The 57,671-nt window shown below is 43.3% G+C and carries 46 protein-coding genes and 4 pseudogenes (1 of these 50 running past the window's edge); 40 read left to right on the top strand and 10 right to left on the bottom strand.

Translation table 11 applies throughout. The features are described 5' to 3' along the window. A pseudogene (locus DW793_RS02555) lies at positions 1-557 on the bottom strand (MATE family efflux transporter) (it extends 711 nt beyond the left edge of the window). Between the two features lie 338 nt (positions 558-895). Here DW793_RS02555 and DW793_RS02550 point away from each other — a divergent pair. The 6 genes from DW793_RS02550 to DW793_RS14540 all read left to right on the top strand — a co-directional run bounded on the left by DW793_RS02550 (position 896) and on the right by DW793_RS14540 (position 9,518). Further along, a complete protein-coding gene (locus DW793_RS02550; RefSeq protein ID WP_118156980.1) occupies positions 896-2,290 on the top strand; it encodes a hypothetical protein in 1,395 nt (464 codons plus the stop codon). A 20-nt stretch (positions 2,291-2,310) separates the two neighbouring features. Further along, positions 2,311-3,612: a PD-(D/E)XK nuclease family protein gene (locus DW793_RS02545; protein ID WP_118156979.1), complete on the top strand. Its 1,302-nt coding sequence runs from the start codon at positions 2,311-2,313 to the stop codon at positions 3,610-3,612. After that, a complete protein-coding gene (locus DW793_RS02540) occupies positions 3,609-6,857 on the top strand; it encodes a UvrD-helicase domain-containing protein (protein WP_118156978.1) in 3,249 nt (1,082 codons plus the stop codon). Before DW793_RS02545 ends, DW793_RS02540 begins: the two co-directional genes overlap by 4 nt. Before the next feature lie 168 nt (positions 6,858-7,025). Next, positions 7,026-8,966: a diguanylate cyclase gene (locus DW793_RS02535; RefSeq protein ID WP_118156977.1), complete on the top strand. Its 1,941-nt coding sequence runs from the start codon at positions 7,026-7,028 to the stop codon at positions 8,964-8,966. A gap of 30 nt (positions 8,967-8,996) precedes the next feature. Then, positions 8,997-9,347, top strand: a complete 351-nt coding sequence (locus DW793_RS02530) for an Hpt domain-containing protein (RefSeq protein WP_117878444.1) — start codon at positions 8,997-8,999, stop codon at positions 9,345-9,347. A 3-nt stretch (positions 9,348-9,350) separates the two neighbouring features. Continuing rightward, positions 9,351-9,518 (top strand): hypothetical protein, encoded by a 168-nt coding sequence (locus DW793_RS14540; RefSeq protein WP_181983494.1) that lies wholly within the window; start codon positions 9,351-9,353, stop codon positions 9,516-9,518. A 39-nt stretch (positions 9,519-9,557) separates the two neighbouring features. Here DW793_RS14540 and DW793_RS02525 read toward each other — a convergent pair whose 3' ends face one another. Genes DW793_RS02525 through DW793_RS02515 form a run of 3 tightly spaced genes read right to left on the bottom strand, consistent with a single transcriptional unit; the run spans position 9,558 to position 12,921 of the window. After that, complete coding sequence (locus DW793_RS02525) at positions 9,558-10,886, bottom strand: esterase/lipase family protein (RefSeq protein ID WP_118156976.1); 1,329 nt, start codon at positions 10,884-10,886, stop codon at positions 9,558-9,560. 12 nt (positions 10,887-10,898) lie between these two features. Next, complete coding sequence (locus DW793_RS02520; RefSeq protein WP_118156975.1) at positions 10,899-11,879, bottom strand: ATP-binding protein; 981 nt, start codon at positions 11,877-11,879, stop codon at positions 10,899-10,901. Between the two features lie 13 nt (positions 11,880-11,892). After that, positions 11,893-12,921: a DnaD domain protein gene (locus tag DW793_RS02515; RefSeq protein WP_118156974.1), complete on the bottom strand. Its 1,029-nt coding sequence runs from the start codon at positions 12,919-12,921 to the stop codon at positions 11,893-11,895. A gap of 142 nt (positions 12,922-13,063) precedes the next feature. On the opposite strand from DW793_RS02515, the gene DW793_RS02510 reads away from it, so the two are divergent. Further along, positions 13,064-13,507 carry a GNAT family N-acetyltransferase gene (locus tag DW793_RS02510; RefSeq protein ID WP_022287322.1) on the top strand — a complete coding sequence of 148 codons (444 nt, stop codon included), beginning with the start codon at positions 13,064-13,066 and terminating at the stop codon, positions 13,505-13,507. On the opposite strand, the gene DW793_RS02505 is transcribed toward DW793_RS02510, so the two are convergent. After that, positions 13,497-14,567: an ATPase gene (locus DW793_RS02505; protein WP_118156973.1), complete on the bottom strand. Its 1,071-nt coding sequence runs from the start codon at positions 14,565-14,567 to the stop codon at positions 13,497-13,499. The two genes, DW793_RS02510 and DW793_RS02505, sit on opposite strands and share 11 nt — an antisense overlap. A gap of 456 nt (positions 14,568-15,023) precedes the next feature. Beyond that, positions 15,024-15,617, bottom strand: coding sequence for a DUF3267 domain-containing protein (locus DW793_RS02500; RefSeq protein WP_117897498.1), 594 nt, complete (start codon positions 15,615-15,617; stop codon positions 15,024-15,026). A gap of 229 nt (positions 15,618-15,846) precedes the next feature. Here DW793_RS02500 and DW793_RS02495 point away from each other — a divergent pair, with 229 nt between their 5' ends. The 12 genes and pseudogenes from DW793_RS02495 (at position 15,847) to DW793_RS15805 (ending at position 28,120) form a co-directional block, all read left to right on the top strand. Beyond that, positions 15,847-16,965 carry a 5-methyltetrahydropteroyltriglutamate--homocysteine S-methyltransferase gene (locus tag DW793_RS02495; protein ID WP_118156972.1) on the top strand — a complete coding sequence of 373 codons (1,119 nt, stop codon included), beginning with the start codon at positions 15,847-15,849 and terminating at the stop codon, positions 16,963-16,965. Positions 16,966-17,400: 435 nt separating this feature from the next. Continuing rightward, entirely contained in the window at positions 17,401-18,984 is a 1,584-nt protein-coding gene (locus tag DW793_RS02490) for a response regulator (RefSeq protein ID WP_181984370.1), read from the top strand. A gap of 1 nt (position 18,985) precedes the next feature. Beyond that, the gene (locus tag DW793_RS02485; RefSeq protein ID WP_181988270.1) at positions 18,986-20,740 is read left to right on the top strand and encodes a cache domain-containing sensor histidine kinase; all 1,755 of its coding nucleotides are present in this window, start codon (positions 18,986-18,988) and stop codon (positions 20,738-20,740) included. Beyond that, positions 20,724-21,593: a hypothetical protein gene (locus DW793_RS02480; protein WP_118156970.1), complete on the top strand. Its 870-nt coding sequence runs from the start codon at positions 20,724-20,726 to the stop codon at positions 21,591-21,593. The genes DW793_RS02485 and DW793_RS02480 overlap by 17 nt, the downstream gene beginning before the upstream one ends. A gap of 10 nt (positions 21,594-21,603) precedes the next feature. After that, positions 21,604-21,852, top strand: a complete 249-nt coding sequence (locus tag DW793_RS02475) for a hypothetical protein (RefSeq protein WP_118156969.1) — start codon at positions 21,604-21,606, stop codon at positions 21,850-21,852. Then, positions 21,816-22,451, top strand: a complete 636-nt coding sequence (locus DW793_RS02470; protein WP_118156968.1) for a substrate-binding domain-containing protein — start codon at positions 21,816-21,818, stop codon at positions 22,449-22,451. Before DW793_RS02475 ends, DW793_RS02470 begins: the two co-directional genes overlap by 37 nt. Positions 22,452-22,738: 287 nt before the next feature. Then, positions 22,739-23,857 (top strand): glycoside-pentoside-hexuronide (GPH):cation symporter, encoded by a 1,119-nt coding sequence (locus DW793_RS02465; RefSeq protein WP_252969625.1) that lies wholly within the window; start codon positions 22,739-22,741, stop codon positions 23,855-23,857. A 38-nt stretch (positions 23,858-23,895) separates the two neighbouring features. Continuing rightward, positions 23,896-24,165, top strand: coding sequence for an MFS transporter (locus tag DW793_RS15045; protein WP_252969624.1), 270 nt, complete (start codon positions 23,896-23,898; stop codon positions 24,163-24,165). A gap of 2 nt (positions 24,166-24,167) precedes the next feature. Then, positions 24,168-25,451: a galactokinase gene (locus tag DW793_RS02460; protein WP_117897491.1), complete on the top strand. Its 1,284-nt coding sequence runs from the start codon at positions 24,168-24,170 to the stop codon at positions 25,449-25,451. Positions 25,452-25,482: 31 nt separating this feature from the next. Continuing rightward, positions 25,483-26,535: an aldose epimerase family protein gene (locus DW793_RS02455; protein ID WP_118159903.1), complete on the top strand. Its 1,053-nt coding sequence runs from the start codon at positions 25,483-25,485 to the stop codon at positions 26,533-26,535. 86 nt (positions 26,536-26,621) lie between these two features. Continuing rightward, positions 26,622-27,169, top strand: a pseudogene (locus tag DW793_RS15810) (galactose-1-phosphate uridylyltransferase); the annotation flags it as partial. Positions 27,170-27,175: 6 nt separating this feature from the next. Continuing rightward, positions 27,176-28,120 carry a hypothetical protein gene (locus DW793_RS15805; RefSeq protein WP_390624609.1) on the top strand — a complete coding sequence of 315 codons (945 nt, stop codon included), beginning with the start codon at positions 27,176-27,178 and terminating at the stop codon, positions 28,118-28,120. Between the two features lie 545 nt (positions 28,121-28,665). Here the strand turns inward: DW793_RS15805 and DW793_RS02445 are convergent. The 3 genes from DW793_RS02445 to DW793_RS02435 form a co-directional block, all read right to left on the bottom strand. After that, positions 28,666-29,499, bottom strand: a complete 834-nt coding sequence (locus DW793_RS02445; RefSeq protein ID WP_022287317.1) for an alpha/beta hydrolase — start codon at positions 29,497-29,499, stop codon at positions 28,666-28,668. A 20-nt stretch (positions 29,500-29,519) separates the two neighbouring features. After that, entirely contained in the window at positions 29,520-30,533 is a 1,014-nt protein-coding gene (locus DW793_RS02440; RefSeq protein ID WP_118156966.1) for a M15 family metallopeptidase, read from the bottom strand. A 192-nt stretch (positions 30,534-30,725) separates the two neighbouring features. Further along, positions 30,726-33,443 (bottom strand): beta-glucuronidase, encoded by a 2,718-nt coding sequence (locus DW793_RS02435; protein ID WP_118156965.1) that lies wholly within the window; start codon positions 33,441-33,443, stop codon positions 30,726-30,728. Between the two features lie 177 nt (positions 33,444-33,620). Between DW793_RS02435 and dprA the strand changes: the two genes are divergently transcribed. Then, positions 33,621-34,508: a DNA-processing protein DprA gene (gene dprA, locus DW793_RS02430; RefSeq protein ID WP_118156964.1), complete on the top strand. Its 888-nt coding sequence runs from the start codon at positions 33,621-33,623 to the stop codon at positions 34,506-34,508. A 166-nt stretch (positions 34,509-34,674) separates the two neighbouring features. Here the strand turns inward: dprA and DW793_RS02425 are convergent. Then, positions 34,675-35,966, bottom strand: a pseudogene (locus tag DW793_RS02425) (adenylosuccinate synthase). Positions 35,967-36,238: 272 nt separating this feature from the next. Between DW793_RS02425 and DW793_RS02420 the strand changes: the two are divergent. The 20 genes and pseudogenes from DW793_RS02420 to DW793_RS02330 all read left to right on the top strand — a co-directional run. Further along, positions 36,239-37,357 carry a hypothetical protein gene (locus tag DW793_RS02420; protein ID WP_118156963.1) on the top strand — a complete coding sequence of 373 codons (1,119 nt, stop codon included), beginning with the start codon at positions 36,239-36,241 and terminating at the stop codon, positions 37,355-37,357. A gap of 268 nt (positions 37,358-37,625) precedes the next feature. After that, entirely contained in the window at positions 37,626-38,294 is a 669-nt protein-coding gene (locus DW793_RS02415) for a ClpP family protease (protein ID WP_081856029.1), read from the top strand. Then, the gene (locus DW793_RS15610) at positions 38,266-38,400 is read left to right on the top strand and encodes a hypothetical protein (protein WP_256321493.1); all 135 of its coding nucleotides are present in this window, start codon (positions 38,266-38,268) and stop codon (positions 38,398-38,400) included. Before DW793_RS02415 ends, DW793_RS15610 begins: the two co-directional genes overlap by 29 nt. A 27-nt stretch (positions 38,401-38,427) precedes the next feature. Further along, a complete protein-coding gene (locus DW793_RS02410; RefSeq protein ID WP_118124013.1) occupies positions 38,428-39,294 on the top strand; it encodes an undecaprenyl-diphosphate phosphatase in 867 nt (288 codons plus the stop codon). A 135-nt stretch (positions 39,295-39,429) separates the two neighbouring features. Next, positions 39,430-42,018: an FtsK/SpoIIIE family DNA translocase gene (locus tag DW793_RS02405; RefSeq protein WP_118156962.1), complete on the top strand. Its 2,589-nt coding sequence runs from the start codon at positions 39,430-39,432 to the stop codon at positions 42,016-42,018. 20 nt (positions 42,019-42,038) lie between these two features. Further along, on the top strand, positions 42,039-42,980 hold the full coding sequence (locus DW793_RS02400) for a ComEC/Rec2 family competence protein (protein WP_118156961.1): 942 nt from the start codon (positions 42,039-42,041) through the stop codon (positions 42,978-42,980). 1 nt (position 42,981) lies between these two features. Beyond that, positions 42,982-43,197 (top strand): DUF3006 domain-containing protein, encoded by a 216-nt coding sequence (locus DW793_RS02395; RefSeq protein WP_118156960.1) that lies wholly within the window; start codon positions 42,982-42,984, stop codon positions 43,195-43,197. Positions 43,198-43,223: 26 nt separating this feature from the next. After that, the gene (locus tag DW793_RS02390) at positions 43,224-44,096 is read left to right on the top strand and encodes a MurR/RpiR family transcriptional regulator (protein WP_022287306.1); all 873 of its coding nucleotides are present in this window, start codon (positions 43,224-43,226) and stop codon (positions 44,094-44,096) included. Positions 44,097-44,137: 41 nt separating this feature from the next. Then, a pseudogene (locus DW793_RS02385) lies at positions 44,138-45,327 on the top strand (NAD(P)/FAD-dependent oxidoreductase). Positions 45,328-45,339: 12 nt separating this feature from the next. After that, positions 45,340-46,671 (top strand): (d)CMP kinase, encoded by a 1,332-nt coding sequence (gene cmk / locus DW793_RS15800; RefSeq protein ID WP_118156959.1) that lies wholly within the window; start codon positions 45,340-45,342, stop codon positions 46,669-46,671. Next, the gene (locus DW793_RS02375; RefSeq protein ID WP_118156958.1) at positions 46,672-48,630 is read left to right on the top strand and encodes a bifunctional 4-hydroxy-3-methylbut-2-enyl diphosphate reductase/30S ribosomal protein S1; all 1,959 of its coding nucleotides are present in this window, start codon (positions 46,672-46,674) and stop codon (positions 48,628-48,630) included. Positions 48,631-48,809: 179 nt separating this feature from the next. After that, entirely contained in the window at positions 48,810-51,032 is a 2,223-nt protein-coding gene (locus DW793_RS02370) for a transglycosylase domain-containing protein (protein ID WP_117876189.1), read from the top strand. Positions 51,033-51,081: 49 nt separating this feature from the next. After that, positions 51,082-52,200 carry a THUMP domain-containing class I SAM-dependent RNA methyltransferase gene (locus DW793_RS02365; RefSeq protein ID WP_118156957.1) on the top strand — a complete coding sequence of 373 codons (1,119 nt, stop codon included), beginning with the start codon at positions 51,082-51,084 and terminating at the stop codon, positions 52,198-52,200. A gap of 14 nt (positions 52,201-52,214) precedes the next feature. Continuing rightward, positions 52,215-52,874: an HAD family hydrolase gene (locus DW793_RS02360; protein ID WP_252969623.1), complete on the top strand. Its 660-nt coding sequence runs from the start codon at positions 52,215-52,217 to the stop codon at positions 52,872-52,874. Positions 52,875-53,327: 453 nt separating this feature from the next. Continuing rightward, entirely contained in the window at positions 53,328-53,849 is a 522-nt protein-coding gene (locus DW793_RS02355) for an RNA polymerase sigma factor (RefSeq protein ID WP_118156956.1), read from the top strand. Positions 53,850-53,916: 67 nt separating this feature from the next. Continuing rightward, a complete protein-coding gene (locus DW793_RS02350) occupies positions 53,917-54,420 on the top strand; it encodes a hypothetical protein (RefSeq protein ID WP_147342151.1) in 504 nt (167 codons plus the stop codon). 16 nt (positions 54,421-54,436) lie between these two features. After that, complete coding sequence (locus DW793_RS15795) at positions 54,437-54,523, top strand: hypothetical protein (protein WP_390624608.1); 87 nt, start codon at positions 54,437-54,439, stop codon at positions 54,521-54,523. A 279-nt stretch (positions 54,524-54,802) separates the two neighbouring features. Beyond that, positions 54,803-55,237, top strand: coding sequence for a hypothetical protein (locus DW793_RS02340; protein WP_022287689.1), 435 nt, complete (start codon positions 54,803-54,805; stop codon positions 55,235-55,237). 19 nt (positions 55,238-55,256) lie between these two features. Then, complete coding sequence (locus tag DW793_RS02335) at positions 55,257-56,459, top strand: hypothetical protein (protein ID WP_118156953.1); 1,203 nt, start codon at positions 55,257-55,259, stop codon at positions 56,457-56,459. A gap of 26 nt (positions 56,460-56,485) precedes the next feature. Continuing rightward, positions 56,486-57,671: hypothetical protein (locus DW793_RS02330; protein WP_147342150.1), on the top strand; the 1,186-nt coding region annotated here is incomplete at its 3' end.

Raw genomic sequence — 57,671 nt, 5'->3', positions numbered from 1 at the left:
ATGACAAGTGTCAGCACCTGACCGATACCGGTGGCGAGTGCAGCACCCTTTATACCCATCTCAGGAAAAAATCCAACGCCAAAAATAAGCAGAGGGTCAAGGATTATGTTTGAAATACAGCCGCAGAGCATACTGAACATTGATATCTTCATTCTGCCGACAGATTGGAATATCTTCTCAAATGCAATGGCAAGCATTAATGCAGGAGAGAATGTAAATACAATGTTGCAATACTGCACGCCAAGATCTACAACGTTTTTATTACTTGTGAACATAGATAGAAATGCAGGCATTATAAGTATACATATTATCATTAGCACAATACCATGCAAAGCCGAAAGGGCAAGCCCCTGAGTTGCGGCAATGTCAGCCTTTTCCTTTCTGCCTGCACCAAGATATATGGCAATGACCGCATTGATGCCGATACCAAAGCCGATAGCAGTGGCACTTATAAAATTCTGCACAGGAAACACCAGTGAAAGCGATGTCATTGCGTCCTCGCTTATCTTTGCCACGAAAAAGCTGTCAATGATGTTGTAAAGAGAGTTTACAAGCATTGATATCACCATTGGCAGGGACATTGAAAGCAGAAGAGGGAAGATCGGTCTTGTTTTCATGAAATCACTGTTCATTTATTTTTTTACACTCCTTTGTCTGTGGGCAGAAAAAAAGCCGCACAGCCTGTTTGCTGTGTGGCGAAAAGTGACATACTGTCAGGAAAAATCCACGCAAGTTTTACAAAGTATATTTTAACATAGCGGTATGATTTTGTCAATAAATTTTCTTTAATATTATGTTTCAAAAAAGTATACAAACACGCTAATTGTAGATTGACAAGATTTTTCTGCTATGGTAAAATGTTATTATGATAATTTATGTTAGGGGAGAAAGCGTAATGACTTTTATAGAGTGGCTCAAAGACTGTAATGAAGCAGACCCTTTGACTGAAAAGGTTTACATATGTAATGATTATCTCAACGCCGAGAGAATGTTGGAGAACGCAAGCGGTGAAAATATTGTTATAAGGCTTGAAAGATACACAGTCGCAGATCATGCAAAGCATATTATCGAAACCAGTGCCGAGTATATGGACAGCAGGATAATAACGCTGTCAAATGCTGAGGGCTGTGAGATAGTAAGACGTATTATTGATGAAAGCGGTATAAGCTATTTCAAAAGCGACGACCATAATGCCTGCATGGAGATATTCAAGACAATATCAGAGCTTAGAATGAACTGTATAGGCCCTGATTCATTGTCCTTGGACAGCAGACGTATCAACACGCTGAGTGCGATCTTTCAAGCGTATGAAAATAAGCTTTCAGACAGCAAACTATATGACAGTGCAAAGCTCATAAGCATTGCCAGCGGTCTTATAAAGGCTGGTAAGGCAGACGTGAACAGCGTTCATTTTGCATATGACAAAGAAATAGAAGCTGACAATCTGACAGCGGAGTATATAGGGCTTTTGCCTGATCCTGCGGTTATAGATAACATGGCTGATATGAGCGATGAGCAGTATCAGAATGGTCTGAGAGAGTTAGCACAAAAGGCGGAGCTTTGGAGAAATTATGGCGTAACAAACGAGGTGGAGAGAACTGTTCTACATATCGTGAACAGTGGTTACGAGCTTTGCAATACCGCTGTGCTGTGTCCAGATGATGAGTATATGGACTTGCTCATGAATATGTGCGATCAATACAAAGTCCCCGTGGAATTTCCTGAGGGCATTTCATGCAGACACAGTGACGTTGTTGCATTTTTCAGGGCAATGCTCAAATGGTGCAAAAATGACTATAGATTTGACCTTTTCAAAGATGTGATGCTTTCGCCTGTTTTTCATTATGAGAAAGAAATAGAGGACGGCAAGACCAAAAGCAAGGGCAGGATATTCCTTGAAGCACAGAACTCAGGAAACGGCTGGGGCATTGAATGGTATAGCACAAGGGATAGTCAGGTGTTCACGGACTTTTATGATGTCTTTAAAAAAGAAAATGTCAGCGCAAAAGAGTTTTACGGTGGCGTGCTGAAATTGGTGAATGAGTATGTGAGAGGTACAAACGCTGAGCAGAGAAGTTCCATATCAAGCGTTAAGGACGCTTTGATAGGCAGATATAGATTTTATGCAGACTATGACAAGAGTCTTAGCTTGCAGGAAGCAATGACTGAGATCACCGACATTGCAGAGAACGCAAGGTATTCTTTGCCTGCATCAAAAGGCGCTGTTACCTGCTGTCTTATGGGGCGGTATTCTGCGCTTTTCATGAAAACATATATGTTCTTGGTCTGACAACAGGAAGATTTCCTGTCATGCAGGACGAGTCACCTGTTCTGAACGATAAGGAGAGAGAACAGCTTTTCGGCAACCGTGACCATTGTTCTGACGCTATCGAGCGCAGAAAGCTCACTGACCTTGTGAGAACTGTTCTCATGGCTGAGAGAGCAAACCTTGTTGTAAGCTGTAGTGTTTATGATACCGTAGAAATAAGAGCGCAAAGCCCGTCGGCAGTGTATACTGTTATTGCGGCTGAAAAGGGCATTGATGTAAACAAAATAGAAGTGTATGATTATCTTTCTGACAGACGCAAGGTGAGCGTGCGTTCTGAGATATCATTAAACAGTGCTTTTCTTAACAAGGCAGAAAAAATCGGGCTTCATGATGACGGTGCAAAGCAAAGCGAAAGCCTTACGGAGTATCTTGATAAGCAAAGAGAAAGCCGTATAGATATATTGCGTGAAATGTGCAAAAATAATCATTTTATCATTTCTGCCACAAGCCTTTCGACTATGCTTCAGTGTCCGCTGAGGTTTTTCTATGAGCGTATCGCCCATGTTGAAAAGCCGCAGGAGGTGGATATAGACCGCAGTGCATGGCTCAAAGGCAATGTCAAGGGAATGTATATACATGAGATAATGGAGAATTATGCCAAGACTGTGCTTAAAGGCAAAAGTGCGGCTGAGGTGTCTGAAATTGTTGACACAGCGGTGCTTGATGAGATATTCGAGAGCGTTACGAAAAAATACCTTCTTGATTATCCACCATTGGATATGGCTGTTGCGCAGAGTGAGAGAGAGGAATATTACACCTGTGTCAAGGCTTATCTTGACGAACTGCACGGCGATATACACTCAGGCAAACGTGAGGTCGTTGAGGTCGAGTATCCATTTGTCGGCGATGTGAAAATAGGCGAATATAAAGTCACCATAAGGGGCAGGATAGACCGCCTTGACAAGATAATAGACGGCACAAAGGTGTCATATCAGATAGTTGACTACAAGACGGAGGATATCAAAAAATTCAGGGAGAAGCTTCCAGAAGACCCACAGGATCATATTTATGCCCTTGCGCTTGAAAAAGGTCTTACGCCTGTGGGAGAAGTGAGCGAAAGTGATATCGTTTCCGCAGATTATGTTTTCATTCTTGAAAAAGGGAATTGCCATGTAGTTAACAATAAGGATAATTCTGGAATTAAAAACATGATAACAATAACATTTAAGAAAATAGTAGAAGAGGGATTTAAAAAGTGTATTGTGAATAAGAATGATAAAATTACTCCATGCACGTTTTGTCCTGCTTATGAAGAAGTTTGCTCAGGGGGTGCAACAGAATGAGTGAAGAACAGATAAGAAGCTATATAATAAACAAAGACAGTTATGATAAGAATATCCTTGTTGAAGCAGGCGCAGGTGCAGGTAAGACAAGGCTTATAATACAGCGTGTTATAGGTCAGATAGGCGCAGGTATACCTGTTGAAAAGATAGTGCTTATAACTTTCACCAATGCTGCTGCAAACGAGCTTTATGAGAGGATACAGGCAGGGCTTACGGAGAATATCGCAAAATGCAGCGGTGAGGAAAAGAAGCTGTATGAGAACGCTGTTATGAATTTACAGCGCATGAAGATAAGCACTATACACAGCTTTTGTTTGAGTATGTTGTCAGAACAGCCTTTTGAAGCTGACCTGCATTTGGGATTAAAACTTGCCGAGGATGGTGAAACAAAGCAGGCACAGGCTGACTTTTTCGAGAGATATTACCGCACAAATGGTGCGAACATAGAAGATTTCGGCTTTCTGAACAGCAATCAATATAAGCTCAGAGACAGCCGTGTGAAAAACTTTCTTATGGAAACATTTCTTGAGTGTGCTGAATACAGAGATGTTGAGTTTGTTAGGGATAAAAGCTATGACAGTGTGACATTTGACACCATAAATAAGCTTGCCTATAAAGAAATGTGTAACTATAGGGATAGTCTTGTGCGTGCTTTCTATAATGGTGCTTTGGGTGGAAAATACGAAGATATAGCAGGTTTTCTTGTTGGTGATGTGACAAAGTTTTTTCCTGATAATATGAATGTCTATGACTCGGAGTATAATTATGTGAAAGTTTGCGCTAATCTTAAAGCTTGCAAAAAGTTACTTGAGCCTTTTAATAAGACTAAAATTAAGAAAGATCATCCAAAGAGCAATGAGAACATGGCCATTTTCAGCCCAAGTGGGTTTGATAATGTAAAGAAGGAAAATGCACTGTATGCCCTCAACAAGACGGCAACGTATATAGAGCAGGCTGTAAAGGCTTATCAGGAGAGTGAAGACGGTGAGAGCGTTTCAAATGACGGGCTTTTGTATCACACTCACGAGCTTCTCAAAAACAGCAGTGAGGCAAGAGCGTTTTTCAAAAACAAGTATTCCTGCATTTATATAGATGAGTTTCAGGATACTGATGTTATGCAGACTGAGCTTCTGCTGTATCTTTGTGCAGACGACAGCAAGCTTATAGCAGGCGGTGATATATGGCAATGCCCGCTCCGTGATGGTGCGTTGTTTGCGGTGGGCGACCCTAAACAGTCTATCTACGGCTTCCGTGATGCTGATATCAGGCTTTATAACAAAATGAAAGCCAAATTCCAGAACAATAACGAGAAAAACTGCGAGTTTTTCTCACTTGATTACAACTTCCGCTCTGATGAGCAGCTTATAGCTTGGGTAAATGAAAAGTTCCAGCCTGAAATAAACGGCAAATATGGTATGACATACAGCGATATGATATCAAAGGCTGATAAGCCTGCGGCTGTTTCCGATGATGTTATCAGAGGGGCGTATTTTGTCAAAGAGCCTGGTGCTGAAAGCGTGGCTAAGATAATATCAGACCTAGTGAAGGTTGGAAAGATATTCGACAAGGGTGTGGAAAGACCTATAAGATACAGTGATTTTCTTCTGCTTCTTTGGAACACAACTCAAATGGAGTTTTATTCAATGGTCTTGACAGATCGTGGCATACCATATACAATGTTGGGCAAACGTCCTCAGAAAAACAGTCTGGTGCTGAAAAGATTTATTGCTCTTGCAGAGTTCGTTTTTGAAAGCTACAGCCCTACCGCAAAGGAAAAGGCTTATTCTATCCTTTGGAGATGTAGGCCTGACAGCATCGATTTTGAAGACGCTGAAATTGACGTAGACGATTATGAACAAAACTGTGAAAGCAATGACGCCACGCTTGTTGCAGTAAAGGCGTCTGCCGATACTGTTAATGAGCCTATAGCGAAGCTATATAAGATACTTGATTTTCCTGAGCTTCTTTTTGATAATACCAGCAACAGAGAATATGAGCTTTCAAATCTTATCTATCTTATTGAAAAGTGGGAAAAGCAGGATTTTGCAGGAAGCGGCGAGCTTATGGACATGATGAAAAACGAGCTTTCTGTGTTGAAAGAAAAAGAGCTTATCCTTGACAGCAGTGAGCAGAACTGCGTAAGGCTCATGAATCTTCACAAGGCAAAGGGTCTTGAGGGGAATATCGTTATTATGGCGGAGGCTAAAAATCATAAATTCAGCGGTGGAAAGTACACCGACCTTGTGGCTAAAAGACAGGTCTATGTACCTTTGAAAACAAGCGATTATTCATATATGGACTATCTGACATTCTACCCTAATGAGAGGAAGCAGGCAGAGGATAAATATTTTGGCGAACAGCTCAGGCTTGAATATGTTGCGGCCACAAGAGCAAAGCAGGCTTTTATATTTGTGTATACTTTTGAACGGAAAAAACCTGTGATCGACAAACTTACAATGAGCAAAATAGGCAGAGAACTGCCGCAGATAAACAATGCCACAGCGCAAAGTGCTGCGCAGGCGGTGCAGATAAACGTCAAGGATATATTCGACGAGGTGAACAACAGCCGAAATGCTTTTGATGAAAACGTTAAAAAGCTCAGTGAGAAATATGTTAGCAAAATCACTCCTAGCCACCTTGAGGACGGCAAAAAGGTCACTGCACCAAGTGGAGTGGAGAAACTGTCTTACAAACGTCCAATGGGCATAGATATCGGTCATATGGTACATCGTGCCTTTGAGCTTGCAGTGAATATGCGTGAAAAGCTTTTTCCGTATAACGAAACTTCACAGCAAAATGAGCTAATTCAGAAGATTGTCAGCAGAGCGTATCTCGACTTTGAGGACGAGTGCAGTTTGCAAGATTCTGAGAGCTTTTATAAGGACTATATCAACTATCAGCTTCACAGCTTTTTGAAAGATAAGGATATCGAAAAATTGCTCAAAACTGCGCAGGCAGTGTATACAGAGCTTCCATTCTACAGTATGGACGGCAATGAATACAGCAACGGAGTTATGGATCTTGTGCTTAAAATGTCAGACAAAAGCTTTATCATAATCGACTATAAGACCAACATACAGGAAGAAGCCGACAGAAAGCTTTTTGAGGAGAGAATTTTAAAGACATATCGTTCACAGCTTGATTTCTACGAAAAGATACTCAGAAAAATGCTTTCGCTCAGTGACGAAACTAAGGTGGAGTGCCATATTTACTTTATGAATGACGATAAGTATATAAAAAACTAGAGCAAAGTCGCTTAAAATATGAATGAGTTAATATTGTGAATAATATTGTAATTTGTATCGTTCGGTTGACAATGCGATTGAGGTGTGGTATAATAAATCAGCTAATAATGTCGAAAAAAGTAAAAAAAGCAACAATAAGTCTACACTAAGCGTAAGGAGAACGTGAATATGGACGTGTACAAATTATGGACCTGCGATGATAACAGCGAAAGCCAACTGAGTTCTACCTCTTCGGAGATAGAAAAGGAAATTGACGTTCTCAGGAAAACTTTTGATTTTGTCAGGCTTCTGAAAGCGGACGGTCCTCATGGAGTGAGCGGCTGCGTTGAAAATCCATGTCAGTGTTTTTCTTTTTGGAAAGTGGACGAGCCTTGTGAAAACTGTATATCCTTAAAAACTTTTATTGATAAAAAGCCGAGAACTAAGCTTGAATTTATGGGAACTGACATCTATCAGGTCTTTTCAAAGTATGTTCAGGTTGACGGAGAGCCGTATGTTATGGAGCTTATCAAAAAGCTTGATGAGGACTCTCTGCTGGGTGTTCAGGACAGAGAAAAGATAATGAATAAGCTGTCAAAATATCATAAGGCAATGTATACTGATGCATTGACAGGTGCGAGCAACAGGAGATATTTTGAAGATAAGCTTAAAAAGTCCCATGTGCCTGCGGGCGTTGCGATGATAGATCTTGACGACTTCAAGGTTTATAACGATACATGTGGTCATGACGCAGGAGATATGGTGCTTGTGACAGTGGTTGATGTTATAAGGCGCTGTATTAGAAAATCTGATGTGCTTGTGCGTTATGGTGGCGACGAGTTTTTGCTTGTCATGCCTGATATTCAGGAGGACGATTTTGCCCATAAGCTCAGGAAGATAAAACGAAATATCCATGCGGCAACTGTGCCAGGGTATTCAAATATACGTTTGTCAGCAAGCGTCGGCGGCGTTTTCTCTGATGGCGATAGCCTTGACGAAGCTGTCAGCAAGGCTGATAAGCTTATGTATCAGGCAAAGACAAAGAAAGATACAGTTGTCACAGATGGTCACGAAAGTGTTGTCGGTGAGCCTCAAAAGCAGGAGATACTTATTGTTGACGATTCAAGTATAAACAGAGAGATACTCTCTGAAATGCTTGGCAATGAATATATCATACATGAGGCGGCAAGCGGCGAGGAGTGTATTGACCTGCTTAATCAGTATGGCACTGGAATTTCACTTGTGCTTTTAGATATAATCATGCCCGAAATGGACGGATTTGAAGTCCTTGACTATATGGCGGAACATCATTGGATAGATGATATACCTGTTATAATGATATCAAGCGAGGATTCTGCGTCCTCTATAAGAAAAGCATATGAGTTTGGCGTTTCTGATTATATCAGCAGACCCTTTGATTCACGCGTAGTGTATCAGCGTGTGTTCAATACCATTAAGCTTTATGCAAAACAGCGCAGACTTATTTCCCTTGTCAGCGACCAGATGTACGAAAAAGATAAAAACAACCGTATGATGATAAGCATACTCAGCCAGATAGTAGAGTTCAGAAACGGCGAGAGTGGAAGCCATGTGGTGAACATAAAGCGCATAACGGAACTGCTTTTAGATAGGCTTCCTATGCGCACAAACAAGTATACTGTCAGCGGCACTGAGCAGCTTCTCATACCAATGGCTGCGGCACTCCATGATATTGGCAAGATAGGCATTGACGATAAGATACTCAATAAGCCCGGCAGGCTAACAAAAGAGGAGTTTGAGATAATGAAAACTCACTCCGCTATCGGAGCGAATATGCTTGAAAGTCTTGAGCAGTTCCGTGACGAGCCACTCTTGAAGATAGCCCATGACATATGCAGGTGGCACCATGAGCGTTATGACGGCAGGGGCTATCCTGACGGACTAAAAGGCGACGAGATACCCATATCGGCTCAGATAGTTTCTGTCGCCGACGTTTATGACGCACTTGTCAGCGAGCGAGTTTACAAAAAGGCGTATTCTCATGAAAAGGCTATGGCATTGATACTTAACGGAGAGTGCGGCACATTCAACCCTGTGCTTGTCGAATGTCTTAAAGATATTCAGAACGAGCTTGCAAAGGGCGTAGAATAAGAGATGATATGATTTGTAAGGAGTGTCCTGATGACTACTAGAGAATTTTATGAAAGCATTGGCGCAAGTTATGACAACGTTCTGGTACGTTTCGGCAGTGAGAAAATGATAACAAAGTTTGCAAAAAGATTTGCTGATGATACAACTTTTCAGGATATGTGCAAGGCTTTAGAGGAGAAAAACGCCAAGGAAGCTTTCCGTATGGCTCACACCCTCAAAGGCATTTGCAGCAATCTTGGCTTTGACGAGCTTTACAAGGCGAGCTATGACCTTACAGAGGATCTTAGGGACGGTGAGCTGTCAGGCTATGAGCAGGATTATGAAAAGGTCTGCGAAAAATATAAGATAGTTTATGACAATGTGACAAAAATAGATAACTGAGTTTTGACCGATAGTCTGTCAGACTGTCGGTTTTATGGTGAGGAGGGGCTTCCACCACATGAGCTTAGAATGATGTCTGTGTTCAATGCGAAGATAGCAAACTTCAATCGCAAAACTATCAAGGGCAGACAGCGTTTCAGAATGAAATATTTAATTCGCCCCAGAAAATAGCAAAGCACCCGTATCATGTGCGATACGGGTGTTTTTTAATCAGAAGCCTTGTTCTTTAAGCTCTTTTACTATATCTACATAAAATTCTCTCACGTCAAAATCCTTGATGTTCTCCCTGAAAAGGTCGATAACGTCGCCATGAGAAATGCCACGCTTACCCTTGTGTTCTATCATCTTGGAGTTTTCACCATAAAGCCCCGACTCAACTGTTACTAGCCCGTCATTGCCCTTGCCGTATGGCTTGTTGAGCAGATAGCCGATATTTAACGGAAAACCAGCGGAACGTATGCTGTTCATTTTGCTCATCACGGAGCGGTAGGAAACCAACTGGCTGTCAGGGGTGCTTGCGTTAAGCTCAGAGCAGTTTTTGTAAGTCAGGTCATAAACGCCATCTAAAAAGCTTGGGTCTTTGTCACCCAGAGCAGTGAAAAGCTTGTTGTATTTTCTATCAACAAAGCTCTGTATGCTCTCAGGAATCTTTCCAAGAAGCATATCAACGAATTTACAGCCATAGTGTGGCGTGTTTATGGTGGTAAGAGTTGCCACATATTTGTCCATGCCGAGGTGAGAGATAGCGTATCTCGAGTCAAGCCCGCCCTTTGAGTGTGCGATTATGTTGACCTTTTCTGCACCGGTTTCTGCAATAACTTCTTTTATCCTTTCAGCTACCTCAGTGGCACTGACGGATACTTTGTTGGCGGACTGTTGCTTGCCGTAATAGACCTCTGCGCCATTTCTAATAAGTTCATTAGGTACCCTGCCCCAATAGTTTATTACCTGCCAATCACGGAAGAATATGCCATGCACCATAAGTATAGGATACTTTGTCTTGCATATCTCGTTCTCTTTTCGTGCAGCGTCAAGGTCAAGCTTTGCCTGCTCGAAGTAGTATTCACTTCTCGCTGCCTTGTAGAATTTTCTGAACACGATGCAGTTCACAAGAGGTATGTACCAGGTGAATAACAGAATAACATACCACAGTATTTTCACCTGACGTGCCGAAGCCGCTATCCGCACAATGCCACTCAGACACAAAAGCGTTGTTATAGCATAAGCGCAAAGTGCATTTGCAAGAAGCCGCCAACCGTTCAGCTTTGTAAAGCAAAGCGCTGTCACTATTATAAGCTGTATAACGCTTTGCAAAACACCGCAGCCAAGTACAAACGCTCCGGAATCAAGCCGTCGGATTTTTCCATGAGAACCTTTGCGTCCATGTGATTTGAACATGAAAACCAAGGTGTATAGTGCCAAAAGTATGATGATAAGCGTTTTGAGCAGAGAATTTATGTCAATAAGTTTCCACAGCGCAGGTGCGTTTGCAAGCAGAAGCACCGGTATAGAAAGAAAAGTTCCCCTGATTTTTTTCATTTTTTTTACCCCTTAAAGATTATTTTTCAGTTTTACGTGTCTAATATCGTTTCCCACAAACATAATAGGCATGAAACAGCCTGTGAGCCTCGAAACTATACGCTCATTATATTTTGCATTGTATTCTTCATTGGTGAGATTAGTAGAGATTATCGTTGGCCTGCCAAGGTTGATACGCTCGTTGATTATTTCATAGATCACAGAATCGGTAAAGCTCGTTTGAAATTCTGAGCCGAGGTCGTCAAGGATAACAAGGTCGGCATTCTCTATGATGTCAAGTGTCTGACCTGTAGCTCTGCCGAAATGCTCGTCCTCTATCTGTCTGAGAAGCTTAAGCAGAGAGGCAAAAATGACGCTGTAACCCTTTTGTATAAGTTCATTTGCAATGCAGGCTGAAAGAAAAGTCTTGCCAAGACCTGTTTTGCCAATGAAAAACAGTGATGGAGAGTTTTCATGAAATTTGTCAGCATATGCACGGCAGTTTGAATACACCGTTCTCATTTTATCTCTCGGTGACATTCCGTTACCGTCGCTTTCAGGATAAAATTCTATCCTGAACTCAGAAAAATCGTGGAGCTGGATACTGCAATTCTCGTTAAGCTCCTCAGTGGTGTATTTTTTCAGCAAGTCGGTGAAGCACTGGCACTTCACTCCGTCACGATAGCCATAATCACAGCATTTAGGACAGTAATAGTGATAATCAAGGTAGTCTTCAGGATAACCTCCCATTTTAAGCAGCCCTTTAATGGCACGTTTAGTATTGGCATTGTTTTGACGCATTTTTTGTATATATTCTCTTCCATGAGCATTTTTGCCTACTATGCCCTTCATGAGTTCACAGTTATTTGCTTTTAGTGATCTTGTAAGAACCTCTATTTCAGGAAGTCGCTGTGCTATCTCCTGAGCGTGAACCTCATGCTCGTTCATGACAGCTTCACGCCGTCTTTTAAGTTCATTTTCAGCCTTGTCATAGGCAGTTATTGAATATTTCATTTTTTACTCCTTATCATAGTTTTCCTGACTTTTCTAGATCAAAATTCATTGCGAATTTTTCAAAATCATCAAGATTATAGGAAGTTTGCTTATTAGTATTCTTATTTTTCTTGGAGGTGTGGTACTTTTCGTCCTCGTGTGTGACCTGTTCAGGGGTAGTGATGCTCTTGCCAGCCCAGTTTGACAGTATAGTGTCTATATATTTGTAATTCAGTTTGTTGGTATTGTCAACGCACTTGTTATAGGCTATCTCCAGCATTTCAACAGTGAAGCCCATTGTTAGCCACTTTTCTATAAACTCAAGCTGCTGCTTTGACGGCTTTGCTGTCTGTCCGAAAATTTTCAGTACCTTGAATTCATACTTTTTTATGTTGGAAAGCCTAATTATTTCTTGTTCAATTTGTTGATAAGTACAGATGTCTTGTTCAAACCACCCTCGCATTACTGTCACAAGGTAAGACACGTTGTGCTTTTCAAGTGACACACAGTATTCTGCGGCTAAGAGAATAGATGCAGCATCAAATCGGTAATATTCATAAAGAGCAAGAAGTTCCCCTTGCTCAGTTCCATTGATAGTGCGTTGTAAAACGGTTTGTATCTCGTCAAAGAGATGTGCAAGGTTAGGGTCTTTCTGCTGTTTTTCCAATATCTCAGAATTTTTGTATCTTATGCACAGCTTGTTTGAAACGCTCTGACGTTTCGGGGCAACTGCCTCAACTTTTGAAACAGGCTCGGTCTTTGTTTCAGGGTCTGAAACAGGTGTAGAAACGGCTTTGACCTGTGCAGACTTTGCCATATCACTGCGTTCTGTGGTGATGACTCCTAGTGATACCCAATGTGTCACAGCGTCAATGACAGTGTTCTCAGAAAGCCCAGACTTTTCCGCAAGCTTTGCACTGTCGCATTCACGTTCCGTTGAACAGAGTATGCAGAGAAGTACCTTTACAAAGTCGCCATCACTTAATTTTATGTATTTATCGACCACTTTAGACGGCACTGAAAAACTGCTTCCCCAGTGGTCGCAATCAAAAGTATATTTCATGATCTATCCTCACAAATATGATTAAAATTATCCAAGATAATTATATCACATAATCTGAGCATTTGCAACAGGATTTGTGCATTTGACTTTTGGTAAATAAAATGCTATAATAGGCTAATACCAAAGAAACGGAGAGATAAAAATGATAAGAAAATTTGTGCCTGAGGACAGGGAAGATTACATCAGATTTTCCACTGAGTTCTATAATTCTTCTGCGGTTGACAAACCTGTTCCAAGAGAGCATTTTGAGCAGGGCTTCGATGAAATGATGAGGTCTGATGTGTATGTGCAGGGTTATATGCTCGTTTGTGACGGCAATAATGTTGGCTACTGTGTTACAATGAAAACATATTCAGTTGAAGCAGGCGGTATTACTATATGGATAGATGAGCTTTTTGTGCTGGAGGAATACCGCTCAAAAGGTCTGGGCAGAGAGCTTTTTAAGTATATCGAGGAAAATGGCGACAAAAAGCTCCGCCGTATCCGACTTGAAGTCGAGCTTGAAAACGGCAGAGCCATATCGCTTTATAAGAAAATGGGCTTTGAGCCTGCGCCTTACGACGGAATGTGGAAAACTATTTTATAGTTCTCTCATGAATTTCCCTTGAAATGCTGTCGCAAACCTTATTAAGGGCAGTGTGGTCCATTGCGGCGATATAATACTTTTCTATCTCGTCATGGACTTTCTTGGCTTTCTTGATGCCTGAATACACTTCCTCTGCAAGGTCGGAGGCGGTGACTTTATCTAATCTCAGTCTTGTTTTCAGGGCTGAGATCTTTTTCTTGTCATAAAATCTGCCCATGTTGATAGCTTTTTCAAAGCCGTCAAGCTTGCTTATAGGGGAATTTATCACAAATGCGATGCCAGCCTCCGGGATAAGCAAATGCTCGTAAAGTGTGTTGCCAAATAGGATAGCAGGGCAGAGGATAACATCGTAACCTCGCTTTACAGCCTGCTGTGCCATGAGGGTGACGAACTTGTGGGAAGCGGCATAATAATCATCGTTCATGGCGAACACGTCAAGGTAGCTGTCAAGAGTGGCAAGCTGCGTCATACAGCCGTATTCTGTCAAGGCGGTCAACTGTCTAAGATCAGTTTTGCCACTGCCAGAGCCTTTTTTGTTTAGAAGACGTTTTGCTGATCGTTCTGTGAAGCTTTTCAGCTTTTCCTCCAGCAGACAGCCTTCACCGCAATTGTAGGTATCGAAGCAAACGTTAGACAGGGCAGTGGTAAACCTTTTGCTTCTTGCCAAAAGCGACTTGTTTTTGTCTGTGACCTCGATTATTTCAGATTTGAAGGCCTTCAGCTTTTCTTCGTCCCAATACTCTCCTAAGTTGATTATTTTCTGACAAACTCCTGGATATGAACATTCCATAACGTGGGGCGCAGTGCCGTCGCAGATTATGGCCTTTGATGTATGCAGAACGATTGCATCAAGGGAAGCAGGGTCAGAGGAGCAATAAAATCTAGTGACGTCCTCTGTCGGTTCAAACTCAGCGGCTATCTTTTTCATAAGTGAAGATTTTCCCGTGCCTGCACCTCCTTTGAGTATGAATGTGAAATACTCCTTATCAGCCATTATCTTGCCAAATTCCGTGGAAAAACCATTCTGCGTCATTGCACCCAAAAAATACTTTTCTGACATAAATTACCCTCCATATCTCAAACGCATTAGATCAGTGTGACTGCGTTTGCATTTTCATTTTTATAATATGTCAGAAAAAGCATGATTGTTCAAAAAAATTAGGTGGACAAAAAAAGCTTGAATAAAGTAAAAAAACTTTCATTGCATGACGTTGCAACTTGATATTGTAATAACGACTTTATCTTTCCTGCCGACAGTCGGGTACAAAACACCGTCTGCTTTATGCAGTGCCTTTTTTACTATTGCAGAACTTTTCATTATGTTCCGCCTTTCTTATCTATCTTAATTCTGCGGTATCATATAGCTAGTTATGACTAACTTGTGAACTTTTATGATAGCACAACAAGGTGGAAATGTCAATAGAATTGGGGCGATGGAAGGCGGTAAGGACAGAAAAATACCGATACAGAGGGGGCTGTATCGGTGGAATATATGGGTAAAGCTTAGTCTGGAAATTCAAGAGATCTTGTACATATCATTTTTGTAGAACATTATTGAATCGTTTTTTTCAGAGCGCCTTAGAACGGTAAGGACATTATAAACATCTGGAAATGGCGAAACCATACCCATACACGCCATACCAAAATTCAATCCATTAAATACTCTAAATTCGGCAGGACTAATTAAAAATAATATAAAAGGAACCACCCCAAGAACAAAAGGCAGCAGACACATCAATATAAACCTATCTCGTTTTAATGGATATGATGCTAATGCCACGAATGTTGTCTTTCCTTTAATTCTTCCTATTGTTACATCTGCGTCCTTAGGATAAACGATTCCGTGTAACCACTCGTGAATTATCAACAATAAAAAGCCTAAAGCAAATCCCACCAGAATAAATATTGGAGAGATCACGACCACCTTGCACACAATGGTTTTACCAAGCATAGCGGCAAAAAGTAAAACACATAGAATTACAGCTATCGGCAACGCTTTTTTCATCAGTTCATCGACGCTCTTAGGCGTTTCTATCTTTATTGCATTATCGGGTAAGTTTCCTGTTTGATATTTATTTATATCTTTTATTGACCACACAATTTTTATCATATTACATACCTTTGTTTATCTAATCTCGATTTATCGTCTAATTATATCGTATTATTCATTATACCACACCATATGCACCAAAGTCAAGCAAACTATTCGATCCGATATAGTTTGAAACTATATCTATCCCACAGAAATAAATATTTTACTATCGCCTTTTTTCGTGCTATACTAAATACCAGCAAACCAATAGGAAATAAACTGTAGTAAAATGAAAGAGGTAATAAAAATGAGCAATAATATCAAAGTACCATGCCGCTACGATTTTGTGGGCAGCTTTCTCAGACCTGACTATCTGAAAAAGGCAAGAGCAGATTTTGAAAAGGGCACTATCACAGCCGAGCAGCTTAAAGAGGTAGAGGATAAGGCTATCCTTGATCTCGTTGCAAAGCAGAAAAAGGCTGGTTATCATATCATCACTGACGGAGAGTTCCGCAGAGCCACATGGCATCTTGACTTTATGTGGGGCTTCAACGGCGTTGGTCACAGCAAGACACAGACAGGTCTGCCATTTCATGGCGAGGCAGCAATGATAGATGATACATATCTCACAGGCAAGGTATCAGTTGGCGACCACCCATTTGTTGAGCATTTTAAATTTGTTAAGGCTCTCGAGGACGAGAACACAGTCGCAAAGCAGACTATCCCTGCACCTGCACAGTTTCTTGAGCAGATGATAATGCCTTTCGCACTGGAAAACACAAAGAAGTATTATAACGATACAGAAGAGCTTGTTCAGGATATCGCAAAGGGCTACAGAAAAGTCATCGCTGACCTTTACGCAGCAGGTTGCCGCAACATTCAGTTTGACGATTGTTCATGGGGCATGATAGTTGACCCTAATGCAAAGGCTATTTTTGGAGTTGACGACGCAGGTCTTGAGGATATAAAAAGACTTCTGTTGAGAATAAACAACCTTGCTATCGATGGCAAGCCTGAGGATCTTGTTATCACAACACACGTTTGCCGTGGTAACTTCCACTCAACATATGCAAGCAGCGGTGCTTATGACAGCGTTGCAGAAACACTTTTCGCAGGTGAGAACGTAAGCGCATATTATCTTGAATTTGATGATGAGCGTTCAGGTGGCTTTGAACCTTTGAAAGCAGTAAGCGGCGACAAGAAGGTAGTCCTCGGACTTATCACATCAAAGAAGCCTGAACTTGAGGACAAGCAGGCTGTTATCGACCGTATCCACGATGCTGCAAAATACATCTCACTTGACAGACTTTGCCTTAGCCCACAGTGCGGTTTTGCGTCCTGCGAGATAGGCAACAAGCTCACAGATGAGGAGCAGTGGGCAAAGCTCGCTCTTGTTAAGGAAATCGCAGAGAAAGTTTGGGGATAACCAACAGATTTAACATATATCCCGAGGGATACTCAATATTCTTGATAAAAAATGACTCACGTCAAAACATATCCAACTTATTAACAGATCATACGAGTGCAGAGAAAAGGACAAATAAAAAAGTAGGGAGCGTTTCCAAATCGGTAGCGCTCCCTATAATATTACTTGTGGCTCTTAGGTTTCTGTTTTAAAATCTCTTGGATCTCTGCAAGATGTTTGGCTGTAAAGGTAATTAATTCTGTATAATGAAACTTGACACATACAAATAAAATGTGTCAAGTGATATTGACAAAACCATGGTGAGGGAAGTGATGTGATTTTTCTCAAATATGTTGATCCGATTTTCTTTTTCTATTTTCCATTGTCAATTCTGAAAAAATGTGCTATAATCATACTGATAATCAGCTGCATTGGCGGAGAATGGAGGAAAATATCTTGTGTTTTACAGTAATATTGGCGGATGATGAGCCACAGATTTTAGAAGGAATTCGGGATTCTGTGGAGTGGGAAACACTGGGGTTTCGTGTCATTGCAACAGCACTGAACGGAAATGAGCTTCTGGAACAGACGGAAACGCTTCGTCCTGATTTGGTAATCAGCGACATTAAAATGCCGTTTCTGGACGGATTGGAAGTGGCGAGAATCCTGCATGAGAACATGATGCATATCAAAATTGTCCTTTTTTCCGGCTGGGACGATTTTGAATATGCACAGCTTGCCATTCGGTATGGGGTATCGGAATATGTGCTGAAACCCATCGACTTTCAGGAGATGCAAAACCTGCTGAAAAAAATCCACAGAGAATTAGAAACGGAGTTGGAACAGCGTCAAAATCAGGAGCGTTTTGCGGAAATTTATCAAAAGAGCCTGCCATTGTTGCAGGAGCAGTTTCTAATACAGCTGGTCAGAGGCTCACTTACCCCAGAACAGATGCAGCGGCAGCAAAAAAATCTGTCGGTTTCGCTGGATGCCAATCATTTTTGTGTGGTCATTATGAAGATCACGGAGGAAAGCGATGATTATCTGTCGCAGTTTTCCGTGGCAGAATCCGTCAATGAGATGCTGCAGCAGGTCTGTCCCTTTCGGACATTTCGTTATCTGGACAAGATCATTTATCTGTTGCTGCTCTCTGCACCGTTGGAAATGATACGGATTCAGAAAGCACTGAACGAAGCCTCTCATATTTCCAAGCACTATAACCAAGTGGCATTTTCCTGCGGCATCGGCAGCATCTGTGAAAAGCTAGAAGAGTTGCCAGCTTCGTTTTCACAGGCAATGGAGGCGTTGGAATACAGCGTTGTGTCCGCAGAAGAGTCTGTGACCTCTTATCAGGATGTGGAATTGTACGAAAACCACGTGTACACCTCTATATCCACAGAGAAACTGGAAATGGCGATCAAGCTGGAAGATCAGGAAAAAGTGCAGAAAGAAGTGGAAAAGCTGGTGACACAACTGGAAGAGAGCCACTATAATTTCAATGCTTACCAGTCAGCAATTCTGGAGATCATCTTTTCCATCTCTGGCATTTTTCGCCAGTATCACATGATGGACGACGAAATATTCGCCGATGCCAAGCGTATGACTATGAAGGTCCTGTCCCTGGAAACGGGAGAGCAGCTGAACGCATGGCTGCTGAATTACTGCGACTATATCATTTATGCGATTCACCAGAGGAAGGTGGATCGGAACAGCATCCTTGCACAAAAGGCCATGGAATATGTCCAGCAGCATTACGGCAATGCGGAGTTGTCCGTGGACGAGGTGTGTGCCTATCTGCATGTCAGTACATCTCACTTTTCCAACATCTTCCGCAAAGAAACCGGCATGAGCTTTCTTGCGTTCCTGACGAAGAAGCGAGTGGACGAGGCAGTTCGCCTGCTGAAGACAACGGACGAAAAAAGCAGAGTGATCGGAGAAATGGTCGGCTATCCGGAACCCAATTATTTCAGCTATGTCTTTAAGAAAAACATGGGCATGTCGCCGGCAAAATTCCGAAAAGAACTGGCAACGGGGAACTAGCATGAAAAAGATATTGCAATTGTTGCACCGGAAGATTGACGGAAAGAGCATTCGTCTGATTTTTACTGCCCTGTTTTTCCTGACCGTCAGTCTGTTCACTGCACTGATCATCTCCCTTTATTCAGAGTATACCAAGGCACAGATCACCGCTTTTTTGCAGGAGAAAAATACCCAGCAGCTGCGGCGTATGAGTTTCAGCATTGAGGAAGATGTGGACGACACCATTGAGCTTGCCAATACCGCCTATTATCAGATCATCAAGAGCGCTGACCTGCAGGCACTTTTGACGGAACAGACTTTGTCGGATTTCTGCCAGCTTCATGAAAACAAGATTTTGTATGCCGCCATTTATGATATTGACGGGGCGCTGCTCTGGCAGAATGCAGAGAATTATGATACAGAATCGGTGGACAGTGCTGCATGGTTTCAGGCAGCAGAAACTGAAATTGACACCGTCGCATTTGATGTGCCTCATTATATCCAGACAGCAGCAGGATTTCAAAAAGCCATGACCGTTTCCCGCTATGTGGAGCTTCGGGACGGTGGAAAGAGCCGTTCTGGAATTTTGCGGTTTGATGTCTGCATGGACAACATGGAGGCAGAGCTGAACATCTATCCGGCATCACAGACGGATTATTTTTATCTGATGGACAACGAAGAGCATCTGATCTGCTATCCCTTTGAGAAACGACTGAAGAGCGGTGTGCGAACCGAATGGACGCTGCATGCACCGAAAAATCAGGTGGTTTTGCAGGACAAAAAGGAGTGGCTGCTCCAGCAGCAAACCATAGGATATACCGGCTGGAAACTGATCTCTGCTGCTTCTTTGACGGAAGAACTGCAAAACAACACGCAGCTCAGAACCGGAATCGCAGTCATTGTTCTGCTGATGGCGGTGGTTTCTGTGATATTGGACTTTTTGATTCAGCGTCTGATGATCGCACCGGTTTTGCGGCTCTCCGAAACCATGAAACGGTTTGGACATGGGGAATTGCAGGTTCGTGCAAAAGCAGAGAGCTGCGGAGAAATCAGAGGACTTTCCGACGGCTTTAATGACATGGCGGAAAAGACAAATCAGCTGATGGAACGAGTGCGGAAAGAGGAACGGGAAAAACAGATTACCGAGCGAAAGCTTCTGCAATCTCAGATCAATCCCCACTTTTTGTATAACACGCTGGATTCCATTATCTGGATGATACAGAGCAAAAAGTATGAGGGTGCCGGAAAAATGGTGTCCATGCTGGCAAAGTTTTTCCGCATCTCTTTGAGTCAGGGAAAGGACATTATCACGCTGAAAAAGGAACTGGAACACGCCGTCAGCTATCTTTCCATTCAAAATGTGCGGTTTCAGGATAAGTTTACATTTACGGTGGATTGGGACGAAAAACTGGCGGACTGCCTGTGTCCCAAGCTGGTGATCCAGCCACTGTTGGAAAATGCAGTCTATCACGGCATGGAGGGCATGTATGAAGACGGGGAGATCCAACTGAAGATCTATGCGGTAAACGAACTGGTGCACATCGATGTGATCGACAACGGCGAGGGTATGACCGAAGCACAGGTGCAGAAGATGATACAGGGCGATGTGGTGTCCAGCAAGCGTGGCTCCGGAATTGGTGTGAAAAATGTCAATGACCGAATCAAGCTGTATTTCGGTGAGGCATATGGCGTACAGATAATCAGTGCACCGGATGAGGGAACTACGGCACGCATCTATTTTCCCATGAGGAGGCAGGAAGATGAAATTGAAAAATAAGGTGCTCTGGGTCTTTGCCGGAGGGATTCTGCTGGTACTGCTGTTGTTTCTTGAACAGCAGTTCTTTCAAACAAGAAAAAAACAGATCGCCGTGATTTTGTCGGAAGATGCAGTGTCCGATTTCTGTGCGTTTCAGGAGGGCATCTATGACGGTGCAGAGGATTGTGCGGTGTCACTTCGTATCATACACACTCCGGAGCTCTCGGAAAACGCATGGGCGGAATTGCTGTCTGCACAAAAAAAGCAGGGCTGTGACGGTGTTCTGCTGTTCTGTCCGGAACAATACTACACCGGAAGCGAAAAGTTCTATGCCGAAATACTGGAGCAATGCAAGCTCCCTGTTTTCTCTGTCACCTATGCACCTGCTTTTTTTCACGGTGCTTATAGCGATGGCATGGAACAGATCTCCGAGATCCTATCCCCGCAAATCCAAGAGGCAGCACAGGGTGCGTTCGAAATTTCCGCAGATACCACGCAGGCAAAGAGTGTGCGAATTGCGGAGTCTGTGGAGCAGTGTCTGAAACAAAATGATGCGGTATATGATCGGGATACCAGTTTTGAAAACGGCTCTAAAACACTGCTGGTCTGCGGAGAAACAGACGACACCAAAGCTTTTTCCCGTGCGGCGGCAGTCATTCAGATCTGCCCCGAACAGCCGGATTATACATTACTGACAAGCGGTGCGGTGGACATGATCGTGACAGAGAATGATTATGGGTTTGGGTATCAGGCAATCGCCTATCTGACAAAGCGTATGCAGGGGAAAAATGTGCCGTTTTCTCCGCCAGAACTGCGTGAGGTCACAAAGGAAAATCTGTTCGATGCCCAACAGGACGCACTGCTGTTTGAATAGGAGAAGTGCCATGAAAAAGAAGAACCTTATTTTCTCTGCGGTCGGCGTTGGACTTCTGGCTGCTGCTATGGTGGGCGGATTTGTCCACTTTCAAAAGCAGCACACTGACCGTTTTTTGAAAGTGGGAATTGCGGTATATGATCTGGAAGACCCCTATATTCAGACATTGACAGATGCTATTCGCAGTCAGCTGAAAGATAAGACCATCGACGGAAGGGAGACATCTACGATGTTTTTGATGCCTCCGGCAGTGCGGTAACACAGAACACACAGCTTTACGAAATTTTGCAGCAGGAGTATGACGTGATCCTCTGGAATCCGGTTTCGCCCACTAATGTCGTGGGGATACTGGAGGATGCACAGGAACAGGATGTGCCGGTGATTCTGTTCAACCGTGAACCGGCGAAAGCGGATCTGGAGGAGCAGGACAATGTATGGTACGTCGGCACAGAGGCGAAAGAAGCCGGAAATATGCAGGGAGAAATGCTGATTCAGGCTTGGAATACCTGTGAGATGGACAAGAACCGGAACGGCATGCTGGACTATATTCTGGTAGAGGGAGAACAGGCACATACCGATGTCATCAACCGTACCGATGCGTTTCTGCAAACGGCTTCTGCTGCACTTCCTCTGAATCAGCTCCATGTGATCTCCGCGGACTGGGCGAGAACCTCTGCACTGCGGGAGATGCAGAACCTCTCCGCAGAGGAGACAACTGAAGTCGAGGCGGTGATTTGCAGCAATGACAGCATGGCATTGGGTGTCGCAGATTTTTATGCAAAGCAGAAGCTGCCGCTGCCAGTCATCATTGGTATCAATGGGATTCAGGACATGCAGGATGCCATTGATGCGGGGTGATTTACGGGACGGTAGATCTGAATGTTCCGGAACAGGCAAAAACTATTTTTGCAATCATTCAGGGATATTTCGATGCCGGAGCAGAAATGCCGAAAGAAAAAGTCTGCTATCTTCCGCAATCCCCTTATACGAAATAAAATAAAGCAAACCTTCTTGAATCGTGTTGGAATTTGTATCTTTTGCACAGAATAATGTATTCCTTTTGGAAATGTCCTGTGCTATGATATAGATGTCAACAAAACAGGGACCCGAACGAAAATAGGTTCCGATTCAAGGAGGTTTTTCTTATGTTAAAAAACAGCACACAACCCGCCGGCGGCGGAAACGTCATGTATCCCGGGAAAGTTCCGGGGAAAGTCAAGTATACATTTGCATTTGGTGCATTGGGCAAGGATATGATCTATGGCATGATCGCAACGTTCTCCATGATCTATTTTACCGACATCATTAAGGTCGCACCGGCATTTATCGGCATCATGTTCTTTTCCGCAAAAATCTGGGACGCCTTCAACGACCTGTTTATGGGAATGCTGGTGGACAACACCAGAAGCCGTTTCGGAAAGTTTATCCCGTGGCTGACGGTCGGAACACTGATCAACGCATTTGTTTTTATCATTTTGTTCACCGACTTCCATCTGAGCGGCATCGGACTTTGCGTATTTGCTGCCGTTGCCTATGTCCTCTGGGGCATGACCTATACTATTATGGATATTCCATATTGGTCTATCGTTCCGAATCTGACTTCAGACCCTCACGAGAGAGAAAAGGTTTCTGTACTGCCCCGTATTTTTGCCAGCATCGGTCAGTCCCTGATTATCGCCGGATTTGGCGTACAGATCATCAAGGGACTGGGAGGCGGTTATACAGGATATCATCGTTTTGCATTGATCATTGCCGCAACCTTTATCTTTACCATTGCAGTTACCGTCATCAATCTGCCGAAAAAGCAGGTGGGCAAAAAGGCAGAAAAGGTTTCTTTCAAGGACATCTTCTCCATCATCAAGAGAAATGACCAGCTTCGCTGGGCAGTGGCTCTGATCCTCCTGTACAACGTGGGAATCCAGCTCATTATGGGTGTTGCAACTTATTATTTTGCTTATGTCTGCAACAACAGCAGCATGCTCTCTGCATTTATGATCAGTGCCTCCATCGCAGAAGTGGTTGGTCTGATTATTTTCCCGAAAGTCACCAAGATGCTCTCCAGAAAGAAAGCATTCCTGATGGCATGTATTCTTCCGGCAATCGGGCTGCTGATCCTGCTGCTCACCGGTATTTTTGCACCGCAGAACATTGTGCTCACTGTCATTGCAGGCGTGATCGTCAAGACTGGTACTGGTCTGGAACTGGGCTGTGCGACAGTCTTTCTGGCAGACGTGGTGGACTACGGCGAATATAGCTGGGCATAAGGAATGAGGGTGTCGTATTCTCCCTCCAGACACTGATCGTGAAGCTGACCGCTGCATTTACTTCTCTGTCCATTGGCTTTGCACTGGACCTGACTGGATATGTACCGAATCAGATCCAGTCCCTCGCAACTCAGAACTCCATTCGTGTGCTGATGTGTGTAATTCCGGCTGTGGGAATGCTGCTGGCATATGTGGTATACCGCAGGAAGTATAAGCTGAACGATGCGTATATGAAAAAGGTGGTTTCCGCCATTTCTAGTCCCAAGACTGAATTGACATCCGAAAAGACGACAGAGGAGGAATCATGACCATGAAACTGAAACAATTTCAGGCAGACCTGACCGCAGGAAAATATGATGAAAAGCTTTGCAAACTCTACGGCAGCTCCGATGCCGTACTTGCTGCACAGCGAGCACGCTATTTGCAGGCGGCAGAGAACTTTTCTTGCCTGTATCCGGAGTGGGAGGAGATCGCCGTATTTTCTGCACCCGGCAGAACCGAGATCGGCGGAAACCATACCGATCACCAGCATGGCTGTGTTTTGGCTGCCTCTGTTGATCTGGACGTCATTGCCATTGTGGCATTTCACGACGAGCATGTGATTCGGCTGCAATCTGCCGGGTATCCGCAGGATTATGTGGATTTGTGTGACCTCACGGTACATCCGGAGGAAAAGGGAAAGTCCGCTGCACTGATTCGCGGTGTGGTTTCCAGATTTCAGGAAATGGGCGTTGCTGTAGGCGGCTTTGATGCTTACACCACTTCCAATGTCCTGAGTGGCAGCGGGCTCTCATCTTCGGCTGCCTTTGAGGTACTCATCGGCACTATCATCGACCAGCACTATCATGCAGGTGCTGCCGGAGCAGTAGAGATTGCCAAAATCGGACAGTATGCGGAAAATCGGTACTTCGGAAAAAAGAGCGGGCTGATGGATCAGATGGTAAGCTCTGTAGGTGGATTTGTGTTCATTGATTTTGAGGACACGGACAACCCGAAAATCGAAAAGCTGTCCTGTCAGTTTGAAGATGCCGGCTATATGCTTTGTATCACAGATACCAAGGGCAGCCATGCAGATTTAACAGATGATTACGTTTCTATTCCGGCGGAGATGAATCTGGTGGCTGCACAATTCGGAAAAAATCATCTGCGGGAAGTGGACGAGAAATCATTCCTGCAGGCACTTCCGAAATTGCGAACTGCTTGTTCCGACCGTGCTATTTTGCGTGCTGCCCATTTCTACGGGGATAACCGGCGTGCAGCCGAGGAGGCAAAGGCACTGTCCAGCAATGATTTTCCACGGTTTCTGAAACTGGTGAAAGAATCCGGAGATTCCTCTGCGAAATGGCTCCAGAATCTCTACTCTTGCAGTAAACCGGCAGAGCAGGGTATTACGCTGGGGCTCTGGGCGAGCAAGCAGATTCTCGGAGATGCGGGCGTTTCCAGAGTGCACGGCGGAGGATTTGCCGGGACTATTCAGGCATTTGTGCCGGTACATATGGCGAAAGATTACTGCAAAAAAATGGATCAATTGTTTGGGGCGGGCAGCTGCCAGATCCTCCAGATCCGGAACATTGGCGGCATGCAGTTTGCCTGAGGATTTGTTGAGAAATGGGGGTGTGTATCGCATGAAACAAGTACAGATTTCAGAATTTGAACCAACTTCCAGTGGGCAGATGGCACATTTCTACCGCATTGAGAATGCCTCCGGTGCAAGTGTGACACTTTGTGATTATGGTGCGTCGATTGTTTCTCTGCTGGTGCCGGATCGGCAGAAGCTGCTGCGGGACGTGGTGCTGGGTTATGCCCATGTGAAAGGCTATGAAACCGGCGGAGAATATTTTGGCGAAACTGTTGGAAGGTGCTGCAACCGTATCTGTCACGGACGGTTCGTCCTGAATGGTCAGGAGATACAGCTGAATTGCAACGATGGAAAACACCATTTGCACGGCGGTTACCGCAGCTTAAGCCGGCGTATCTGGCAGGCAGAATGCGGCGGGAACAGCGTTGCTTTCACCACAGAGAGTCCGGACGGTGAGGAACATTATCCAGGAAATTTGCAGGTGACTGTTACCTATACCTTTGACAATACCAATACTCTGACCATTGCTTATGAGGCAGTTTGTGATAAAGATACGATCTGCAACCTGACCAACCACAGCTATTTCAATTTGGACGGACACCAAAGTGGAACACTGGCGCATCATATGCTGAAACTTTTTGCGGATTCCTACATTCCAATTGACCAGACTTCTATTCCGTCAGGAGAAATCGCACCGGTTGCAGGAACGCCATTTGACTTTCGCGCATACAAGCCGATTCCGGCAGCATTTCAGGAGGATTGCGTGCAGATTCAGAACGCAGCCGGATTAGATCATAGTTTTGCCGTTCCTTCCGATTCACCGATTCAGGCGGAGGCATACAGCACAGAGAGCGGAATCCGGCTTACCTGCAAAACAACGCAGCCCGCCATTCATGTGTATACTGCCAATTTCGTAGAAACTCCGGCGGATTTGGGAAAAGACGGTTGTGCTTACGGAAAACGAGGTGCCTTTTGCCTGGAAACGCAGAATTTTCCGGACGCCATCAATCATCCTAATTTTCCCTCGCCAATTTTGCGTGCAAATACCCCGTACCGGCAGGAAACACAGTTCCATTTTTCACTGAAAGGAGAAGCATAATATGCGTATTTTAGTCTGGAGGAGATCATTGCCAGTGCGTGGAATTGGCATACGCACCACCCAAATGGATACGAGGAGTGAGACAGATGATTTGCGATGAAATTCAAAAGCTGATTGATTACGGATTACAAAACGATTTGATCCAACCGGAAGATCGTTATGTGGTACAGAATCAGTACATGGAGATTTTTCAGCTGAACGATTGGCAGACCAGCGGAGATGCATCTTCGAAAACAGAGATTGATGAGATTTTGCAGCCACTGATCGACTATGCCTGTGCACAGCATCTCATTCCGGATACCAGTGCCTCACGGGATTTGTTCGATACCAGGCTTATGGGCGTGTTGACACCTATGCCCAGAGAGGTGATGGCATCTTTTCGGAAGCACTACGCTGTATCGCCGGAAGCAGCAACGAGCTGGTACTATGCGTTTAGCCAGAACCTGAATTATGTGCGTCGGGGCAGAATTGCAAAGGATTTGAAGTGGACATATGCTTCCGAATACGGCACGCTGGACATTACGATCAACCGTTCCAAGCCGGAGAAAGATCCCAGGGACATTGCCGCAGCAAAATCTGCCAAGCATCTGCATATCCCAAGTGCCAGCTGTGTCCGGAAAATGCAGGGTTTGCCGGCAACTTGAAACAACCGGCAAGGCAGAATCTGCGTCCGGTTTCGCTGCAAATTCAGGGAGAACCGTGGCAACTGCAATACTCACCCTATGGGTATTACCACGAACACTGCATTGTGTTCAACGAAAAACATACAGCAATGAAGATCGATGCGGCAGTGTTTGAGAAACTGTTTGATGTGCTGGATATTTTGCCCCACTATTTCATTGGCTCGAATGCAGATCTGCCCATTGTGGGCGGTTCGATTCTCAGTCATGAGCATTTTCAGGGCGGCAACTATTCCTTTGCCATGGCAAAAGCACCGATTGAAAAATACTATGTGCTTCCTCAGTTTCCGAATGTGCAGGTGGGCATTGTAAAATGGCCCATGTCTGTGATACGGCTGCAGTCATCAAACCGGAGCATGCTCGCTGCGGCTTGCAGTAAGATTCTGGAAAAGTGGCGTACCTACAGCGATGCAAGTGTGCAGATATTGGCATCCACTGATGGTGTGCCGCACAATACCATTACACCGATTGCCAGAATGCATGGCAGTACCTATGAGTGTGATCTGGTTCTGCGAAACAATCGCACTACGGAAGAACGTCCGCTGGGACTATTTCACCCCAATCCGTCATTGTACCACATCAAAAAGGAAAACATCGGCCTGATCGAGGTCATGGGGCTTGCAGTGCTGCCATCACGTCTTGCAGTGGAACTGGATGCTGTGAGAACGGCAATGCTTTCTGGTGCAGATTTGACGGCGAATCCGCTGACCGCATCACATGCTGACTGGGCTGTTTCCATTTTGAAACAGCATCCGGAATTTTCAGTGGAAAATGCATGGTATATCTTACACGCAGAAGTGGGGAAGGTGTTCGAGCAGGTTTTGTTAGATGCTGGTGTATTCCGTAGAAATGAGACAGGCAAAGCAGCCTTCGTGCGATTTATGGAATCGTTGTTGGAAGAATAATCGAAAACGTATCAAAATGGAAGATGGTTGTGAAAACTACATTACTTTCCTCACCACCCCACCAAGTGAAAAAGTGATACCCTTCTTCAAAACCTCTATAAAATCTTCTTCCATTTCCGAAAAAAATACCTGGAATCCCGTTGTTGGAATTCCAGGTATTTTTCTTATGCCGGGTTCTGATCAAACAGAGCAGCATCCAGTTTGTCGGCGACTTCCTGTTCGACTTTTTTCAGCACATTCTTTCATCAAGTTCCTGTGTTTCTGTGAAAAATGGGATGTAGATATCCTCGCTGTATCCGTCCGAAGATGCCCAGATAGTGTGGATCCAGTCAGCATGGGAAAAGGATTTATATAAATTTATCTTATTATCCAAAATTATGATAATAAAAACAGGTAGATAACTCAATTGAGGTATCTACCTGTCCTGTTCATAGTTCACTATATAGGTCATTCATATTAGTTCTTTGAAAATGTCTATATGAGTATCTATCAAATTGATGTGAGTCGTTTTTTAGCTTAATTATGTTGCCATACGCAACATATTTTTATAGCCTATGTACCCAATCAATAGCCGCTTCTGCCCAATGAGCTGCCACCGGCTGATAGTGACCTTCCCATGTGGCAGTGGTTTCGTCGCACAATGCAAGTCCATGTCCACCGTATTCATAAATGTGGCTCTCGAATGGAATGTGATACTTTGAAAGACTGCACATATACCAAAGTGTGTTCTCAACCCTTACACAGCCATCATCAGCACAGTGCCAGATGAATGTAGGAGGAGTGTTCTCCGATACTCTCTTCTCCATTGAAACAAGTTCTCTGAGCTCCGATGATTTTTCCTCGCCAATAATATTGAGTATTGAGCCTTCATGAGTGTATTCAGGGTCGGATGTGATAACAGGATAACCCAAGATAGAGCCGTTTACCTTGATGTCCTCAGGATTGCAGCCAAGAGGCTTTGTGAGCAGCTCGCTGTTCCAGAAGTTTGCCATTGTTGCCGCAAGGTGTCCGCCTGCTGAAAAACCGCATACTATTATCTTGTCAGGGTCAATGTCAAATTTCTCCGCATTATCTCTAACATACTTGACAGCCGCCGCACATTCCAAAGCGTCAGTAGGAAATTTTTTCTTGACGCATGAGTATCTCAGCACAAATGCACATATGCCTGCACCCAAAAATCTGAATGCAACAGGTTCAGCTTCACGCTCAGAACACCAATCATATCCTCCGCCCGGGCAGATTATAATTGCCTTGTGTTTCTTTCTGCCTATTTCCTCAGTGAGTGTGTTGTAATAGCAATCAAGCACAGGTGCGCAGCCCTCGCTTGAAACGCCAGCCTTTTCATAATCCACTTTTATTTCTACTGTTTCTTTAAGCATTTTATTTCCTCCGAAAAAATTTATTCTGTAGCCGCCTGCTGGTCTGTCTGAGAGGACGAGTCAGCAGGTGCTGCATTTTCTGTCATATTAACGCAGACGATATAGCCGTCAACGTTGTTGCCTGAGATAGTGTTAGGACGCTCATTGTTGCTGTCGTCAAGGGGAACAGGCACGTTTGTGGTGCTGCCCTTGTCTGCGGCAACGTAGTAAACTGAATACTCAGTGTCATCAAAAGCCGTGAATGTGAGCGGTTTTTCAAATGTATAGTCCTTGACAAAATCTATGTATTCTTCAAGGCAAAGCTTGTTTGCTGTCATTATCTCAGCGTGTGGTATACCTACATATCTGAAATGATAAGCCATAGGGCTTACACCTGTGATGTCAGCTTTGTCCTCTGGGTATCTGAGGATAAGTCCGTATTTCCAGCAGTTTTCAGATATCCAACTATAATCTCCCTCGCCTGTGAACTCAGGATATGCGCCTGTGCTTGCGTCATAAAGATGCAGGTCAAAGGCAAGTCCAGTGTCATGCTCGTAGCAGGCAGAGCTGCTGTCTTCATCATCTTCCGCAGGCATAGCTGTGTTTATCATAAGTGTTGATATCTTCTTGTCAGCATAAAAATCATTGCCCATTTTGCTAAAGGCTTCAAAGGTCTCTTTTTTAGCCGTCAGTTGAGTGCTGCTGGTGGACATTATTTGACTTCCGTTCTTGTCAAACAAATAGGAATAAACTGTGTCTGTGTTATTCACTGTACCGGTGAAGGAGTGGTCGCCATTAACGAGAATAAGATTTCCATTTACCATATCAGTTTTGTTTTTTGCGGTAACATACATATAATTGCCCGTAAGCTTTTTTACAGCTTTTTTACTGCTGCTGTCAGCCTTGACCGCAGAGGAGTTTGACGAGCTGTCGGAAATTTTCTTCGGGCTGTCAGCCTTTGAATCGCACGATGTAGATATTCCCAGAATGATCAAAAGCAGTATGGCAAGAGCCGCTGCAATATTCTTGTATTTATAACGTTTTACTTTTGGCACTTAACATCACCTTCCTGTATAACATACACCTAAATTATAACACATTTTTCGTAATAAGTGAACCATATGCCGCTGTAGTGTCGGCACTTTTGTTATATCAGACAAATGTTTTGCGGACGTTTTATGCAACAAGCACAAACAAAATAAGGGCTGTACCGCAAAACAGTATAGCCCTTAGCAATAAATATTCTGTTAGTTTCTTACATAGTCAACAACAGACTTTATGAACGCACGTCCCTCAGGTGACTTGGAAAGCTTATCAAAATCGCATGAGCAAACTACCACCTTGCCGCCGTCCTTTTCATACTCGTAGAGGAGTGAAAGATCGTGGTTGCGGTCAAAGTTGTCGATAGTTCTCACGATAACATTTTTCTCGCCCTTAAAGTCGTCAAGAATAACCGAGCGTGAGTTCTGAACTATCTCCCACCACTGAGGCGTTGAGTATTTTTCCCCTGCAAAGCCTGCAAGAGCAGGGTGTTCGGTGTCGATAAGAAGTCCCATTGTGCCAACAGGGTCGGGCTTCTTCATCATCTGTGAGATGATACAGAACATATGATAGCACCAGAAGTCCTGACAGTAGAAGCCCTCGATAGAGTTTTCAAGCTTTGAGAGGTCAGGGACGATAAGCACTGTCTTGCCCTGTTTCAGCAGACTTTCAGCTTCGTCACTTACTTCGTTGAAAATGTATGCGCCGCTTATATCTGTCTTTTCAACTGTCGGTATCACCCAAATGTCATAGTGATTGTGTATGTCAGTACCCTCTATTTCAAGTGAAAGCACAGCCTTTGTGTTCTTTGTGACCTGTGGGAGAGTAAACTCTACATCGCAAATGTCAGTGTAGTTGCCTTCTGATACAAAATCTTTTTCCACCTTGCCAATGACATCACCGTTTTCAAGAGTGAGAGTGCAAATAAGCTTGCCGTCTTTAAGGTCAGGTCTGTAATTGCAAAGCTCTGTGTGCGCCTTGAAACTGCTGCCAGCTTCAAGAACATAGCTGTCAAAACGCGCCATTACAACAGCATCATTGCAGAATTCTCTCCACTCGCTGTCTGTGATAAGTCCCTTGCTGTCCATGAATGCGTCAAGTACACCCACAAGGGCAGTACCCTGACCGCTGAAATCCTGAATATCAAGTATCTGGAAACCACCAAGAAGTCTTGAGCGGAAAACAGCCTCCATTTCTTCCTTATAGCACTGCACAGCAAGCTTGCCTGAGCATTTGAAATAATCCTCAGCCAGCGGAAGCAGACCCTTTTCTTCAAGTCTTTCTCTGAATACCTCAAAGTTTCTGGCTTTAAGCGAACCAGTGTATTTTTCTATCTCCTTGAAGTTCGGATAAGTTTCATACTGACCTATTTCGTGAGTAACGATAGGCACTTCGGGGATAAAATCTGCGTCAGCTTCGCTTGCCTTGACAGTTTTCATAGTCGTGCCGTACTGTATCTGAACAGTGCCGTCCTCTGAAATTTCCGTGGAGCTAGCCTGCTTCTTAGGTCTTATAATGCTGTCATAATCGTGATTTGCCGCAGGCTTGTCAGTCTGAATATGACCAAGTGGAGCGTCACACATAGCGTATGAGCCTCTTATAAGCCTGTCGTTTGCAAGTCTTACGCCAACAAAGAAATCGTCGTTCTCAATAACGTTAGGAAACCACTGGAAATTGTTTGAACCTTGTGTGTAAAGGTGTCTGTTGTCAAATTTCTTATAGCCGCCTATGATATCGTTGAGTATCTTCTTTGAGCCCCAAAGCTCGTTGCCCATTGACATCATGCAGTAGGAAGGGTGATTGCCGAAGAATTTCAGCATATTGAAGCCCTCTTCAACGAGGAAATCCTGCTCCTCCTGATTGTGGTTTTCCTCGCCCTCTTCTGTGATAGTTCCCCAGAAAGGAAGCTGTGGCTCCATATAAATTCCAAGCATATCCGCAGCGATAAACGCAGCCTCAGGCGGACAGCAGGTGTGATAACGATAGTGGTTCATGCCGTAAGACTTTGATATCTTCATTACCCTCAGCCATTCTTCAAGGTCGGTAGGTGCAAAAGCGGTCTTAGGGAATATCATGCCGTCATGTTTTCCTCTGAGAAAGGTTTTTTCTCCGTTTATGGTGAACTTTCCACCCTCAGTCCTGAACTCACGCATACCGATGATATGCTCGCTCATGTCGCCGTCGATATCTATTCTCAGCTTGTAGAGATTAGGCTCATGTTCGCTCCAAAGCAGGCAATCGTCGCCCATTTTGTATACAGCGTCAAGCTTGCCGTCTGTGTATTCAAAGCTCTGTACAGCAGGTGTATGGTTCTTTTCGCTATTGAAGCTCTCAGCGCTTATGACAGCTTTTCCGCTTTTTCCGCCTGTTATTTCAGCAGTTACCTTTACTGTCTTGCTGTGGATATCGCACCAAAGCATAACATTTTCAGCGTGGGCGTTTTTGTAGCCTATAAGCTCGATGCGTCCTGTGATTCCGTTCCAGTTGGTTTGAGTGTCAGGTGAAGTCAGGTGTCCGCCCTTGGTCTTGTAGCCAACATTTGAAACGCAGATAGTCATTTCATGTATGCCAGTGCCGATATACTCGTTCAGGTCATAGATGTGCGGAGTGCAAAGGCTCTCCTGCCTGCCTATTTTTTTGCCGTCTATATAAAGTTCAGTTATTCTTGTTCTTTCAAGATAAAGTTTAAGATTTTCACATTGCAGAGCAGAGAAGTCAACGTTTTTTCTGAACCATGCAAAGCCCTCAAATTCATATGTGTCTGTAAGAAAGCCTGTTTCTCTCTTAGTATTGTATTCGCCTTTTTTAGCGTTGGAAGTAGTGTTCGGAAGGTTTATTGTATCATCAAAAACAAGGTCAGTACCCTTACATTCCTTGTCAAGGCACAGCAGCCACTCGCCGCTGAGGTCAAGCTTGTTTATCATTAAGCAACGATCCTTTCAAGTTCAAATTTTCAATATTATCATTATAGCATATGCCCTTACCCTTTTCAACCGTAATCCTTTGATTTAACCAAAATGCTATAAAATTTTGTTGTTTTTAACAATAAAATATGATACAATAAGATTAAAAGAAATCTGCCAACTGGAGGTGCAGGAAAAATGCTTGAAAATACAGACAGAAAGCTGTTGTGGCTGTGGCTCGATGTTGCGTTCGGACCTGCGGACAAGCGTTTGTGGGACGTTATGTCATATTATGACAGTGTTGAAGAAATGTGCGATGATCTATTGTCACTGCGCTGTGGATATGTTACTCAGCAGGAGGCTGAAAAGATAGCCTGCTGTACGTTCTTTCAGGCGAAACAGGTGGCTGAATACTGCGAGAAAAAGGGTATATATATCCTCACCCCTGACGATCCTCTTTATCCTGAACGGTTTAAACAGATAGAATGTCCGCCTGCTGTGCTTTTCTGCCGTGGCGATGTAAGCTGTCTGTCTATTGAAAAGAGCGTTGCCATTATCGGCACTAGAGAACCAAGCGATTATTCTGTAGCCGTGGCGGAGGAGTTTTCGAGTTTTCTTGCAGAGCGAGGAATAAATATCATAAGCGGATTTGCCATGGGTATAGACACTGCCGCACACCGCAGTGCGATGCGTGCAGGGGGAAGCACTGTAGCTGTTATGGGCTGTGGGCTAGAATATGATTATCCTCGTGGCAGGACGGGCTTTAAGCGTGAGATAGCAACACATGGGGTAGCTATATCAGAATTTTTTCCGCAGGCAAGACCTGTTCCTGAGAATTTTCGTATAAGAAACCGCATAGTTTCGGCACTTTCACATTGCGTTCTTGTGGTTGAAGCAGGAATACGCAGCGGCACCCTGAATACTGTAAATCATGCTTTATCCCAGAATAAAGACGTTTTTGTTATACCGCCTCATGACATTTTCAGCGAGAAATACGCAGGACAGTGTGCGCTTCTCCGTGACGGAGCGGTAGAAGTTTATTCTCCAAAAGATATCCTCTATTTTCTCAATAAAGCAAAAATATAAAAATACTACGATTAGGTAGTAGATACACCCTTGTGCAAAAACGGCATATCTGTGTTAGTTGTAGGGGACGGCGCCCTCGACGTCCCGTTTGTTTGGGCTTTTATAGCACTCTAAATATAGAAAAAAGGCTGCGACTTTTTGCCGCAGCCTTTTGTGATATCTGAAATTACTTTGAAAGTGGGCTTTCCCTGTAGATGATGTCCTCTCTCTTTGGTCCGTTTGAAACCATTGTGATAGGGAAGCCGATATGCTTTTCAACGAAGTCGATATACTTCTTGCAGTTTTCAGGAAGATCTTCATACTTCTTGATGCCCCTGATGTCTGACTTCCAGCCGTCGAGAACTTCGATAACAGGCTTTGCCTTTTCAAGCTTTCTTGTTGTAGGGAAGTCTGTTGTAACCTCGCCGTCTATCTCATAGCCTACGCATACAGGTATCTTGTCAAGATAGCCAAGAACGTCAACTACTGTGAAAGCAACGTCTGTTGTGCCCTGAATACGGCAGCCATACTTAGTTGCAACGCAGTCGAACCAACCCATTCTTCTAGGTCTGCCTGTTGTTGCACCGAACTCTCCGCCGTCGCCGCCTCTCCTTCTCAGCTCGTCAGCCTCGTCGCCGAATATCTCAGAAACGAATGCGCCTGCGCCTACTGCGGAAGAATAAGCCTTAACAACAGTTACGATAGTCTTTATCTCATAAGGAGGTATACCTGCACCGATAGCACCGTATGCTGCCAGTGTAGATGAAGATGTTACCATTGGGTAGATACCGTGGTCAGGATCCTTCAGTGAGCCAAGCTGACCCTCAAGAAGAACGTTCTTGCCCTCTTTGATAGCGTTCCAAAGGAATGCAGATACGTCGCAAACGTATGGAGCGACCATTTCCTTGTACTCCATAAGAGTATTGAAAAGCTCATCAGCGTCGATAGGAGGCTTATGATAAAGGTGTTCAAGAAGAATGTTCTTCGTTTCAAGAACTCTCTTGATCTTTGTCTTGAGAGCTTCCTCATCAAACAGCTCCTGTACCTGGAAACCTATCTTTGCATATTTATCAGAATAGAAAGGTGCGATACCCGATTTTGTTGAGCCGAAGCTTGCCTTTCCGAGTCTTTCTTCTTCGTACTGATCGAACAAAACGTGATATGGCATTACCATCTGCGCTCTGTCGGAAATAAGTATCTTAGGCATTGGAACGCCTCGGAAGTTACCTTTTTAAGCTCGTTGAAAAATACAGGGATATTAAGTGCAACACCGTTGCCGATAATATTTGTTGTGTGATCATAGAATACGCCGGAAGGCAAAGTGTGCAAAGCGAACTTTCCGTAGTGATTTACAATAGTATGTCCTGCGTTAGCACCGCCCTGAAATCTTACTACTATATCAGATTTTTCAGCAAGCATATCGGTAAGCTTGCCCTTACCCTCGTCGCCCCAGTTTGCGCCGACAATCGCTCTAACCATTTAATTTTATCCTCCTTGCCATAAAACAGCAAAATTAGCAGCAGATATTTATCAAAATCAACACTGCCACCAGAATATTATAGCACAAAACATTCTATATGTAAAGACACTTTTAAACATTTAACACTTTTATAACATTTAGCGTGCTACCATACTGCTGTGATAAAGAATAAAAAGTTTTAATATATCTTGCAAAAATCAGATTTGTGTATTATAATATAGTATAACGGCTCGTGCTGTGAGATAACAAAATAAAATACGAGGGGATAACGATGACAAAAAGAAAACAATGTGCGGCTCTTGCGCTTGCATTGACGCTGACAATTTCTATGTTCGGCTGTGAAAAAGACAAAGAAACAACACAGTCGTCTGCGGTGTCGCAGATAAAGACAAGCGACTCAGCTCAACCAAGCAATGTGAAGGTCAAGGAATACAAATTTCCGGAATTTCTGAATAAAATAAAAAGCCTTGACGAGCTTTCACGAAAGCTTTATACAAGCTTTGACAGCACTCAGTATGTTGCCGAGGTTGAGGAGCAGCCTTTTGAGAAATATAAATGTGAAAAGCTTCTTGCGGATCTTTTCTTCACTTATCGTGACGGCAGAGCAGTGGGACTTCTTGACAAGTCCGGAAACGTTGTGCTTGAAGCTGATGAGTACACTGAAATAACTGTGGTTAGCAATGGTATTCTACAGCTTTCCTATGATAAAGAGCGCAACGCTCCTATGCAGTATATGAAATATGACAGCGACGGAAATTTAAGTGACTATAAGCATAAGAAATTCTCCGCTGACAGCCTTTATACATATGAGTCGCAGGCTGATGACAGCGGCACGGACGCTGTTTATTCACTTATGATTCCTGACGGTAAAAATGTTGTGTCATCAGACGGCTCGGATAAGTGGGATTCTGTTGAGGAGATATCAGCCGACAGCATAGATACAAATAAGGCGTACAAAGGCTTTTACAAGCTCACAAAGAATGGCGGCATATACTATGCTTGCTTTGATGATTTTTATAATTATGATATCTACGAGGGCGCATATGCAAAGGTTTGTGTGAAAGTAGGCGGAGAATACGGAGAATGCTATCTTGCCGATCATGATGATTACAACGAGCTTGTGAAAATGATAGACAGCTTCGGCAACGCTTCATACAGGACGGCTCCGTCTAAAGATCCGGGACTTGATTTTATACAGATAACTCTGGGACTTAAAGAGAACACCAAAACAGAGATAACTATTTCATCTGACGGCTATTGCCTGACGGACACCATAGAAGCTGCTGAGGGTGAGGCTGTGAACAAGTATTTCTCCTATCTTGACAAGGAAGATTTCGCAGATCTTATACTTTGGTGTGATCAGGTGCTTGCGGAGGAGTATCAAAAATAGATTTAAACTTTTTATAAATAATTTGCAGGATAGCGTAAAATTCCTGCAAAATTGTTTTTTTTAGCCCTTGCAAGTTGTTGACATTAGGTATAACTTGTGCTATTATATTAAAGGTGTGGCGGTTTTCCTGCATATTTTCAATGAACACTGCAAATACTTCTCTTGTGACGAAAGTTACTAATGAAGAACGGGAGGTATCTGAGTGTCTGAACAAGAAGAAAATGTAGAGAGCGAAAAGCTTGCTGAGGATATAAGGCAGATAAAGGAAATGGGTTCTGTCACATTGCCGGATGCAAAGCACGTTATACACTGCCTGAACATTATCGGTCAGGTGGAGGGGCATTATATTTTGCCTGCACAAAACAAGACCACCAAGTATGAGCATATCATACCTGCCCTTGTTGCTATCGAACAGGATAGGAGCATTGAGGGGCTTGTGATAATCCTCAACACTGTGGGCGGAGATGTGGAAGCAGGACTTGCCATTGCAGAGCTTATTGCCAGTATGAAAACGCCTACTGTGTCAATGGTTGTGGGCGGAGGTCACTCCATAGGCGTGCCGCTGGCGGTGTGTGCCAAAAAGTCATTTATAGTGCCAAGCGCCACAATGACCATACACCCTGTTAGAATGAATGGGCTTGTGCTGGGAGTACCCCAGACGCTTTCCTACTTTGACAAAATGCAGGAAAGGATAGTTCGCTTTGTGTGCGATAATTCAGCCATAAAGCCTGAGCGTTTCCGTGAGCTTATGATGTCAACGGGCGAGCTTGTAATGGACGTTGGTTCTGTTATCGACGGGGAGCAGGCTGTAAAAGAGGGGCTTATCGACAGGCTCGGAGGGCTTTCCGAGGCGATAGACTGCCTTTATGATATGATAGAAAACAGTTCTGAAAAGGAGAAAGCTGAAAATGTTTCAGACAATAATCGACCTTTATGACGTGTTCAGGACTGACGTAGATATCGGAGAAGAGTTTGAGGGTGATGATACTGCTGTGGACACAGACCCGGCACATTATCTCAGCCGTGACGGCTTTTATCTCTGACAAATAACAAAATTTCGGAGGACAGCAATGGGTATCATCAATGCGATTTTTCAGGCTATAATTCAGGGCTTGACGGAGTTTCTTCCAGTTTCAAGTTCAGGACATCTTTCACTGTATCAGCATTTTACAGGAAACAGCGGAGAGGGAGCTTTGTTTTTCTCGGCGATACTTCACCTTGGCACACTGGTAGCGGTATTTGTGGCTTTCAGGAAGACAATATGGGATATGATAAAAGAGCTTGGCGTTATGATAAAGGATATTTTTACAGGCAAGTTCACTCTTAAAAATATGAATCCTCCAAGGCGTATGATAGTTATGATAATAGTTTCCTGCTTCTGCCTTGTACCGTTCCTGCCATTTAAGGGCTGGTTTGAGGGCATTGCAGAGGATTCAAGCATTTTCGCAGAGGGTCTATGTTTCCTTTATACATCGGCAATACTTTTTATGTCAGACCGCTGTGTAAAGGGTAAAAAGACTCAGGGCGATATAGCTTATAAGGACGCAATAACGGTCGGACTTTTTCAGGGAGTTGCACTGCTGCCCGGCGTTTCAAGATCAGGATCGACTATCTCAGCAGGACTTTTCTCAGGCATGAACAGAGAAACATCGGTAAAGTATTCTTTCATTCTGGGCATACCTGTTATACTTATGAGCTGTCTGCTTGAAGTCAAGGACGCAGTTTCAACACATACTGATATAGATTGGGTTAGCTGTGCAGTTGGATTTGTAGTTGCCGCATTTGTGGGACTTTGTGCTATCAAGCTTGTAAACTGGCTCGTTAAAACGGATAAATTCAAGGTGTTTGCTTATTATACCCTTGTGCTTGGCGTCATAGTCCTTGTTATCTCATTTATCGAGATGTGCATGGGTCACCCTATATCCTTTGCAAAGTAATGACATAAGATAATACAGTTTCTGTGAAAAAGCTTGAAATTCTGTTTTCAGGCTTTTTTGTGGGTTATAAAGGCAAATAACATTTTGCCTTTATTTGCTTAAATAAGACAAATACCGAAAGGAATGGTAAAATAAATGGCAGCTCAAAAGAAAGGCTCAAAGCCTGCGCCAAAGCAGACAGCGGCAAAGAAAAAGCCCGCACAAAAGCCTGCGCAAGCTGCAAAAAAGAATACAAAACAGCAAAAGCCTCAGAGCAAGCCGCCCCAGTCAAATTCCATGACGGCGGTGAGGGAAAGAGAGAACAGACGCTTCTGGTCTTACATACTTTTCTTTTTCGGCATACTTGAACTGCTTATTACGTTCGTGGAGGGAGACGGCTTGTGGAAATGGCTCCATGAGCTGAACCGAGGACTTTTCGGCGTGACAGTATTTCTGTTTGCACCTATGATCATCTATGTTGCCCTTATGATAGCTTCAGATGTGACACACAACAAGGTCATAGCGAAGGTGGTGGAGGGAAGCGTTCTTATGCTTCTTATAAGCGGCATGGCTCAGATAATCCAAGTGGGCTCTGTGGACGGAAGTTCGTTCTGGCTCAAACTTGTGGGGCTTTTCAATGATGGAAAACAGCTCCGTGGCGGCGGACTTGCAAGCGCATTGCTTGGCTGGCCTTTGCTTTCGCTTTTCAAAAGAGTTGGCGCAGGTATCGTTATCGTGCTTGTGGCGTTCACTTTTATAATGCTGCTTACAAATGTTACGCTTCCACAGCTTCTCAAAGCGATTTCAAAGCCTTTTGTAAAGAGCTATGAAGCGGTGAACGAGGAGCGTATCGAGCGTGCGGCTCAGCCTCCGAAGCCTCCAAGAGAGAAAAAAGAGCCAAGGCGTAACGGCAGAGTAGATATTGCAAAGTTCTATCCTGACGATGGCCCTGACACTGCGGCGGAAGCCTTTGTGCCTGTTGCAGAGGAAGAAGCTGCCGACAAGGTGGACGCCTCAAAGATAGATATGCCGGTCCACCCTGTGAAAGCTCCTGTGATAACACATGAAAAGCTTGAAGAAACGGCTAAGACTACCGATAATGAGGAGCTTAAAAAGATAATAGAAAACGCTATAGGCGACAGCAGAGAAGAAAAGAAGTCCAAGGACGAGCCTGTTAAGCCACCAGTAGTGAATGTTGATAAGAACGGTCAGACAACGTTCTTTGAGAAAGATAATAAAATATCTGCTTACGTTTATCCGCCTGTGGATATACTCAAATATGCTAAAAATCCTGTTGCTTCCGAGATAGTCCAGCAGGAGATACAAGAGAAATCTGCTAAGCTTGTGGAAACGCTTGAAACATATGGCGCTAAAACAAGGATCGTGGGCATACACAGAGGTCCGTCCGTTACAAGATATGAGCTTCAGCCTGCAGCAGGCGTAAGAGTGTCGAAGATAACGGGTCTTGCAGACGATATCGCACTTAACCTCGCGGCAATGAGCGTTCGTATCGAAGCTCCTGTGCCGGGCAAGGCGTGCATAGGCATAGAAGTGCCGAACGATCATAGAGATACGGTTTCTCTCCGTGAGCTTATCGACAGCGAGGAATACAGAAAGGCAAAGGGCAAGCTTACCTTTGCAGTGGGCAAGGATATCGAGGGTAATATCATTATCGGCGATATCGCCAAAATGCCGCATATGCTCGTTGCAGGTACAACAGGTTCAGGTAAATCTGTTTTTACAAACTCTATCATACTTTCTATACTTTACCATGCGTCCCCTGACGAAGTAAAGCTTATTCTTATCGACCCTAAGAAAGTCGAGTTTCCTATTTATAATAAGATACCTCATTTGCTTATCCCTGTTGTTACCGAGCCTTTAAAGGCGGCTGGTGCGCTTGGCTGGGCGGTAAATGAAATGAACAAGCGTTATCTTATGTTCGAGGCGAACAATGTAAAGAACTTGCAGGAGTTTAACGACATGGTTCTTGAAGAACGCAATAAGCCTGCCGAGGAGCAGGACGAAGTCCGTGCGAAGATCGACCTGCTGCCGCAGATAGTTATTGTGGTCGACGAGTTCGCCGATCTTATGATGGCTGCGAGAAGCGAGGTAGAGGACTCAGTTTTAAGACTTGCACAGCTCGCTCGTGCGGCAGGAATACACATGATAATCGCAACACAGTCCCCTAGGGCGGACGTGTTGACAGGACTTATCAAGTCAAATATCCCATCGAGAGTTTCTCTCAGTGTATCCAGCAACGTTGACTCACGAGTTATACTTGATGAAAGCGGTGCAGAGAAGCTTCTTGGAAACGGTGACCTGCTTTATAAGCCTGTTGGCGTTAAAAAGCCTATAAGAATGCAGAGCGGCTATGCAGCGACTTCTGAGATAAGAGAGGTTGTAAACTTCCTCAAGAACGAGCATACCGCAGAATACAGCGACGAAGTTATCGCAGAGGTGGAGGAGAATACTCCACAGCCAAAGGACAGCGGTTCGGCAGGCAGCGATAATGTTTCCGTAAATCCTGATGATGACCTTGTAAATCAGGCAATATCCATAATCGTGCAGACAAACAACGCTTCCACTGCGTTCTTGCAAAGAAAGCTAAAGCTCGGTTTCCCTAGAGCCGCCCGTATCATGGACGAGATAGAGGAAATGGGCATAATAGGACCACAGGAAGGCTCTAAGGCACGAAAGATAAACATAACAAAAGAAGAATGGGCTGAAATGCAGGCAAGAAGATAGCTCAGGCGGAAAGGGATAACATGGCAGGCAGATCTGCGAAAAAGAAAAATTCGACAGCACCGCTTAAAAAGGCGGTAACGCTCATAGCGGTTTTTGTGGTGCTGCTTTTTACAGTGCTTGACCTGACAGGGTTAGTTTCTTTCGACAGCTTGCTTATCAAGGCAGGCGTTGAGGACAAGCCGGCGGAACACGCTCAGACAGAGGTGCATTTTATCGACGTTGGTCAGGGGGACAGCACCCTTGTGATATCACAAGGGGAGGCTATGCTCATTGACAGCGGCGATAAAGATGACAGTAATAAAATAGAAAAATATCTTGAAAAGCAGGGAGTGACAGAGTTAAAATATCTAATTGCCACCCACCCTCACGCTGACCATATTGGTGAAATGAGCGAGATAATAGACCGGTTTCAGGTGGATAAATTCATTATGCCGAAAGTCAAGGCTGATATGACGCCAACCACAACGATATATGAGAAAATGCTCAAAAGCATAAAGGCAAAGGGCTTGAAGATAACACAGGCAAAGCCTATGGAATTTGAGCTTGGAAGCTGTAAGGTGGAGCTTTTCACACCAAAAAAGGATTATGATGATCTCAATAACTATTCCACCCTTGTGAAGATAACAGACGGTGAAAACAGCTTTTTGATAACGGGGGATTGCGAGACCACTGAGGAGAAAGATATACTTTCTCAGGGTTATGACGTTTCTGCAAAGGTGCTTAAAGCAGGTCATCACGGCAGTTCCACTTCTTCGGGGGTCGATTTTCTTAACAAGGTCATGCCGAGATATGCTGTTATATCCTGCGGCAAGGGCAACAAGTATGGTCACCCACACGAGGAAACTGTCACAAGGCTGAAAAAATATGCTTCCCATTTGTATGTCACTGCAGATGTGGGAACGATAGTTTTCAGCTCAGATGGCGAGGGGCTGAGCGTTTCTGCTGAAAAGGGAGAAAAGTGATATGGAAGAGATTCTTATAGTTGACAGGATAGAAAACGGCTATGCCGTGTGCGAAACTGAGCAGGGAGAAAAAAAGGATATTCCGCTTTCTGAAACAAAAGACGTTCACGAGGGTGATGTGCTTATCTTAAAGGACTGCGTTTATATCCCGGATAAGGACAAAACAGAAGCAAGAAGAAAAAGGATACTCGCCCTACAGGAAAACCTGTGGGCTTGATTATATGCTGAGAGGTATAGATAGAAATGGAAAAAGATTTATTTACGCTTATCAATGAAAAGCTGTCAGGCTTGTCAAAGGGTCACAAGCTTATTGCAAACTACATTCTCTCCCACTATGACAAAGCGGCTTTTATGACGGCTCAGAAGCTTGGAAAAACCGTTGGTGTCAGCGAATCAACGGTGGTAAGATTTGCCTCAGAGCTTGGCTATGACGGCTATCCTGCCCTTCAAAAAGGCTTGCAGGAGCTTATGAGAAACAAGCTTACAACTGTTCAGAGAATAGAGGTCACTTCCGACCTTATGAGCAGTGACAACGTGCTTGAAAGGGTGCTCAATCTCGATATCGACAAGATAAGGCGTACTTTGGAGGAAACCTCAAAGGAGGACTTTAACAATGCCGTTGACACTATCGTATCCTGCAATACCCTTTACATAATGGGTACGAGAAGTGCAGCTTCTATCGCTTCGTTCCTTGCTTATTATTTGGGACTTATTTTCCCTCATGTAAAGCTCGTTCAGAGTACAACTACTTCTGAGCTTTTTGAAAAGATAATGAGAATAGACGAAAAGGACGCCATGATAGGCATTTCTTTCCCGAGGTATTCAAAGCAGACTGTCAAGGCTTTGAAGTATGCAAAGAGCAACGGTGCGAACGTTATAGCTATAACAGACTCAAAGGCTTCGCCTATCGCAAAGTATGCAGACAGCCTGCTTCTTGCAAGAAGCGATATGGCATCGTTCGTTGACTCTCTCGTTGCACCGCTGAGCCTTATAAATGCACTTATCGTTGCGGTATCAATAAGAAATATCGACAGAGTGTCCCAGACCTTTGAACGTCTTGAAAAGGTCTGGGCTGAGTATGACGTTTACGCAAAAAGCGAGGAAGATACACAGTGAGAAGATTTGACGCAGTTATAGCAGGCGCAGGTGCGGCAGGAATGTTCTGCGCTGTTCAGCTTGGCTGGCGTGGAAAGAGCGTGGCGGTTATCGAGCATAGCGGCTGTCAAGGCAGAAAACTCATGATAACAGGCAAGGGCAGGTGTAACGTCACAAACAACTGCACCGCTGACACTGTTATGAAAAATATTCCACGCAACAGCAAGTTCATGTATTCTGCACTGAGCAGATTTGCTCCAGAGGACGTTATAAGCTTCTTTGAGTGCCTTGGGGTGGAGCTAAAACTGAGCGTGGCAACAGGGTTTTCCCCGTGAGCGACAACGCAAAGGATATCGTAAAAGCACTTGTGAAAGCCTGCGAGGACAGTGGTGTGCAGTTTATCGACGATGAAGTGAAAGAGCTTATCATCAAGGACGGCAGAGCAGAGGGCTTTAAATGCGAGCATGGGGATTATTACGCAGACAGCGTTATCGTTGCAACTGGCGGAAAGTCCTATCCACGGACAGGCTCAACAGGCGACGGCTATAGGCTTGCGAAGTCTGTGGGGCATAAGGTCACGGCAATAACTCCGTCACTTTGCCCTGTGGTCACATATGAGCGTGAGGAATGTGCTTCTGCAATGGGGCTTTCCCTTAGAAACTGCACCTTGACGCTTCGTGAAGAGGACAGAGATAAACCACTTTTCCACGAGCTTGGGGAAATGCTTTTCACACACTTTGGTCTGAGCGGACCGCTTGTACTTTCGGCTTCGGCTCACCTTGGTGATATGAACAAGTCAAGGTATTATATGGATATCGACCTTAAACCTGCACTGAGCCATGAACAGCTTGACAGCAGGATACTTCGTGATTTCGGAGATTTTCCAAACAGAGATTTTCAGAACTCACTGGGCAAGCTGCTGCCTTCAAAGATAATACCCCTTATAATAAAAAGGTGTGGCATCGATCCTGAGAAAAAGGTCAATCAGATAACCCGTGAGGAGCGTGAAAGGCTTGTTTCCACAGTGAAAAAGCTAACGTTCACAGTGAAGTGTATGCGTCCTGTAGAGGAAGCTATCATAACCCGTGGAGGAGTTGATGTTTCACAGATAGACCCACGGTCAATGGAGTCAAAGCTGTGTAAAGGACTTTACTTTATCGGTGAGGTGCTTGACGTTGACGCTTATACAGGGGGCTTTAATTTGCAGATAGCGTTTTCCACGGCGTATAGCTGTGCGGATAAAATAGGATAAGGAGATTTTGATATGGGAATAAACGTGGCTCTCGACGGACCTTCCGGAGCAGGAAAGTCCACTATCGCAAAGGCGGTAGCGAAAAAGCTTGAATATGTATATGTAGACACAGGTGCGATGTACCGCTCTATAGCTTATTATGTTATAAGCAAGGGTGCAGACCTTTCTGACCCTGAGCAGATAAAACCCCTTCTTGGTGAGATATCCATAAAGCTTTGCTACACAGAAGCTGGGCAGAGAGTAATGCTCAATGACGAGGACGTTTCAGACAAAATAAGAACGCCTGAGATATCCATGGGTGCGTCAAAGGTGTCTGCTATACCTGAGGTAAGAGAATTTCTGCTTGAACTTCAGAAGAATATCGCAAAAGAAAACAACATCATCATGGACGGCAGAGATATCGGCACTGTGGTTTTGCCAAACGCTGACGTGAAGATATTCCTAACAGCCGCTCCAGAGGCAAGAGCAGAAAGACGTTTCAAGGAGCTTCAGGAAAAGGGCGACAAGTCTACATATGACGAGGTATTGCAGGATATAATCCAGCGTGACTATAACGATACACACAGAGAGATAGCACCGCTGAAAAAGGCTGATGACGCTGTTGAGGTGGACTCTACTGAGTTGACTCTTGAAGAGTCTGTTGAGGCTATCTACAAGGTAATAACCGACAAGACTAAAAAAAAAGAGCGTAAGATAAAAGAGATAATGCCTGTCAGACCTGTGAAAAAAGAACACAGGCTTGGTCATTTCCATATGTTTTGGTACACAGTGCTGAGATATATCGTTATCGGACTTTATCATCTGTATTTTAACATCACTTTCGAGGGTACGGAAAATATCCCAAAGGACGGTGGAAACATATTCGCTTCAAATCACAGAAGCTATCAGGACCCTGTTTTTATCGCACTGCCAACAAGAGTGCCGCTTTCTTATATGGCTAAGGAGGAGCTTTTTCATCAGAATGTGTTCTTCACTCTGCTTATAAAAGCGTTTGGAGCATTCCCTGTCACAAGAGGAAAGGGCGACACTCAGGTCATAGATACATCTATCGAAAAGCTTGAAAAGGGCAGAAACCTTGTCATATTCCCTGAGGGAACACGTTCAAAGGACGGCAAGGTAGGAAAGGGCAAAACAGGCGTTGCATTGGTGGCGGCTGTGGCTCAGGTGCCTGTGGTCCCTGTTGGTATCAATTTCGAGGGCAAGCTCAAATTCAGAAAGCGTGTAGTTGTAAGATTTGGCAAGCCTATAGTGCCTTGCGAGATAGGCGTTACAGCCACCGACCCTCATTCTCTTAGGACTATCAAGAACGAGATCATGAAAAATATCACGGAGCTGGTACATTAAATGTTAACAAAGTGTAAAATTTGCGTTGCAAAGACCGCAGGTTTCTGTTTTGGTGTAGACAGAGCCGTAAAAATAGTGTATAATGAATTAGATAACCGAAATAATGTTGTAACGTTAGGCCCAATCATTCACAATCCAAACGTAGTTTCTGACCTTGAAGCAAAAGGAGTTTACTCCACCGATGTGGATAAGGTCACGAAAGACCAGACAGTTGTTATCAGATCCCACGGTGTTGGACTGGACGTGTATGAAAAGCTTGCAAAGGTAGGTGCGGAAGTAATTGACGCTACCTGTCCCTTTGTGGCAAGGATACACAAGATAGCAGCCGAAAAATCGGGAGAGGGATACGTTATTCTTATCGCAGGTGATGAGGCTCACCCGGAAATAATGGGTATAAGAGGTCATTGCAGCGGAGAGAGTTATGTGTTCAGTTTATGTGACGATTTTGAAAATTTGGTGAAAGAGAAAGATTTTTCGTCAAAAAAGGTTGCAATTCTGGCTCAGACAACGTATAATAAGAATATGTGGAGAAAGTGCGAAGAGCTTTTTGAGAGGTATCTGCCTGAGGCTGTGGTGTATAACACCATATGCAGTGCCACTTCTGAAAGACAGAAGGAGGCGGCGGAGCTTGCGAAGGCTGCCGACATAATGATAATAGTCGGAGGGCTGCACAGCTCCAATACTCACAAGCTTAAAGCCATATGCGATGAATATTGCAAATGTTGGCTTGTAGAGGACGCCGAAGGACTGAGGGCATGTGATATTGACTTATCAGGTGCAAAATTTATCGGGATTTCTGCTGGTGCATCGACGCCGGCTTATATAATCAAGGAGGTACAACAGACCATGAGTGAAATGTTGAACAATGTTGACGAAGAATTTAATTTTGAGGAGGAACTGGAAAAGACTCTGAAAAAAATACATACGGGAATGAAGGTTGAGGGCATTGTCACCGATATCAATAACGGTGAAGTAGCCGTAGATATCGGAACAAAGCACACAGGCTATATTCCTGCATCTGAGCTTACAGATGATCCTACTAAGAAGCCAGAGGATATCGTAAAGGTAGGCGACAAGATCGATCTGATCGTTCTTAAGACAAATGACCAGGAGGGTATCGTTACACTTTCTAAGAAGAAGGTTGACGCAGTTCTTGGTTTCCAGAAGATAGTTGAGGCTAAGGAAGCTGACGCTACACTTACAGGTACAGTTACAAACGTTGTTAAGGGCGGTGTGCTCGTATCAGCTAACGGTGTTAAGGTATTTATCCCTGCTTCACAGGCAGCTCCAAGAAGAGATTTCGATCTTAACGATCTGCTCAAGCAGTCAGTAAGCTTCAAGATCCTTGAGGTAAACGAGGCTAAGCAGAGAGCAGTTGGTTCTATCCGTGCAGTTGCAAGAGAGGAAAGAGCAGCAGCTCAGGCTAAGTTCTTCGAGACAGCTCAGATCGGTTCTGAGGTTGAGGGTACAGTTAAGTCTATCACAGATTACGGCGTATTCGTAGATCTCGGTGGTGTTGACGGCCTTATCAGAAGAATGGATCTTTCTTGGAACAGGATCAAGCACCCTTCAGACGTTGTTTCTGTTGGCGATAAGATCACTGTTACTATCAAGGATATCGACAGCGAAACAAAGAAGGTTTCATTGACATATAAGAAGGCTTCAGAGAATCCATGGGAGATCTTCAAGGCTAACTATGAGGTAGGTCAGGTAGTTAAGGCTACTGTTGTTTCTATCACAAGCTTTGGTGCTTTTGCACAGATCATTGATGGTATCGACGGTCTTATCCATATCTCTCAGATCGCTAACCAGAGAGTAAACAATGTTGCAGATATCCTTTCTGTAGGTCAGGTAGTTGATTGCCAGATCACAGAGATAGATCTCGACAAGAAGAGGATCAGCCTGTCTATGAGAGCTTTGCTTCCTGCTGATGACGAGGCTTCTGAGGACGCTGAATAAGCAATAAAATTCATGGGGGCGAGTGATCGCCCTCGTTTTTTATTTTCAATGAAATAACGGCAGCTTTGTTCTGTCAAAAAATCCTTAGAAAAAACTAAAGATTTACCGAAAAGACTTAACTTTTTGATTCGTATGTGGTATAATAATATCAGATCAAATAAAGACGAAAGGTTAAATTTATGGATGAAATAAAAAACACGGCAGTGAAAAAACGCAAAAAGAAAAGATCCACTAATCCTGCTGTCAGAGTTCTCAAAATATTAGGCACAGCTTTGCTGTCGATATTCCTGATACTCATTATCACCTGTTCTATATTTGCAACAGTTCTGACTATTTACGTCCTTAACTTTGCAGATACCACAACAACTATCAGCCTTGATAAGACGGAAACAAGCAACATTTCGAGATTTTTGTCTGTCAACCCTGACTATGATGAAGATGATGAGGATTCACAGGAGTATGACCTTTATTATGCTCTGAAAAACAGCAATAAGCACGTTGTATGGGCTGATCTTGAGGATATCCCTCAGTATGTTCAGGACGCTTTTGTGTACACCGAGGACGAGAGATTTTATTCTCATGACGGCGTTGACTTTAAGAGAACGTTCGCTTCATTTGTCAATGTATTCATTCCGATATACGGCGGCAGACAGATAGGTGGTTCGACTATCACTCAGCAGACTATCAAGAACATCACGGGTGATGACTCCAGAGATTCTATCCATGGTATCGAGCGTAAGATACGAGAGATCTTCCGTTCTATCAACGTGGAAAAGACTTACACAAAGGAAGATATCCTCCAAAGCTATCTTAACCTTGTGCCGCTGACAACTCAGGAGTATGATATCATCGGAGTTCAGGCTGCTGCAAACTTCTATTTTGGCAAGGACGTAAAGGATCTTAACCTTGCTGAGGCAGCTTCACTTGCAGGTATGACAAGCTGGCCTGCTGCAAACAACCCATATGATAATATGAAAAACAACAAGCTCAGACAGAAGTATACGCTGGATCATATGCTCGATAACGGTGCAATTTCTGAGCAGGAATATAACGAAGCCCTCAACTATGAGCTAAAAATAACAGGCGACATAACCTACACAAGCTCAACTATCTATGAGGACGAAACAAAGGATCAGGGTCCGACATCTTATTTCATGGACGCTGCTATTAATCAGACTATACAGATAATCGCTGACTATTATGGCATTTCATGGGAGGACGCTTCCGCAAGACTTTATGACGGCGGATTTACTGCATATACCACTGTTGACAGAAGTATGCAGAAGAAGGTAGAAAAGGAAATGCAGAAGCAAAGTAATTTCACCACCTATGAAATGAACAAAAAGGACGATACTCTGTGGTCAGGCTTTATCGCCATGGACTATCAGGGCAATGTTAAGGCTATCGTCGGCGGACGTGATAAGAAAAAGGAGTCGAGAGTTTATAATATTGCTACTGATGCCAAACGTTCACCAGGTTCTTGTATCAAGCCTATTGCGTCATACGCTCCTGCATTGGATCAGGATCTTATGACATGGTCAACCCTGTTCACTGATGAGCCTATCACTATTAAGGTAAAGGGCAAGGACAAAAAGTGGCCTGTAAACTATTCTGAAACAGGCGACAGTGCAAACTGGTCTTATCAGCAGCTTACAACTGTAGAAATGCTCACAAGGTCGCTTAATACGCTTCCTGCGCAGCTTATCAAAAAAATGACACCTGCTTATTCCTATAACTTCCTTAAGGAAAAGCTTGACATCACCACGCTTGCTGACTCCGACGCTGACTATTCACCAGTAACTGTCGGCGGTCTTACAAATGGTACTAAGCTTGAGGAGCTTGTAGGCGCTTATATGATATTCGGCAATGGCGGTAAGAAGTATGACGTTACCTACGTTTCAAAGGTAGAGGACGCTGACGGAAACGCTATCTATGAAAAGAGCGACGGATACAAGCAGGCTATCAGCGAGTCTACCGCTTACGTTATGAACAGAATGATGCAGAATGTTATAACTCAGCAGGACGGTACCGGTAGATATGCTAAGCTAAACAATACTGACCTTGTTGGTAAGACAGGTACTTCATCTGACTGGTTTGACCTCTCTTTTGTAGGCTGTACTCCTGATTACGTTTCAGGTATCTGGATCGGTTATGAAAACCCTGCCACTATCCCTACGAACGAGTATCAGAATATCGGTGCGATTTGGAAGAACGTTTTTGGCGATATCGCTGAGAATGAGAAGCATAAGTCATTTGACAAGACTTTCAAAATGCCTGATACAGTTGAAAAGCTCACCTACTGCACAAAGACAGGTAAGCTTGCGTCAAATTCATGCTATAGCACGGCAACCGGATATTACAAGAAATCCAACGAGCCTGAGTATTGCAGCGGAAATCATTAAAATTAAAGCCTCCATAACTCTATGGAGGCTTTTTTGAAAGGAAATCATTATGGAAAATAAACTGCGAATGTGCGTTCCATGCCATTTTGGGCTTGAAAGCGTGCTTGCATATGAGATAAAAAAGATAGGCGGTGAAAATCTTACCACAACTGACGGCAAGATAAGCTTTGAAGGTGGCTTTGACGTGCTTGCAAAGGCAAATCTTTGGATCGCCACAGGAGAGCGTGTACTTATCGAGCTTGGCAGCTTTAGAGCAGAAAGCTTTGAACAGCTTTTTGACGGCGTTATGAAGCTTCCGCTGGAGGACTTTATCGGCAGGGAGGACGCTTTCCCTGTTAAGGGTCATGCCCTTAATTCAAAGCTTCATTCTATCCCTGATTGTCAGAAGATAATCAAAAAAGCCTGCGTTAAAAGACTTGAAAAAGCCTATGGCATAAGCTTTTTTGAGGAAACTGCGGCGAAACATCAGATACAGTTTGCTATCCATAAGGACATTGCGACTATCTATCTTGATACATCAGGTGTAGGACTTCACAAGCGTGGCTACAGAAGAAATTCCAACGACGCACCTATCAAGGAAACACTTGCCGCAGGTATAGTTGACCTTGCAAGAGTTCGTGCGGACTCAGTTGTGGTGGATCCTATGTGTGGTTCAGGTACATTTCTTATTGAGTCGGCATACAAGGCACTGAAAGTTGCACCTGGTCTGAGAAGAAATTTTGCGGCAGAGCAGTGGTCACAGATACCTGAAACAGCGTGGCGCAATGCAAGAGCCGAGGCTATGGACGCTATCGACAGGCAGGGTGCATTCAAGGCGTTTGGCTTTGATGTTGATGATATAGCGGTTGAGCTTACAAGAAACAACGCTAAAAAGGCAGGAGTAGGCTCAAAGCTTACAGTAAAACAGCAGGATATCTCAAAATACAGCCAGATAGAGGGTTCGATAACAATTGTCAATCCCCCATATGGCGAGCGTATGCTTGAAATAAAGGAAGCCGAGGAGCTTTATAAGAAAATGGGACAAAGACTTTGCCCGTCAAAGGAGAACCCATGCTATATAATCTCTCCACATGAGGAGTTTGAGGTGTTTTTCGGCAAAAAGGCTGACAAAAAGCGCAAGCTTTACAACGGCATGATAAAATGTAATCTGTATATGTATTTCAAGTGAGGTGCGTGGTGGGTTTGAAATTATCAGAACTTGACGGAATCGTATTCGATATGGACGGCGTTATTTTCGACAGCGAAGTAATAGGTCTTGAAAGCTGGGAGCACCTTGGAAAGAAATATGGTCTGACCAACGTTCACGAAAATGCTATGAAGTGCATTGGCAGAAGCACTGTTGATACAATGGCTATCCTAGAAGCCGCATATGGTGACAAAGTGTCAATACCCGAACTTTATGACGAAGCAAAAGCCATTTGTGCTGATATTATCGCTGAGCGTGGTTTGCCTCTGAAAAGCGGAGCAAGGGAGTTGCTTTCTTATCTTAAAGAGTGTGATATAAAGGTAGGACTTGCTTCATCAACGTCTTACAAAGGGGTTATCAAAAATCTAAAGGGAGCAGGTCTGCTTGATTATTTTCATGTGATTATTGGCGGAGATATGATAAAACATTCAAAGCCACAGCCTGAGATATATTTACTTGCTTGCGAGAAGCTGGGAGTAAGGCCAGAGAAAACTGTTGCTGTAGAGGACTCTTACAATGGCATAAAGGCGGCTTACAATGCGAAGATGATACCAATAATGGTGCCGGATCTTATTGCACCGACAGATGAGATATTGTCAATGGTGTACAAGAAAATGGACAGTTTGGACGCTGTGCTTGAATATTTTAAAGCATAAACAAAACCCCTCGGCTTATCACCGAGGGGCTTTGTTTTGAGTATGATGAAATAAATGCAATGTACTCGTCAAATCCTCCGCGCCCTACTCTAAAAAAACAGACCATGCAAGGAATTTCCATCCCAGCAGGAGCGAATAGACTTTTCTTTGGCAAACCCTTACGAAAAGAAACACCGTCCTACTCTACCAAAGTAACGGTGTTTCCTTTCACTAAATCTTTGGGAGAAACCGCTTAGCCAATAGGCTTATGCAGTACCCTTTTGTCATTTTCATTATATCACAATGCTAATAAAAAGTCAAGAGCTATAAGTAATCGGCTATTTCAACTTCCGTGTTGATGTTAACAAACATTTCACAATCAAAAAGATTTTACTTCTACAAAACACCCCCCTTGAAATTACATATAAATAATGCTATACTAAGCTTATTACAAAATTAGACAGAGGTGATCAAGTGCTCGCTGTTTGTATGACGCTGATCGACGATGATGATAAATCAGAGTTCAGAAAAATATATGACTCTCTTGAAAGAAAATTGTTCGTATTCTCAATGTCAAAGTTACATAATAATGCCTTGGCGGAGGAAGCTGTTTCTGAAACATTTTTGGCGTTAGCAGAAAATTTCAAAAAAATTCATAGTTTAGAACCAGCCGAAATAGTCGCTTATACAGTTATTATTAATAGGAACGTGTGTATCGATATTCTTGCAAAAGAAAACAAACACAGTATCAATGTTCAGATAGATGATAAAATTAAAGAGATATCTGAAGACTGCGACCACTTTGAACAGCTTATTGTTGCTGATATGGTCGAAAAGCTACCTGATATTTATCGTGACGTTATTATGATGAAATATTTCTATGGCTTTAAGGTCAAGGAAATATCAAAGCAGTTGCATTTATCTGTTGGCGGAGTAAAATCAAGACTTGAAAAAGCTCGAAAAATACTCAGAAAGGATATAAACGACGATGAGTGATACACGATTAGAATTAAAAAAGCTTGTACCTTTGTATTGCGACGAACTAAATAGCCTAGATCTGTCATTGTACGAAAATTATGAGTTTTCTAAGGACTATCTGAACAAAAAAGAAAAGCTCATAAAGAACCAAAGCCGCATCTATTATCCGCTTATCAAAACCATAGGACGAAGGATCGCTTCTGCCATAATTGTGGCAGCCATTATGGGTACAATGACTGTTGCCGCCTATGCACCTGCAAGAAATGCAGTAAGGAATTTCTTCCTGCAAATTTTCAATGATCACACCGTTGTATCTGTTCAACATGATAGCAAAGATATAGGCGATCACAAAAGCAAGATAGAAAAGCAATATAGTATTACTGTTCCAGAAGGCTTTGTTTTAGATGAAAGCGAAAGTGTTTCAACTGACAACTACATCGAATTATGCTATTATTCAGATGATAAGAAAAAGAGCATATATTTCGACCAATATACAGCGGATTCTTATTCTTCATATTATGACAATGAACGTGGTCATTTCAAATTCTCATCAGATAAATTTGGAAATAAGTTTATGATATACAAATGATGATTTCATTAATATTTTGTGGGATAATGGCGAATATATATTTAGTTTAAGTGGTGAAATATCTGAATCAGAAATAATGGATATCTACTATTCTGTAGAATAAGAATTAATAGTGCATGGTGTGATTCTGTACACTATTTTTATGCAATAATAATAAAAACAAGTACGTGCAATTGTGAAAACATACAAACTTATGTATTTCAATCAGCCATTTTCACTGCTTTTTCGGTTTATATAATTGAAAGCTGCTGAGTCCAATGAAGATGTGAATATTTATTATGCACAATTCTCCGTTGCAATAATTGTGTGATATGATGAAGTTAAAATACTCTGCAACAAAACTTAAAGAAAATTACACTTGTATTGAGAAAGGACGTTTAATATGAAAAAGATCGTTAAGAGAATCGCAGCTATGGGTGCTGCTGTTATGATGATGAGCTCTATGGCTATTGGGGCTAGTGCGTATGAAGCCATAAAATACGGCAGAGCAGTTGGTGGTTCTGGCTCAAATGCTTATATTTCATGTTTTGTAACAGGAATAAGAACAAATTCAACTGTAGCTGGTCAAGCTTGGACTAGGACATCAAGTAACAATAACAATGTTTACAATCCAAATTGTAAATACAGCGGTTATGTTTATGCAAGTGCCTCTGTTGGTGGTACTGGTTGTGGATCATCTCACTCTGACACAGGTAAAATTGAGCATTCGTTTGGGTTAAAAGGTTGTACATCTTCAAAGTTAGTAAAAACTGTACATATTTATAATGATAAGGTACATGGCAATTACAGCACAACGCTTTCCGTTGATAGTCAATAATAGAACTTGAGTGTGAATTATGAAAACTAAAATTATTATCGCAACAGCCGCAGTTATAATTGCCGCAGTTGCAGTTACACTTTTCATTTCTCTTGGCACAAAATCCGATAAGGCGGTTTCTCCTGAAAAGGGTCAACAAGAACTTTCTGCTTCTCCCACAAACCTTTTGTGTCCTGAAGCTTCTTCTACTGCATTTGCAAACAATTTTGTGTATTACAAAACCTATGACGGCATTGCAGAATATGATATCGAATCCGACAGCCTTGCAATGATAAAGGTCAAGCTTCAAGAGTATTCAAACTTGTCCTGCTATACCATATATGACGGCGTTATATACGCTGTAAGGTCAGTGTATAATTCTGCTACGCAAAAAGAAGATTACAGCATTGTCACAGTGGATTACAACAGCGGTGAAGTCACGGAAGTGTATTCTGCACCAAAGGACAGCATATTAGGCTGTATGTCTATGGACAAAGACGGAGATATCTATTTTGTTGAGGGCAAATACAAAAAGAGCGAGACCGACGAGAACGGATTCAGCACAGGCTATTCGCTATATAAATACGCTCTCAAAAACTCTGACAAAAGCGAGATAACAAAAGCCAATACCTATTACATAAGCGACGGCAAGCTTTATTTTACAAGGCTTTGCCCAAAGACGGATACAGTCCGCCTATTTATAGCTCCACTTTCAGACCCTCAGAACGTCAAGGATACAGGCATTGATGTTGGCTCTCAGATAAGCGAAAATACGCCGTACATGTATTATCCGGCCGACGGAGATGTGTATTACTCTAATGGCGAAAACAAGCTGTATAGGTATAATGAGGATAATGAAAAAAGTGACACAGTTTGCACTTTTAAAGACAAATCTTTTGTAAGATATTTTCAGTATTTCAATAACACTATGATAGTGCTTGTTCGTGAGCCAAATGATAATGGCAAAATGTATCAGTATGTGCTTTATTATCTTGATAACGATAATAAACCGCAGAAGATAATTGATGATGCTAAGCTCAATGAAAAGTATTTTTACGGCTATGAGTATATCGACTATATGACGATATTCAATAACTGTGAGGATTATTTCCTTCTTTCGACCTATAATCCCGACGCTGATACAGCCGCTTATCTTGTGGATAAAGATTTTAAACTGCACAAGTTTATTTCAAACGGCGAATGGGATTATGATACATATGCGGAGATACAGGCAGGAATGTAGGAACTTGATATTTGAGGTGTGACGATATGAAACTTCTCAGATTTATGATAAGAAAAGATATGGCGAAGTCAGCTTTGATAAGCTTATTGCTGGCTTTGCTTTCCTGTGCCTTTTTGATATCTGTACTCAGACCTTCTTATGCTTATGGTGAAAAATACATGACCTATCTTAAAAGCGGCTCGGAAGCCGTAAGCCAAGGCGCTCAAAAGCTTGCTGATGAGCAAAACTCCCTTAATAATGAGATAAACGACTATCAAAATAACCACAACACGGGCGGTGTAAAGCAGGCTGAATTGCCTGTGGAGCTTGAGGAAAAGATAATAGATTTTTCTCAGAAAAATTCTCAGGCTGGTGTGGGTCTTGACAGTATGTTTTCTCTTATTGAGGGGCAGCTTTACGCTCAGCAAAACTCTTTGAAGCTCATATCCGAGCGTGTGAGAGGTTACAGCCGAAATGCAAGGCGTGGCGTTACTGATGAGTATTCTTTAAAGCTGTCAAACAAACTTATAGAAGACTATGATTCCGTTATAACAGCGCTTGAAAAATCTGATAAGATCATTGACACCAGAGCCGCTGACGGCTTTGAAAACTATATGTCATCTGAAATACTCATACCATTCGGTGTTTATCTGCTCCTTTTCAGCATATTTTCATCAGAGATACAAAGCAGCAGGATAAAAAGCTTTGGAATAACCAAAACGGGCGTGAGGAAATTCTCACTTTTCAAGCTTTGTACCGGCTTTGTTGCTGTAATAATTCTTGTTTTGATAATTTACACTGTGGATATTATAACTCTTTTTATTTACGATACAAACGGCTTTAAACTTGATATGCCATTGCAATATCTGAGCGGTTTTGAACTTAGCTCAGCGAATATGAGCTTTAGCGGATATGTGGTTGCAGTATTTGCCGCAAAGCTTGTTTATGCGCTTTTCACCGCAAGTATTGTTATGTTTCTTTCAATGCTTTGCAGAAAGACCATACTTGCAGGAGCTGTCTGTCTTGTGCCAATATTTGTACCATTATATCTGAAAACCACAAGTCTTTCCAATCCTGCCGTTGACATTTTAACAGGCAATTACACCAATATGCTCAATGAAACGGGTTATATGAATTTTTGGGGAATACCTGCACGAGAATACGTTGTTTATTTTGCTATTATGTTCATCATGACCGCAGTTTTTGCTGCAGGGACATATCTTCTTGCTGAAA

It is taken from the genome of Ruminococcus sp. AM31-15AC (assembly GCF_003462045.1).
GTDB classification, from domain to species: domain Bacteria; phylum Bacillota; class Clostridia; order Oscillospirales; family Ruminococcaceae; genus Hominimerdicola; species Hominimerdicola aceti.
Note: the sequence above shows the minus strand (reverse complement) of the source record. Positions and strands in the feature narration are given on the sequence as shown.

Excerpts from the sequence above, each read along its gene's own strand:
- DW793_RS02460 (WP_117897491.1), top strand. The coding sequence starts at position 24,168 with ATGAAACTGAAACAATTTCAGGCAGACCTGACCGCAGGAAAATATGAT.
- DW793_RS02390 (WP_022287306.1), top strand. The coding sequence starts at position 43,224 with ATGGAAAAAGATTTATTTACGCTTATCAATGAAAAGCTGTCAGGCTTG.
- DW793_RS02415 (WP_081856029.1), top strand. The coding sequence starts at position 37,626 with ATGGGTTCTGTCACATTGCCGGATGCAAAGCACGTTATACACTGCCTG.
- DW793_RS02370 (WP_117876189.1), top strand. The coding sequence starts at position 48,810 with ATGGATGAAATAAAAAACACGGCAGTGAAAAAACGCAAAAAGAAAAGA.
- DW793_RS02410 (WP_118124013.1), top strand. The coding sequence starts at position 38,428 with ATGGGTATCATCAATGCGATTTTTCAGGCTATAATTCAGGGCTTGACG.
- DW793_RS02435 (WP_118156965.1), bottom strand. The coding sequence starts at position 33,443 with ATGATAAACAAGCTTGACCTCAGCGGCGAGTGGCTGCTGTGCCTTGAC.
- DW793_RS02400 (WP_118156961.1), top strand. The coding sequence starts at position 42,039 with ATGGCAGGCAGATCTGCGAAAAAGAAAAATTCGACAGCACCGCTTAAA.
- DW793_RS02520 (WP_118156975.1), bottom strand. The coding sequence starts at position 11,879 with ATGAAATATTCAATAACTGCCTATGACAAGGCTGAAAATGAACTTAAA.
- dprA (WP_118156964.1), top strand. The coding sequence starts at position 33,621 with ATGCTTGAAAATACAGACAGAAAGCTGTTGTGGCTGTGGCTCGATGTT.
- DW793_RS02455 (WP_118159903.1), top strand. The coding sequence starts at position 25,483 with ATGAAACAAGTACAGATTTCAGAATTTGAACCAACTTCCAGTGGGCAG.
- DW793_RS02515 (WP_118156974.1), bottom strand. The coding sequence starts at position 12,921 with ATGAAATATACTTTTGATTGCGACCACTGGGGAAGCAGTTTTTCAGTG.
- DW793_RS15610 (WP_256321493.1), top strand. The coding sequence starts at position 38,266 with ATGTTTCAGACAATAATCGACCTTTATGACGTGTTCAGGACTGACGTA.
- DW793_RS02545 (WP_118156979.1), top strand. The coding sequence starts at position 2,311 with ATGCAGGACGAGTCACCTGTTCTGAACGATAAGGAGAGAGAACAGCTT.
- DW793_RS02445 (WP_022287317.1), bottom strand. The coding sequence starts at position 29,499 with ATGCTTAAAGAAACAGTAGAAATAAAAGTGGATTATGAAAAGGCTGGC.
- DW793_RS02420 (WP_118156963.1), top strand. The coding sequence starts at position 36,239 with ATGACAAAAAGAAAACAATGTGCGGCTCTTGCGCTTGCATTGACGCTG.
- DW793_RS02495 (WP_118156972.1), top strand. The coding sequence starts at position 15,847 with ATGAGCAATAATATCAAAGTACCATGCCGCTACGATTTTGTGGGCAGC.
- DW793_RS02475 (WP_118156969.1), top strand. The coding sequence starts at position 21,604 with ATGAAAAAGAAGAACCTTATTTTCTCTGCGGTCGGCGTTGGACTTCTG.
- cmk (WP_118156959.1), top strand. The coding sequence starts at position 45,340 with ATGGGAATAAACGTGGCTCTCGACGGACCTTCCGGAGCAGGAAAGTCC.
- DW793_RS02535 (WP_118156977.1), top strand. The coding sequence starts at position 7,026 with ATGGACGTGTACAAATTATGGACCTGCGATGATAACAGCGAAAGCCAA.
- DW793_RS02525 (WP_118156976.1), bottom strand. The coding sequence starts at position 10,886 with ATGAAAAAAATCAGGGGAACTTTTCTTTCTATACCGGTGCTTCTGCTT.
- DW793_RS02365 (WP_118156957.1), top strand. The coding sequence starts at position 51,082 with ATGGAAAATAAACTGCGAATGTGCGTTCCATGCCATTTTGGGCTTGAA.
- DW793_RS02340 (WP_022287689.1), top strand. The coding sequence starts at position 54,803 with ATGAAAAAGATCGTTAAGAGAATCGCAGCTATGGGTGCTGCTGTTATG.
- DW793_RS02500 (WP_117897498.1), bottom strand. The coding sequence starts at position 15,617 with ATGATAAAAATTGTGTGGTCAATAAAAGATATAAATAAATATCAAACA.
- DW793_RS02550 (WP_118156980.1), top strand. The coding sequence starts at position 896 with ATGACTTTTATAGAGTGGCTCAAAGACTGTAATGAAGCAGACCCTTTG.
- DW793_RS02395 (WP_118156960.1), top strand. The coding sequence starts at position 42,982 with ATGGAAGAGATTCTTATAGTTGACAGGATAGAAAACGGCTATGCCGTG.
- DW793_RS02465 (WP_252969625.1), top strand. The coding sequence starts at position 22,739 with ATGTTAAAAAACAGCACACAACCCGCCGGCGGCGGAAACGTCATGTAT.
- DW793_RS02530 (WP_117878444.1), top strand. The coding sequence starts at position 8,997 with ATGACTACTAGAGAATTTTATGAAAGCATTGGCGCAAGTTATGACAAC.
- DW793_RS02485 (WP_181988270.1), top strand. The coding sequence starts at position 18,986 with ATGAAAAAGATATTGCAATTGTTGCACCGGAAGATTGACGGAAAGAGC.
- DW793_RS02510 (WP_022287322.1), top strand. The coding sequence starts at position 13,064 with ATGATAAGAAAATTTGTGCCTGAGGACAGGGAAGATTACATCAGATTT.
- DW793_RS02540 (WP_118156978.1), top strand. The coding sequence starts at position 3,609 with ATGAGTGAAGAACAGATAAGAAGCTATATAATAAACAAAGACAGTTAT.
- DW793_RS02405 (WP_118156962.1), top strand. The coding sequence starts at position 39,430 with ATGGCAGCTCAAAAGAAAGGCTCAAAGCCTGCGCCAAAGCAGACAGCG.
- DW793_RS02505 (WP_118156973.1), bottom strand. The coding sequence starts at position 14,567 with ATGTCAGAAAAGTATTTTTTGGGTGCAATGACGCAGAATGGTTTTTCC.
- DW793_RS02480 (WP_118156970.1), top strand. The coding sequence starts at position 20,724 with ATGAAATTGAAAAATAAGGTGCTCTGGGTCTTTGCCGGAGGGATTCTG.
- DW793_RS02335 (WP_118156953.1), top strand. The coding sequence starts at position 55,257 with ATGAAAACTAAAATTATTATCGCAACAGCCGCAGTTATAATTGCCGCA.
- DW793_RS02375 (WP_118156958.1), top strand. The coding sequence starts at position 46,672 with ATGTTAACAAAGTGTAAAATTTGCGTTGCAAAGACCGCAGGTTTCTGT.